Origin of the sequence: Coprococcus sp. TF11-13, assembly GCF_003481085.1 — a bacterium.
Lineage (GTDB): Bacteria > Bacillota > Clostridia > Lachnospirales > Lachnospiraceae > Coprococcus > Coprococcus aceti.
The window spans coordinates 230687-285278 of sequence record NZ_QUKK01000003.1; the positions used below are offsets into that span (position 1 = coordinate 230687).

A 54592-nucleotide genomic window follows, 5' to 3' on the forward strand; every position below is an offset into this window, starting at 1 on the left:
CAGATACTGGATACCGACCCAGGCGTATGAGGAGCAGGGGTACACATCAATGCTCATAGGTACTGCGGCTCAGGATATAAGACTTGCGCCGTATCTCATGGAGGAGGCTGCCAAGACCCAGGATCTGGATCTGTTTGTGGTTGAGGTCAGAAGTATTATCATACGAGGCGATGTCACAAAGATAAAGGATGAGCATTACAATTATCGTATGGAGGTCATGACATCGGGCATGAGACCATCATCGACGAAGTTTGAGATGATACAGAAGTATTACAGAGCGGATGAGAAGTCAAAGTTCGAGCTCATGTTCCCTATTCTGAAGTATCACGATAATCTGCTGACATTTGACAGACAGGTGCTTATAGACAGACTCAATCAGGGAACGGACGAGTTCAAGACAGGCAGGCAGAGGGCGAAGATCACGAAGATCAAGGAGCCTGTGTTTGAGTCTGACGGACAGCTTCATCTGTCGGATGAGACACTCGGATATATAGATGACATAGAGGCAAAGGCAGAGGAGCTCGGAGTTAAGGTTCTGCTGGTTGCGACACCTTACTACCCATCAAAGGGTCAGGCGTCCAAGCAGCTTCAGCTTGACGAGTACATAGCCTCAAAGGGATATGATTATCTGAACATGAACAATGTTCTTGATGAACTGAATCTGGATTATTCAACAGATTTCTACAACAGCAAGCATGTAAATATTGCGGGTGCCAAGAAGGTTACCACATATCTTGCACAATATATAGAGGACAATTACGGCCTGCAGAGTAGGCTTACAGATGAGCAGAAGCAGAGCTGGACTGATGCCTGTGATGCCTGGGCAGATGAGGAAAGCAGTCTCATGGCAGAATGGGAGAAGTACAAGAAGGAGAACGAATAATGTATAAGCAGACGGTATTACATTATATTCAGGAGTATGCCCAGACGCAGCCGGACACTCTGGCGGTGTGTGAGCTAAGAAAGACAGTCACATACGCAGAGTATTGGAGCAATATAAGAAAGACTGCACACGCTTTGCAGGATATGGGCATATGCAAGGGCGATCATGTAATGATCAGATGCACACAGAACATAGATTATCTGACAGTGTTCACTGCACTGCAGTACATGCAGGTGCTTGTCGTGCCGATAGAGAAATCCACATCCGCAGAGAGGGCAGTTGAGATAGGCCAGAGAGTTGATGCGGCATGTCTCATATCAGACAAGCCTGTGGATGGAATAAAGTGTATAAGCCAGAAGGAAATAATAACCAGGATGAAGGATGAGAGCGAGGCAGAGCTTGAGCTTCCGGGTGAGGAGGACAGATCGATGCTGCTCTTCACAACGGGAACTACTGGATCTTCAAAGGGCGTTGTCATGCACCACAGAGGTGATGTGGGAATAGCCGGCAATGTCATCGAGGGAACAGCCATGAAGAAGGGCAATGTGGAGATAATACCAATGCCTCTCAACCATTCATTTGGAATAAGAAGATACCAGTCAGACATGGTAAATGGCGGCACAGTATGTCTGATGGACGGAATGGTATTTATCGGAACGCTGTGGAAGCTCATAGAGAAATACGGAGTGACATCCATGGCGATATCACCGGCATCACTCGGAATGATATTCCATTTGTCGGATGACAGGATCGCGGATTATGCAGATCAGCTTGATTATATACAGATAGGCTCAGCACCTCTTGCCGAGTCAGACAAGGAGAAGCTGCTCAAATTGCTTCCACATACAAGACTGTATAATTTCTATGGTTCATCTGAAGCCGGATGCGCATGCATACTGGAGTTCAGCGGCAATGGCAACAAGACAGGATGTATAGGAAGACCTACCGTGAACTCGGTCGTAAGATTCTCTGACGACGAGGGTAACGTGGTTGCAAATGGCAGCCCGGAGTCACCGGCACTTCTGTCCTGGGGCGGTTCTATAGTCATGGAAGGCTATTACAATGACCCCGAACTCACTGCTGAGACCATTGTGGATGGATATGTTAGGACAAAGGATCTGGCATATCTGGATGAGGATGGTGACTGCATACTTGTAGGCAGGGCCGATGATGTGATAAACTATGGTGGAAGCAAGATATCTCCTGCAGAGATAGAAGACCTTGCACTTGGATATGAGCATATAGATGATGTGGCTTACACTTCAATCAAAGATCCGATCACCGGAGAGCTTCCGGTCATACTGGTCGTGCAGAAGGATGGCTATGAGGAAGCTGATTTTGAAAGCTTTCTTGCTGACAGACTTGAGAGCTACAAGCTTCCAAGAAAGTACATCTATGTTGAAAGCGTACCAAAGACGTTCAAGGGTTCAGTTCTGCGAAAGGAAGTAAGAAAGCTTGCAGAGCAGAACGTATAGATGGTTTGCAGAGAAGATCATACAAAGGAGAATTGAACAATGAAAGAATTTATTGAGATGCTCAAGAAGATCAAGCCAAATGTTGATTTTGAAAATGAGGAGGCACTCGTTGACGACGGAATCCTGGAATCACTCGATATCATCTCCATCATTTCAGAGATAGCAGATAAGTACGGAGTTGTCATCCCAAGTGATGAGATCATACCTGATAACTTCAACTCAGCGATCGCTCTCTATGAGCTTGTGGAGGATCTGAAGTAGGAGCTGAAACATGATCTGAAAGTGGAATCAGATATATCTGGAACAAAAACCTGTGTATATGTTATATACACAGGTTTTTTTAAATGCACAGATGTTCATATAAATAAATTTTAAAAAGAATAGCATTTTGATGTTGACATATAATTAAATATATGTTTAAATGTTCATGGATTCAATGAGAACAACAGAAATAATAAAAAAGGAGATAAGGATTATGAAGAAGTATAAGATTGAAGTTGATTGTGCAAACTGTGCAGCAAAGATGGAGGAGGCTACAAAGAAGGTAGCAGGTGTTAAGGATGCAACAGTGGCATTCATGGCACAGAAGATGAGCGTTGAGTTCGACGACGGAGCTGACGAGGCTGAGGTTATGAAGAACGTACTTAAGGCTTGTAAGAAGGTTGAGCCTGACTGCGAGATCTTTATGTAACCAAAGGCGGTTATGCATGTGCATGCTGACTGCCGGATTATGGTATAGCAGGTTGTTTAGTCACGGCTAACTGTGAAAGATCTGTGCTCTATCAGATAGGAGGATGTTATGACAAAGAAACAGAAAAAAGTGCTCAGAAGAATTATAATATCGGCGGTTCTTCTGGTTGCCATGGCTGTCACATTTACGGTGCTTGACAAGACCGGGATGGTGGATCTTGAGAATCCGTCAGTTATGTGGCGATGTATAGAGATCGTGGCGTACCTGATTCCATATCTCATCATCGGTTACGATATACTTAAGAAGGCGTTTCTCGGAATCATACACGGAGAAGTATTTGACGAGAATTTCCTCATGGCGATTGCCACTGTAGGTGCCATGGTGCTCGGTGAGTACAAGGAGGCATCAGCGGTTATGCTGTTCTACCAGATAGGCGAGCTGTTCCAGAGCTACGCCGTAGGCAAGAGCAGGAAGAATATTACCGCACTTATGGATATCCGTCCTGACTATGCGAACATAGAGAAGGATGGCAAGCTTGAGCAGGTAGATCCTGATGACGTTCAGATCGGAACAGTCATAGTTGTACAGCCTGGAGAGAAAGTACCTATCGATGGAAAGGTTGTTGAGGGAGTTTCATCACTCAACACCAGTGCCCTCACAGGTGAGAGCGTACCTAGAGAGGTTCATGTCGGCGATGAGATTATCAGTGGATGTGTCAACCTCACAGGACTTATCAAGATCGAGACATCCAAGGAATTTGGAGAGTCAACTGTATCAAAGATCCTTGATCTCGTTGAGAACTCAAGCATGAAGAAGTCCAGATCAGAGAACTTCATCACAAGATTTGCAAAGTATTATACACCGGCTGTATGTATAGCAGCACTTGCACTTGCAGTGCTTCCGCCATTGGTAAACATTATCATGGGTAATCCTGCAGCATGGTCCAAGTGGATCATCAGAGCACTGACAACACTTGTTATAAGCTGTCCATGTGCACTGGTAATATCCATTCCACTGAGCTTCTTTGGAGGAATCGGCGGAGCTTCGGCAAAGGGTATTCTGGTCAAGGGTTCCAACTATCTTGAGGCTCTCTCATACACAAAGTATGTCGTGTGCGATAAGACAGGAACACTCACAAAGGGTGTGTTCCAGGTTACAGAGATACATCCTGAGGGAGGAATGAGCGAAGCTGATCTTCTTGAAAAGGCAGCGCTGGTCGAGAGCTATTCCAACCATCCTATCAGCAAGAGCCTGAAGGAGGCATATGGCAAGGAAATCGACAACAACAGGGTCACAGACGCAAAGGAGATCAGCGGACACGGTGTGTCAGCGGTTGTTGATGGTCATGAGGTTGCCGCAGGAAATGTCAAGCTCATGAAGCAGATGAACATACAGGCAGCGGTTCCTACATCGGTTGGAACAGAGATACATGTTGCCGTGGATGGAAAGTATGCAGGATATATTCTCATATCAGATGTTGTCAAGCCAAATGCAAAGGAGGCTATAAGTGGTCTCAAGGCAGCAGGCGTGGAGAAGGTAGTCATGCTCACAGGTGATGCGAAGAAGGTTGCAGATGCAGTCGGAAGCGAGCTTGGCGTGGATGAGGTGAGAAGTGAACTTCTCCCTGGAGACAAGGTGGATGAGGTCGAGAAGCTCATCGCAGCCAAGGGAGAGAAGGAGAAGCTTGCATTTGTCGGAGATGGAATCAATGACGCCCCTGTACTTTCGAGAGCAGATATAGGAATTGCCATGGGAGCCCTTGGTTCCGATGCAGCTATCGAAGCTGCGGATATCGTCCTCATGGATGATGATCCTGCAAAGATAGCGACAGCCATGAAGATATCCAAGAAGACACTCAGGATCGTACACCAGAACATAGTATTTGCACTTGTGATCAAGTTTGCATGCCTTGCACTGGGCGCAGTTGGATTTGTCAACATGTGGTGGGCAATATTCGCAGATGTAGGAGTTATGATCCTTGCGGTATTAAATGCGACAAGAGCACTGAGCTTCAAAGAATAGGAGGAGACCGCATGGGAGAGATACATTTGCCGCATTGTCACTGCGACAATGAGAACAAGATCATAAAATGCATGCCGTCTGTGGAAGATTGCAGCAGCATGGCAGATATATTCAAACAGCTCAGCGATGGCACAAGGCTCAGGATACTCTGGATGCTGTGCCACCTCGAGGAATGTGTCAGCAACATAGCGGCGGCCATGGAGATGAGTGATCCGGCCGTATCGCACCACCTGAAGCAGCTCAAGGGCAGCGGCCTGATCGTGAGCCGCAGAGAGGGCAAGGAGGTATATTACAAGCTGGCAGACACGGAGACAGCCAGACTTGTACACAAGGTGTGTGAGGAGATGTTCCAGATAACATGCCCGCTTGAACAATAGAATAATATGACAGATAAATCCCCGCCGGTACCGAACAGATCAGTGCCGGCGGGGATTTTTTGCGTGGACAAGGAGATGAAGATATTATTATTTTAGGGTTTAGAGTAAAAAGTTGTTGACACATATCTGTACATAGTGTATATATAACATATAAACAGCTGAGAACAGTTTAAGGAGGTGTACATATGAGACTTTCTCAGAACTCAGGAGTGCCTATATATCAGCAGATAGCAGACAGCTTCAAGTCGGACATTCTGGCGGGCAAATATGCCCAGGGCGAATATCTGCCGTCTATCAGGGGGCTGGCACGGGATCTGAAGATAAGTGTTATCACCACCATGAAAGCTTATGAGCTGCTGGAGCAGGAGGGGCTGGTCACCGCTGAACAGGGCAAGGGCTTTTATGTGAATGCACAGGACAGTGAGATGCTGATAGAGCAGCATCTTCGAAAGGTAGAGGCATCTTTGACGGAGGCCATAGCTGCGGCACGTATTGCGGGGTTGTCGGACGATGAGCTCAAGAACATGCTTGATGCTCTGCTGATGGTACAGGACTGACGATTTGACAGGCAGAGAACAAAGTGGACAGAGAATAGGGAAAAAGAAAGACGTGAAGAGAGTTTAAGGTTTAATGGAGGATTGGATGATGAATTATGACTGCGCTGTAAAAGGGGAGAATATTTCCAAAAAGTTTAAGACATTTACACTGGATATACCTGATTTGAGGGTGCCAAAGGGATTTGCGACAGCACTCATCGGAGAAAATGGAGCGGGAAAGACGACACTTCTCAATATGCTTTCAGGAATAAGGCTTGATTACAAAGGTGAGCTGACTTTCTTTGACAAGTATTCATCGGCGGAAAAGGAGAGAAGGGCGGATGTAAAGAACAGGATAGGCTATACGGGAACAGGCAGATATTACCTTCCACAGTGGACTGTATCTGATGTGGAGGAGATAAGCAGTCTGCTCTTTGACAATTTTGACAGGGACGAGTTCGAAAGATATTGCCGAGAACTTGCGATATTTCCTGATTCCCCGGACGGTGTTGCTCTGAAGAAAAAGTGTTCAGCACTCTCTGATGGAACCAGAACTAAGCTGATGCTTGCCGGGGTTATGGCGAGGGATACAGACCTGCTGCTGCTCGATGAGCCGGCATCGCCTCTTGATCCTCTTATGCGAGACAAGCTGTGTCAGATGATCGGCGATTATATAAGCGACGGAGCGGGGGAGAAGAGTGTATTGTTCTCAACACACAATATATCCGATATGGAGAGTATCACTGATTATGCGATCATCATGGAACATGGGAATGTGGTCGAGTGCGGATTTGTGGAGGACCTGAAGGAGAAATACATACTGATAAAGGGAGATGCCCAGGATGCGGAGGCGGCATCAAAGATCCTTTATACCATGACTAAGAATCCTTATGGCTTTGAGGGAATCTGTCTTGCAGAGAATCTGGACAAGCTTGCAGGCATGAATGTGAGCAAGGAGATACCATCGCTGTTTCAGATAAGTGTGGCGGTCATGAAGAATAATACAAAAATGGTATTAAAGTAAAAACTGCTTAGAGTGTTTCACGTATTTATAGGAGCGTAATTATGAGGATGATAAAGGATTACAGAGCCATTACGAATGGAAAATACCGGCTAGTGTGTAATGTGTTGATACCGATCATACTGGGGGTGATACTGGCATTGATCGATACAGGAGTGAGAAAATATTATGTAACAGCGGTCATGCTCGGTGTGGGAGCGGCGCTCATGACTGCAATCGAGGTTATGGCTGATTATTGGGGATTCGGTGCAATATGTGTGAAGGGCTGCCTTGGAATGGATTATCTGAAGACGTCAACAAAGGGGAAAGCCATGTTACGGAATGCGCTTACGGCGGATCTGCTTGTCCGACCGGCGAGGATCGCGATATGCATGGTGATAGTGGCCGTACCATATGAAATTATGGTGGGTAACCCGGTAAGACTGCTTTGCCTGTCGATACTGCTCACAGCAAATCTGTCGGTGTGGGCGCTGAACATTACGAGATATGTCCAGAATGTTCAGGTCATGAGTCTGCTGTCCATGCTGTCATCAGGGGCATCGGGAGCTGCGGTTATATATATAACGATATCTTCGGGATTGCAGAAGTTTACATGGCTCATAGTTGCAGCACTGGCGGTATTGCTGCCGGTTGGAATATATGTGACGCGCAGACATATGTACCGCAAGGTTGAGGCGTCTTATCTGGATATGGATTAACAGATTGTTGTTCAAGGCTGGAAACGGCTTAGACTATCCGCCCCGCCTGCCGGCGGGAGGAATGATATATATTAGACAAGGAGGATTAAGGGATGAAAGATTTGATACTTGGTTTTAAACTTCTCAGATATGGATATAAGTTAAAGACAAATGTGATGATGCTTATTTTGTTCACTGCAATAGGGTTTGTGATCGAACTGTCATCACACGGAACGAATATGCTGGGTGGTTTCTATTTTATGCTGACTGGAATGTTTGCCTACCAGATGATAATATACATGAATGCATCGGACTATGTGCAGTCAAGCGTGATGAAGAGAAAACTGGAGGTGGGAATGCCAGTGATCGTCAGCACAGTTGTGTATCTTGTACTTTTCACAATACTTGTTGCGGAGAAATATATACTTATCAGAATGTATCCGGAGAATACAGAAAACTATCAGGATACATTGTTTATGATCATATTTATATTGTTCGGAGCTATGATATTCTGCGGTGTATGTTACAAATATTTTGTGGCAAGCTTTATTGTGTTTATGTTGGTGATAATAACCTGCATGTCGACAATCAGTTCCTGGCTGTGTCACCATCATATATCAGAGGTTATAAGCCTTGGGCTTGTAAAACTTGCTGTCCTTGGATATGCGGCCATCCTTTTGGGTGGTGTTATAGAGTATTTGATCAGTTCACTTCTCTACAGAAAACAGTTGTCAGAGTATGCAATGAGCGGACTCAGCAAGAGCATGAAGTAAATGAAAATACAAATAAACTTAATAAAATAGACGGAACAGAGCCGGTTGCGGATTGTGCAGGATTGCCGAAGAGAGGGCGGTCACAGCAGAAGATTTGTAACCGGCTCTATTGCTATTATCTGGTGAGTGGAATATAATATTTAAGAATGTGCGCACTGTAAAAATCCGGCAGCTGCGCATAAGAGTAATGTATAAAATACAGAACCATAATGGCAGACATTGATAAGTCAGCATATGAATTTGAAAAGAAAGATATAAGAAAGATATAAGAAAGATATAAGGAAGTTATATGGTACAGAACATATTGTTTGATCTGGATGAGACACTGCTGGACTTCAAGCGCAGTGAGAGCAGAGCGCTCTCCAATATGCTCAGGCATATAGGGGTGGAGCCTACAGAAAAGGTCATATCCAGATACAGCGAGATCAACAAATCAAGATGGAAGCTGCTTGAACAGGGGCTGCTCACAAGGCAGCAGGTTAAGGAGAGCAGATACGAGATACTTTTTGCAGAGCTGGGAGTTGACTACTCTGCTGCAGAGGCGACAGCCTACTATGAGGATCAGCTCAGCCAGAAGGGATTTGTATTCCCTGATACGATAAAGCTGCTTGAAACCTTGCACGGAAGATACAGAATGTACATTGTGTCAAATGGCGGCTCAAATGTACAGAGCGGACGACTTGCGGACAGCGGTATAGGCAAGTATTTTGAGGATATATTCATATCTGAGGATGCCGGAGAGGAGAAACCGTCCAGAGAATTCTTTGACTATTGCTTTGGTAGGAGACCAGAGATAAAGGCAGATGAGACTGTGATCATAGGAGACAGTCTGACATCAGATATTCAGGGCGGAATAAATGCTGGGATAAGGACGATATGGTTCAACCCTGATGGTCAGCAGGCGGCGGATATACATCCGGACTATGAGGTGAAAAAACTTATGGATATTCCGGCGCTGCTTGAAGAGTTGTAAGCAAAAAAACAAAATTATTTATCGGGACCGGATACAAATGAGTCCGGATATAAATGAGTCCAGATTGAAATAAACAGTAATAGTCAAATATACAGAGGTAGTACATGAAGATAAGAGATTTGATAACACAGGACAAGGCGACACTCTCATTTGAGGTGTTCCCGCCAAAGAAGGATACAGACTTTGCGGATGTTGAGGCAGCGGCGCTTGGTATAGCGGCATTTAAGCCGGATTACATGAGCGTTACATATGGTGCCGGGGGAAGCACCAAGGGGCATACGATCCAGCTTGCCCAGGAGATCCAGGAGAAGTACGACGTGCCGACCATAGCACATCTGACATGCGTGTGTGCCAGCAAAGAGGGCATCAAGACTGCGCTTGCTGACATGAAGAATGCCGGTATAGAGAATATACTTGCTCTCCGCGGCGATATACCGAAGAACTATGATGGACAGGTATTTGCAGAGTTCTCACATGCATCAGAGCTGGTGGAGCTCATCAAGGAGACAGGAGATTTCTGCGTGGGCGGAGCATGTTACCCTGAGGTACACCCAGACTCGGCAAATAAGCACGAAGACATAATTGGGCTTAAGAAAAAGGTCGATGCTGGATGTGATTATCTCACGACCCAGATGTTCTTCGACAACAACATATTCTTTAATTTCATGTACAGAATCAGAGAGGCGGGAATATCAGTGCCGATCATACCGGGCATTATGCCTATAACAAGAAGAGTACAGGTCAAGAATGCTGTCAAGCTCTCAGGTTGTAACGTGCCGGAGAGATTCAAGAGCATAGTCGATGCATTTGGCGATACTGAGGCTGCGATGAGGCAGGCGGGAATTGCATATGCCACAGACCAGATCATAGATCTCATGGCAAATGGAGTGAAGCATATACATGTGTATTCCATGAATAAGCCTGAGGTTGCGGCAGGAATACAGAAGAATCTATCGGAAATACTTAAGATATAAAATTTATTGACAGACCTAGAGTCGGGACATCATGAGGGACAGCAATAGGATGGTGTTCAATGAAAGGAGTATCGGGTTATGAAACCGGTTATATCAGTGATTTTTACAGCCGGAAGCGGTGTGGAGACATGCCGGACAAAGCTGGCTGGCCAGACATTTAAGGAGTACGAGATAATAGAAGCGGACAGATTCGCGGGGATTGAGCGCGCGCATGGAGAATATATACTGTTCGTGGATGGCTCGGAGGTTTATCCAGAGAACATGCTGGAGAAGCTGCATGACGCCGCAGAGCAGAGCGGGGCGGACATGGTGATTTCGAACTGCGAGCTTATAGACAGTGACGGTGGGAAGACCTTCGGAAGAGGTGTACATTTTGAGTGGGTTCACGGCGGAAAGCAGGTGTTTAACTGGAAGGACTGCCGTGGCAGGATCATGAATGTGGTACGACCATTAGTTGGCAATAAACTCTACAGAAAGCAGTTCATAATAGATGCAGGACTGGGCATTTCCGGTTGTGACAGCGAAGCGATATATTCGGCAATTGGAGCTGTAGCGGCGGAGAAGATAGCATATATAAGCAATCTGACATTTTCAAGGAATGTTGTTCCTGAGAGTGAGGCTGAGAAGCTGCCGGATGTTCCGAAGACCGTTGACTGTGTGACGGAGCATGTGAAGGGCATGGCAGACAGGACTGATCTGTGGAATGCTGTTATGTACTTTGCCATACGTCAGTATGTGGACAATTATGAGAAGTATTGCAGAGAACTGGATTCTGCAGAGGGAATAGAGTTTTACGAGAAAGCGCACAGCGTATTTAACAGTGAGATATTTGACGGATTGACAGAGAAGGGACTCAATGATGACAAGTTATTCCGCAAATATTCCATCATAAAGAAACATGATTCATCGGAGCTGAAAAAGCTCAAGACGAGAAGGATAATAGTGTCGCTCACATCCTATCCCGCCAGAATTGCGGGCATAGCACAGATGCTTGAGTCGATATATTCACAGACCAGAAAGGCAGATAAGATCGTTTTGTGGCTGGCGGAGGAGCAGTTCCCTAATAGGGATGACGATCTCCCGGATGATCTCAGAAAGCTGCAGTTTGAGGATAAGCTGGAGGTCAGATGGTGTGATGATCTGAAGCCGCACAAGAAGTATTTCTATGCGCTGCAGGAGTTCACGGACGACGTGGTCGTGACGATAGATGACGATCTGCAATATCCTCCATACATGCTTGAGAATCTGTATATGTCATATTTACAGTATCCAGAGGCGGTATCCGCTGTGAGGACACACTGGATGGTCATTTCGGATAAAGGGCAGCTTATTCCGTACAGGTATTGGATGAAGGAGACGGTTGCCTGTCTGTACAGACCAAAGATGCAGTTATTTGCAACCGGGGGCGCAGGAACTTTATATCCACCAGGAATTTATGATGATAAGTGGTTCGACAAAGACAAGATGGTGGAGATGTGCCTGTGGGCGGATGACATCTGGCTTAAGCTAATAGAGATCATGTCAGGAGTTCCGGTTGTGGCGGCTATGCCATGTGAGGATCTTCGGTACTTACCGGGCTCACAGGAAATAGGCCTTTACCATAAGAATGTGGACGCCGACCAGAATGACGTTCAGTTACAGAAGATAGAGGAATGGCTTAAACCTGAATATGGAGATAATGCACTTGCGAATAAGATTCTTGAATATGATGGAGAGCCGGTAGAGGATGCACTGATCAGGGTATGTGAATGTCATGAAAAAGAACGCAGAGAATTGAGGGATGAGATTGGTAGAAATTCCAGACAATTAAAGAAACGCATTGAAGAAAATGAGCGTGCCTACAGGGAAAAGTCAGAGATAAATGCCAAGCTTCAAAGAACATACAAGGAAAAGTCGGAGATAAATGCAAAACTACAGCAGACATATAAGGAAAAGGCTGACAGGGGTATCCGGATAAAAGAACTTGAGAAGGAGAAATCTGATCTTCAGGCAAAACTTGGAGAACTTCAGGCAGAAAAAGCAGATATTCAGAAGAAATTGGAACAGCTTCAGGCAGAGAATGTTGTTTTGCAAAAGCAGCGTTCAATATGGTATAAAATAAAAAAGTGATAAAAATAAAGAAAGAAGGAAATAAAAATGACACTTGAGAAGTTACAGAAGGATATGATAGCAGCAATGAAGGCAAGGGATAAGGAGAGAAAGGACAGCATCTCATCCCTCGTATCAGCAGTTAAGAAGGTCGGAATCGATAACGGCTGCAGAGACAACATTCCTGAGGATATAGTTGACAGTGTTATCCTCAAGGAGATCAAGTCTGTAAAAGAGCAGATCGATACCTGCCCTGCAGACAGAACAGATCTTCTGGAGCAGTACAAGGCAAGATATGATGTGTTCAACGAGTATGCGCCAAAACTTCTGTCAGAGGATGAGGTGAGAGATATCCTCACAACAAAATTTGCAGATGTGATAGCAACAAAGAATAAAGGCCAGATCATGAAGGCTGTTATGGCTGAACTCAAGGGCAAGGCAGACGGCAAGGTCATCAATCAGGTTGTGGCAGAGCTTTGCAAGTAGAGGAGAAAGTGTTTTGAAATTTGTAGGAATTGAAAAGAAAGAACAGGGAAAGTTCATCACACGATACGATGTTCAGTACGAGACTGTAGACGGAATAGTTAAGAACTATGAGATGATAAGCAGGAATGGAGAAATCACCGATTTCGAGGGACTTCATGGCAAGGCAGCAGATGCGGTGGTCATCATCGCCACAGACGAGGCAGATGAGAGGATCCTTATAGATAAGGAGTTCAGACTTGCTCCGGGTGAATGGGTATATAATTTCCCTGCCGGACTCATAGATCCGGGGGAGACTCCTGAGGTCAGTGCCAGACGTGAGCTTATGGAGGAAACGGGACTTGAGCTGTACGAGATCAGTGACACAATAGGGACAAGCTACAGTGCTGTAGGATTTTCAAATGAGACAAATATGTGTGTTGTAGGCAAGGCGAGAGGCGAGTTCAAGCCGAGCACTTCAACTCTGGAGGAGATCACTCCAGGATGGTACACAAAGGCAGAGGTAAGAGAACTGCTCAAGACTGAGAAGTTTGCAGCCAGAACACAGGCCTTCTGTTATGTGTGGAGCAGACAGTGATATGAGAATGAAAAAGGAGAAATAATCTATGGAAAAATTACCTGGAAAGGGAATGGTGACGGCATCGTCGCTCATCATGCTCATATGGGGGCTTGTAAATGCCGGATATTATGACATTGCAAAGCTTGTGCTTGCAGATGAGCCATCGACAAAGGCTGTCGTATGTGGCGTTGTGGCCGGAATAGCATCGCTTGCAGCCATCATAGGCGGTATATTTGGAATAGCCGGAAGCAACAAGGTTGCAAAGGCGTCTGCCATAGTTGTATGGGCAGCATTTCTGGTGATACTTGCGATAATAAGCGGTATAGTGACACTGGTGTCCGGTGACAGCAAGCTTATAGCCGTTGTCATGATGATCGTTGGAATAGTTGTTCCGGTTGTCATGTTTATGGGGGCCGCGAAAAACAGAACAATCAGATAATTAATTGCTTTTTAGATATTGTCAAGCTATAGATAGTTGATAATAAAGATGTGGATTACAGGAGGAGATTGATGAGTAAGCAAAAAACTCTAAGACAAAAAATGATCATCATTGCATTGGCATTTTTGTTACCGGTTATTATAACGTTGATTGTTATGGCTGTGTGCGGAGTGGTACCATTTGGTAATAAGTCTACGATGATCTGGGATTCATTGCTACAGTATAAGGACTATTATGGATATTTATGGGATGTGTTTCATGGAAATGCAGGTATAGAATATTCTACAGGAAAAGCACTTGGCGGCAGAATGATAGGGATAGTAGCTTATTATTTGTCTAGTCCATTAAATTTGTTTATTGTGTTTTTTTCAAAGACGCAGATACCACAGTTTATGGCATTTATGATTTTGCTCAGAATTGGTTTGTGTGGAATAACAGGATACATATATGTTGATAAAAGGTTCAAAATATCGGTGATACCAGGCCTTGTATTATCATCGTTATATGCACTTATGGAATATAATGTGTATAATTGTAGAAACGTTATGTGGCTTGATGGAGTTATTATTTTGCCATTGATAGCACTAGGAGTATGGAAGTGCGTTGATAAGAAGAAAACGGGGCTGCTATTTACTTCTGTATTCGTTGCAATTTTCTGTAATTGGTACACTGGCTATATGGTATGTCTGATGTCAGGAATATTATTTATTGTTGAATATCTTAATGCAAATGACTTTAGTATAAAAAAAGCGTTGAAAACAGAATGGAAAAGTATATTTAGATATATAGTAACAATGTTATGTGGAGTGTTGGCGAGTCTGTGTATACTTCTTCCTGCGTGTATGGCGCTTGTTGGAGGAATTGCAACAAATAATACCGTTGGATTGAGCCGTATAGTTAATATGGATATAACACAGTTCCTTAGTGGATTTGATGTTGGTGCGAAAGTGAATGCGCAGGATGCACCCCCTATTTTTACGGGAACCATCGTTCTTATTGCTGTTGTTGCATTTTTCTTTAATTCTGCTGTGAAGAAAAAAGAAAAAATCTGTATGGCATGTCTGCTTGCTTTGTTGTGCAGCTGTTATTGTCTTAGAGATTTAGAACTTGTGTGGACAGCCTTTGTTAGAAGCACTTCATACTTCTTCAGATTTAGTTTTGTACTCTCTTTTGTAATGATAATGATCGCTGCAAGAGAGGTTCAATTATGGGAAAAAGACCAGGTATCAAAAAAAGAAGTAGCTTCTGCAATGGGGGTTGTTGCAGTAGGTTTGGCATTTTTATATTATATAAAGAAAATAAATTCACCGCGTAATATAGTCATTATTTATATGGCAATTTTGGGTATAGGGATAATAGTGCTGTTATGTGGTAACAATAGAAAAAATGTTTCCAAGGTAGTATGCTTTGGAGTGGCATGCCTGACTGCGATAGAAGCCGGTTATAATGTGTACATTGCTTTTTCTGAATACAATAATGATGCAAGGAGTTTTTCTGATTACACAGTTGTTGCCGAGAATATAGTCGATAGTCTTAATGAGACTGAGAAGGGAAGCTTTTTCAGATATGAAAATGATTATAATTATCTAAAGACTATTGGAAGAGATATAGCGACGGGGGAGTCACTGCTGTATGGTTATAATAGCATAGAGCATTATAGTTCAGCTTATGATTTTAATGTTGACAGATTTCTAGCTTATATGGGATATTCTGATATCCCTGGGGAGAAGCTTTTTTTACGTGAGACATATTGGAATAGTCCTATGTTGCTGACAGATTCTTTGCTGTCAATAAAATATGTCCAATTAAAGAGTCCGGCATTAGGATACGAGAAAACGGATCTGAAGACTCAGTATGCACAGGTATATAAAAATAAATACGCTTTGCCCCTCGGCTATCCGGTGAATGACGATATAAAGAAGGTTTCATTTGGCAATGATCCATTTGAAAATCAGCAGAACCTGTTATCCGCTATGCTTGGTGAAGAAGTAGATGTATATGAGAATGTTGATTCAGAATATATACATACTGACAAGAATGGTAATGAAGAATGGAAATTGGATGTAAAAAAAGATGGACCGGTATACGTGTTTGTTGATGGAAGCAAAACACATAGTAGATTATATGATAACAATTGTGAGGTATATGTAAATGGCGAGTTGATTCAGAATGCATGTCACAGGTTTGAAATCAACAGCATGTACATTGGTGAATATAAGGCTGGAGATCAAATAGATTTAGTTATAAAGAGAAAAACTAATAGGGACAAGAAGCATACATTGTATGTATCGCAGCTGAATACAGATGTGTTTGAAAAAGCGATCAATATTCTTAATACTGGATATAAAACAGATTTAAAAATTTCTAAAAATAGAATTACTGGTGAAGTAGATGTTGACGATGATACAGAAATACTGCTTTCAATACCTTATGAAGATGCATGGTCTGCTGTTGTGGATGGTAAAGAGGTTAAAATTGATGAGCTTGCAGATACTTTTATGGGAATAAAACTTGATAAGGGTAAGCATACAGTACAAATGGTTTATCATACGCCAGGTTTGAGGCTGGGGCTGATCATGTCACTTGCTGGATTCCTGATTTATGCAGGTGTAGAGATAGTTAAGAAAAAAATGAAAAAACAGAAAAATAAAACGGCATAATATATTATGGAAAATAGTTATAAATTTTTTCAGAATACACAATGTGAGTTTTTCCCGTGTCATAAAGTGGAGAAAGTAGAGAACTTTAATTGCATGTTCTGCTACTGCCCACTTTATCGCGAGGAATGGTGCCTAGGTAATCCTGAGTATGTGATCAGCCGGAAAGGGCAGCGGATAAAAGATTGCAGTAATTGTCTTTTAGTACATCAGCCAGAGATGTATGATATGGTTATTGGACGCCTTCAGAGGGAAGATGAGCTTTTGCATATAGATCTTCGAAAGCTCAAGACTCAGGTGAAAGAACGATTGATGCAGATTACCCATATAAATGAAATAGATGCAGATATGAAGTATGAGCATCAGATCAATATTGACAGAATATTGGATGGGGTTATGAAAGATATGTCTGGATCTTGTGCGGTGGATGTTCTTTTACAGGAATTTGCTCCTGAGTGCATTTGCCCCGGCTATTTTACTTTTTGTGGGAAAAAGATAGAGTGCGGAATATTGACACAGCTTGACATCAGTCTTATTGATAAAGGTTACATTTATGCATTTCATGCACCGGTTGTAGATCTGGAAAACACTGGTTCTGTGCTTGACCAGTATTACATGGAGGCATTTCAGGTGGCATGCATAGATGTCATAAGAGGGTGGCTGCAAGGATATCTTGAGAGAAAGAACAGTGTATATGAGAAGAAGTATTGCAGTCCGTCGTTCGGTCCAGGATACTATGGAATGGGCATGGAGGCAGTACCTGAGCTGCTGGGGCTTATGGATGCATCACAGGTAGGCGTGTCATGGAACGGAGAATGCATGTCGCCGAAGATGAGTCTTGTTGGAACATATCTGATCGCGGGTGAAGATGTGTTTGAGATAGATTCTGATTGCAGAGACTGTATTGGACATAGCGGTGGCTGCGAATTCTGTATAAAGCACTGATTTTATACCAAGTAGGAGCAGGAGTGTTCTGCTCCTACTTAGAATTATAGTTATTAGTCCAAATCGAAACTAAAGACCGCTTTGTCGAAATTGCGGTTCTTTAAATCTTCATCTGAAATGATCCAAAAGATATTCCATAGACAACCAACGTTGTAACCATATTGAAACAGCAGATGAGTTTTTGTGTTTACATCCGGTATATTACCACCCGTAGGATAACCGAATAATTTGTTTCCGTCATACGAAAGATATTCGATATCATAATCTGGAGCAACTTCTTCAAGACGGTCAAATAGGTCACAGTCAAGCACATCTCCCAGTGGCTGATAATCTGTGGTGAGTTCAAACTCGACGGCCTTTTCCTCAAAAGTTTCTGTAAAATACTTTGAATAATATGGAACAGGCGGCTCAGTTCTCTTTAAATTTGACAGGTCGCCATTGTACCAGATCACCTTGTGATAAGCCGAATTTTCGGGGGCGTCAGCAACGCTTTCAACCCATTTGTTGGTCTGGTGAATTGAGTCGATTTCTCCGCTCCAGAAAAAATATAAAATACCCGTGTGCGGAAGCTTGTTTTCAATATCTAAGTCGGCAATGTCCGCAAGATTGATTTGAGCAACAAGCTGCATTGCTGATTTTTCGTACCGCTCAGTGTCATCTCCGCGCTTGCAGGAATAGCCCGACATTGTGGGATATGGAATTTCGGGCGGAAGATCGGGAAAGCCGCCGATTTTACTTGTGCCTTTTGCAATTACATTTTCCTCATCCTTCATACACATTTTAATAGTATTTTTTCGGTAGTCTTTAATACTTTCTGCAATATCAGTGTGTCCTTCTTTAATAAGGAATTCAATCAAATCCATTTCGTGCATTTTCGCCTTATACCCCCTAATCTCTATTTGTTAAAGTCAACACATCCAGTATATCTCATATCGCCTAATTTGCATACACATGTAATGGACATCCTACCTTTTAGATTCCCGTGCCAGAAATACAAGACTGACGGTAAGTGTCACAGCCTCGGTCGCAGGTGCAGCAAACCACAAACTGTTGCCACCGGTCAAAACTGGGAACGTCAGTATACACACGCTGCTGAGTATGATGTTTCGGAGCAGTGATATACACAGCGACTGCCCGGATTTCAGTATGGCCTGGAGATAGTAGGAGGTCATCAGGTTGATCCCAAATGGCACAAATGCAAAGAAGTACGCTCTGACACCAAGATCGGCAATGACACCAAGGCCTTCATTCATATCTATAAATACATTGCACAATGTTCGTGGAAAAAGTATTCCAATAAGTGAGAACAGTGCACCCATGATCAGGATGGTTGTGTAAGCCATTCTTTTTATGGCGTTTATTCTGCCTATGTTATTTGCTCCGTAGTTGGTCGAGATCACAGGCTGCACAGACTGACCAACTCCTGTGAACAGAGAATTGAACAGGATGACGCAGTTGGAGATGACGCTGTATATGGACAGGGCATCCTCGCCGCAGTACTTCAATATCTGTATGTTAAACAGCAGTACTATAAATCCATTTGCAAATTCATTGAAAAAGCTCGGGATACCGGCTGTCACGATATTCTTCATGCTGTTCAGGAGCCTGTGTGGCATTATGAAACGCAGCTCATTCTTCTTGCTGAGAAAATGCGATGAGGCGACAAGTACCTGGATCATCATACCGATAACAGAGGCAAGTGCGGCTCCGCCGATTCCCTGCTTCAGCGGGAATACCAGTATGATGTCCATCACGATATTGAACACTCCACCCAGCAGGACTCCTGCCATGGCGCGGTTCGGATCATTGTCAGCTCTCACAAATATAGCTACGAAGTTGGAAAATACTGCAACCGGCAGGAACATATTTATATAGTGCATGTATGACATGGCATATGGGTATAGAGTGGCATTTGCACCCATGAGCCTCAGCAGTGATGGCATACATGTTACGTACAGTATCCACAGCAGTGCGGTGATTGCCGCGATCATCATGAATGACACGGTGAAGTAACGGTTAGATTTCACTGTGTTGCCACTTCCTCTGTGCACGCTCATCTGTACTGATCCACCTACGCCAAAGAGAATTCCGGTTGACATAAGTATGCACAGCAGAGGCGTTGTGATGCTCAGAGCGGCCAGGGCATCAGCTCCAACACCTTTGCCGATGACGATGGCATCAGTCAGGGTGTATATGGACATGACCATGGCACTTCCAAGGGAAGGAATGAGGAATTTGAAGTAAAGCTTTTTCAGATCGTCTTTTAATAGATTCATTTGTAAATCTCCTTAATAAAAAAAGTTTATAATTGAAAAAATGAAAAGCATATGATCGCGGGTACACATTATCCTGCCAGCTGCATAAAAAAAGAGCCAGATAAGATAATCATCTTATCTGGCTCATGAAAATTCTGATATATTGTATCGCGATTCATGTTCCATCCGGGAATCCTGCATCTGCAGAACACCTTGCAAGGTATATTAATATTCAACATACCGTCCGACTTGTGTTATTATAACAGGAGGTTAGCAAATGTCAAGGACTGATTAGGGGGATATTATGGAATATAGGATGGCGGACGCGAGCGATATAGATATGTTGATGAATGTCAGATTGTCCATGCTTAGGATAGTCAATGATCTTCCAGTTGATTATATATTTGACGATAAATTGGTGACAAACAGCAGGAGATATTTTCTTGAAGGTGATCAGACAACTGTTGTAGCTGTCGATGACGGAAGATGTGTGGCGTGTGCCAGTATGTCTTATATTGAAATTATGCCAACATTTTCTCATACTTCTGGAAAGAGAGCACATCTCATGAATGTATATACAGAAAAGGACTATCGGAGGAGAGGAATCGCCAGGCAGCTTGTGAATATGCTTATAGAGGATGCGCGTGTACATGGTGCCACGGAGATAAGTCTTGATGCCACGGAAAGCGGCAGACCGCTGTACGAATCAATGGGATTTAAGGCATCTGAGGAGTGCATGGTTATAGATATACAGCAATTATGATGCTTTGGATAATATACGGTTTACATACATATATTTACGGAGACAGACGGAGGCAGACATAGCTATGGAGGTAAGAGATAGCATAGAAAAAAGACACAGTATTAGAAGGTTTAAAGATACCCCAGTGGAGCCGGCGATTATAAGACAGCTTATCGAGGTGCGGCGATCCAGAACCTGTTGCAGAGAATCCGGAGATGCGGCCTGGAAAGAAAATGGATGAAGTGCTAGAATACAGATAATTACAACAAGGAGGACGTACAGCCATGTCACTGGAAAAGGCAGAAAAGTTTCTTGAAGATAAAGGATATGGAGACAGGATCATACTTATGGACGCTCCGACGTCAACTGTTGCCATGGCGGCGGAGGCGCTTGGAGTTGAGCCGGGCATGATCGCTAAGACCATGGCGTTCATACAGGATGACAAGATAGTACTCATACTCACCGAGGGCATAGCCAGAGTTGACAATAGGAAATATAGAGACAGATTCCACGTCAAGGCGAAGATGGTGCCATTTGATAGCGTGGAGGAGCTTGTCGGACATGCACCGGGCGGAGTGTGTCCATTTGGAATAAATCTGGGGATAGATGTATACCTTGATGAGAGCCTCAAGAGATACGAGAGGGTTTTTCCTGCGGCGGGCAATGACCACAGTGCAGTGAATCTCACCATCTCTGAGCTTGAGGATGCATCTGGGGCTGCCGGCTGGGTTGATGTGTGCAAGGAGCCGGAGAAGTAAGCTGTTAATCAGGTTAATATGAGTCTGCGGATGGTGCTTATTATACGAATTAAGTATTTGGGAAAGGAAGAATGGGTGTATGGACATAACGATGCTTGGAACAGGAAGTGCACTTGTGACAGAGTGTTATAATACATGCTTTGTGCTGTCAGATGGAGACGAACATTTTCTAGTGGATGGCGGCGGTGGTAACGGCATACTGTCACAGCTTAAGAAAGCGGGTTTTAACTGGCAGGACATGAGGACAATATTTGTGACGCATAAACATATGGATCATATACTCGGCGCGGTGTGGATGATCCGCATGATATGCCAGCATATGAAAAAAGGTTCGTATGAAGGCGAAGCCGTTATATACGGACATGACGAGGTCATCGCTTTACTTAGGGAGATGGCAATGCAACTTCTTAATAAGAAGGAGACAGTATATATTGGTGACAGACTTCATCTGGTTGAGGTGAATGACGGCGATACGAAAGAGATAATGGGCAAAAAGGTCACATTTTTTGATACTGGTTCAACTAAGACAAAGCAATTTGGATTCTGTATGGATATGGGTGATGGCGCGAAAATTACGTGCTGCGGAGACGAGCCTTACAATGATTGTGAGGAGAAGTATGCGAGAGGCAGCAAATGGCTGCTCCATGAGGCATTCTGCCTGTATTCTGAGGCGGATATATTTGATCCATACGAGAAACATCACTCAACAGTCAAGGATGCCTGTGAACTTGCAGAAAAGATTGAAGTTCAGAATCTGTTGCTATATCATACAGAGGATAAAAATATAACACATAGAAAAGGATTGTACGTGGCAGAGGGCAAAAGGTATTACAGTGGCAACCTGCATGTGCCAGATGATTTGGAGAAAATAAGACTTTAGAGATGGGCAGGAAAGAATATAGTCAAAATCTGAGAGAAATTAGAAGATGAATGACTTTCTTGAACAATAGAATTGTTTGAAAATTCAGGCAACTAGAAAAGAGTTTGCTAAAGATAGGCGATAAAAAGGAGAGATCGAAATGTACAATCCAATAAAAGAACTGACTAAGCGGGAATGGCTTATCTGGCTGAGTTCCCTGGCTATAGTGCTGGTGTCGAATCTTCTCACTGCAGATCTGGACATACTCACACTTGCGGCGGCACTCATAGGTGTGACATCGCTTATATTTGCGGCAAAGGGAAATGTGTGGGCGCAGATATTGATGGTCGTATTCAGCATATTATACGGTATCATATCCTTCAGGTTCCGTTATTGGGGGGAGATGATAACCTACCTCGGGATGACGATGCCGATGGCGGTGTGGTCAGCCATAACATGGTTTAAGAATCCATCGGAGGGCAACAGCAGTGAGGTAGCCATACAGAAACTGACACGCAGGCATGTGATATGGCTCACTGTCAGCACAGTGCTTGTAACGGTTGTATTCTACTATATACTCATGATACTTGACACGCCGAATATAGTATTCAGCACAATATCCATAGTCACAAGTTTCCTGGCGGCTGCGCTCACCATGCTGAGATCGTCATACTATGCGGTGGGATATGCAGCAAATGATGTAGTACTCATAGTATTATGGGTTCTCGCATCTTTTGAGAATCCGTCATATATTCCTGTAGTTGTAAACTTCGTCATATTCTTTGTGAACGACATGTATGGATTTGTGAGCTGGAAAAAGAGAGAAGTGAGGCAGGCTGTGGATATGTAGCAGATAAAGGAGGTGCAATTTGCAACATAAATAGACAGTAGTACAATGTTTAAAGTGCTGACAGCTATATGCCCATAACTGTCAGCACCATAATCTGATTATTATTGCTGAATATCGGCAATATACACTGTTTTGATGTATACATAGTGCGCTGCCAGACAGAACGATATAATAATAAATAGAACATAAGTGAAATCTTATCATAATAGGAGGACGCATAGATGAATATAAACATAAGAGAGTACATGGCAGCAGATGCAAAGTCAGCATCAGAGATCTGGAACCAGGTTGTGGATGATGGCGTGGCATTTCCACAGGAGGAAGTCCTGACACCGGAATCAGGAGATGCATTTTTCAAAGAGCAGACATATACCGGTATCGCCGAGAACGCAGAGAGTGGTGAGGTGGTAGGACTCTACATACTTCATCCGAACAACGTGGGAAGATGCGGACATATATCTAACGCCAGCTATGCCGTGAGACGCGACGTCCGCGGTGAACACATAGGAGAAAAGCTTGTGCTTGACTGTATCTCCATGGCAAAGAAGAAAGGCTTTGGAGTGCTCCAGTTCAATGCCGTAGTAGCATCAAATGTACATGCACTCCATCTGTATAAAAGGATTGGTTTTACTCCGCTGGGCGTTATCCCGGGAGGCTTCAGAATGCCGGATGGACATTACGAGGATATCATTCCGCACTATTATGACCTTAGAAAAGATGCAGATCAGTAATGAGTTGCAGCATATGGTGTAACATCACAGAAAAATATGTTGATGTTACGATCTGACAGCGGTATACTTGTTGTCAGAGAATTGGATAGTATATGGGGAGCTGGCGAGTTAGCCGGCTGAGAGGAGGCTGAACGCTTCGACCCACAACCTGATGCGGATAATGCCGCCGTAGGGATACGTTTGATACATACATAATGATGTAAGAAAGAAGAGACGCATTCCCTCGTCTCTTCTTTCTTTTTTCATAAGGAATAATCCACGTGAGTGGGATGTTCCTAAAGTGGCTGATTGGGGGCACCACCTTCCGCCACTATAAAAGTGTAAGAGAAACAAATATTAGATCTGGAACAGATTTATAAAGCCGGATCAGATTGGAGGAACAGATGAGGAATTACACAACACAGATGGACGCAGCAAGAAAAGGCATAGTAACTCCTGAGATCGAGAAAGTTGCCGAGAAAGAGCATATGTCCACTGAGGCGCTGATGAAACTGGTAGGAGAGGGCAAGGTAGCGATACCAGCTAACAAGAAGCACACATGTTTAAACCCAGAGGGAGTTGGAAGCATGCTGAGGACCAAGATCAATGTCAACCTCGGTGTGTCAAGAGACTGCAAGGATTATGGTATCGAGATGCAGAAGGTTATGAGTGCTGTCGAGATGGGAGCAGAGGCGATCATGGATCTGTCAAGCCACGGCAACACACAGCCGTTCAGACAGAAGCTCACTTCAGAGTGTCCGGCTATGATAGGAACTGTGCCGGTATATGACAGCGTTATTCATTATCAGAGAGATCTCGCAACTCTTACTGCACAGGATTTCATCGATGTGGTACGTCTTCACGCGGAGGATGGAGTTGACTTCGTGACTCTCCACTGCGGAATAACAAGAAAGACGATCGAACAGATCAAGAAACACAAGAGAAAGATGAATATAGTCAGCCGTGGCGGCAGTCTTGTATTTGCATGGATGACCATGACTGGTAACGAGAATCCGTTCTACGAGTATTTTGATCAGATCCTTGATATATGCGAGGAATACGATGTGACAGTATCACTTGGAGATGCATGTCGTCCGGGATGTCTTGCGGACGCAACGGATGTATGTCAGATAGAGGAGCTTGTCAGACTTGGAGAGCTGACAAAGCGCGCGTGGGATCATAATGTACAGGTTATGGTTGAGGGCCCTGGTCATGTGCCACTCAATCAGATTGCAGCCAACATGGAAGTTCAGAAGACACTCTGTATGGGCGCACCATTCTACGTACTTGGACCTCTTGTCACAGATATAGCACCGGGATACGATCACATCACAAGTGCCATAGGCGGAGCGGTCGCAGCCATGAACGGCGCAGCATTCCTCTGTTACGTCACACCTGCAGAGCACCTTGCCCTGCCAAATGTAGACGATGTCAAGCAGGGAATCGTCGCATCCAAGATAGCAGCCCATGCGGCAGATATAGCAAAGGGGATACCTGGAGCGAGGGATATAGATGACAAGATGGCGGATGCGAGACGTGTCCTCGACTGGGATGCACAGTTTGCATGTGCCATAGATCCTGAGACTGCAAAGGAGATCAGGGACAGCAGAAAGCCTGATGACGAGTACAGCGACACGTGCAGTATGTGCGGTAAATTCTGTGCTGTCAGATCGATGAACAAGGCGCTGTCAGGGGAATACATAGATATACTGTAATTACCAAGAAACTTAAAATATAAAAAGATCCGGCAGTATATGTCCATCTCGGCATGTACTGTCGTTTTTATATGCATAAAAATATATGGAAATAAGTACAAAAAAACGGGTGTTCAGCCGAAGATGTTTAATATTTTGCCTATTGTAATGCCGGGTGAACGAGTTTAGAATAAAACCGAAAACAGGAGTAAATTATAGAAAAGAAGGGAAAAAAGTGAACAAAGATCTTACTGTGGGAAGACCTGAATCCGTGCTTTGGAGATTCTGCCTTCCACTTTTTGGAAGTGTAATATTTCAGCAGCTTTACAACATAGCGGACAGCTTTGTGGCGGGGCAGTTCATAGGAGAAAATGCTCTGGCGGCGGTCGGCAACAGCTATGAGATAACACTTATTTTCATAGCATTTGCATTTGGATGCAATATAGGCTGTTCGGTCATAGTATCCCAGCTGTTCGGGGCAAAGAAATACAGCGAGATGAAGACTGCGGTCTGGACTACTCTCATAGCAAGCGCGGTACTTGTGGCGGTTCTCATGCTGGTTGGATTCCTGCTTGGAGAGAGACTGCTGGCACTTATTGATACCCCGGATGAGCTGATGAGAGATTCGCTTACTTATCTGAACATATACATATTGGGCGTGCCATTTTTGTTCTTCTACAACATAGCGACAGGAATATTCTCTGCGCTGGGCGACTCGAGAACACCGTTCATATTCCTTGCCATCTCATCGGTGTCCAATATAGCCGTTGATATACTGTTTGTAAAGACATTTGAGATGGGGGTAAATGGAGTTGCGTGGGCTACATTCATCTGTCAGGGCGTGAGCGCTGTACTTGCGATAATAGTTGTGTTCAGACGCCTGACAGCAGTTCGCACTGAGGGGAAGGTCCGTGTATTTTCGGGAAGCATGCTGGGCAAGATAGCAGTCATAGCCATACCGAGCATACTTCAGCAGAGCTTTATCTCAGTTGGAAATATAATTATTCAGAGCGTCATCAATGGATTTGGAGCCTCTGTCATAGCGGGCTATGCGGCGGCTGTAAAGCTCAACAATCTCGTCATAACGTCATTTACAACACTTGGAAATGGAATATCCAACTATACCGCACAGAATCTTGGCGCGGGTAAGATCGACAGGATAGGACAGGGACTTAAAGCTGGAATAAAACTCATATGGGGACTATGCATACCATTTGCGGTTTTGTACTTTTTCTTTGGTCGTTATGGCATGTATCCATTTATGGAGAACAGGACAGGACTTGCCCTTGACACGGGAGTCACGTATCTCAGGATACTGGCGCCGTTCTACTTTGTAGTATCGGCAAAACTTATAGCGGATGGAATACTAAGGGGAACAGGCATGATGGGCAGATTCATGACATCGACATTTACGGATCTGATACTCAGGGTGGTGCTGGCGATAGTGCTGTCAAGAGTTATAGGTTCCGCCACAGGAATATGGCTGGCCTGGCCGATAGGCTGGACTATAGCAACAGTCATGTCACTGTTATTCTGTGTGAATGGTATTAAGAAGCTGAAAAGAGAAAAAACAGGGAGGATATAATAGATGACAGATAAAATGACTCAGAAGAGCCATGAAGATATGAGTAAAGAAATAAACAAAGATGGTGTGGCGGTGCGTACACGGGGATATCATATATGGAGAGTTATATTCTGTATAATAGGCGTGCTGGGAATGCTGATGTTCATATATCCGGTGCTTAGAGGCTGTCATGTGAATATAGGAACCCTGCTGGGAACAGGCGTGTTTGCACTTCTCACATTGTATGGAGTATTCAGGGCAAAGATAGACAAATCTGTCAGAAAGCTTTGGGATAAAAAAGCAGGAAAGATATGCCTCAGTATCGTGCTTGCGCTTGTAACCATTGCTCTTGCCCTTGTTGTGGTCATCACGTATCACATGGTCTATGCGGCTCATGTAAAGCCTAAACAGGATGCCACAGTCGTGGTGCTCGGATGCGCGGTCAGAGGCGGCGGTCCAAGCCTTATGCTGAGAGAGAGACTTATAGCAGCACAGGATTATCTTGATGAGAACCCGGAGGCTGTATGTGTTGTGTCCGGTGGACAGGGCGCAGATGAGAGCATGTCGGAAGCTCAGTGCATGTATGAATACCTTACAGAGCACGGAATTGCTCCGGAGAGAATATATATGGAAGACAAGTCCACGTCCACAAGGGAGAACATAAAGTTTTCGGCTGAGATCATCAGACAGAACGGACTGCCGGACAAGATGAATATAGTGACAAATGAATTCCACGAGTACAGGGCAAAGCGTATAGCGGACAAACAGGGCATAGAGACGGGATCCATAGCCGGAAGCACTGCATGGTGGCTGCTTCCGACGTACTATGTCAGGGAGATGGCAGGCATACTGTATGAGTGGATCAGCGGCTGATACGTGGACAGGTGCGCTGCGAGGCGGACAAAGTGAATACAATGATCCGCCGGACACCCATGCAGGTATATTTGGTCGAAATGCACAGATAACCTTGAAAAAACCTTGTAATATTTCTTGAAAAATGCATGTAAAAACGTACTTCTAAATAGAAGAAATTATGTTATAATGGCTCTGTATGATACAAATACAGTATCCAGTTAAAAGGAGAATGAGATGAACAAATTAGAACTTCAGAAAAAAGCTGTAGAAGTTCGCAAGGGCATTGTCACAGGTGTATACAATGCAAAGAGCGGACATCCAGGCGGCTCATTATCAGCAGCAGACCTGTTTACTTATCTTTATTTCGAGGAGATGAATGTGGATCCTAAGAATCCTGAGGACGAGAATCGTGACAGATTCGTGCTCTCAAAGGGACACACAGCTCCGGGCTACTACGCAGCACTTGCGTTAAAAGGCTTTTTCCCAATAGAAGACTTAAAGACACTCAGACATGTTGGATCTTACCTTCAGGGACATCCTGACAAGAAGCACACTCCAGGAGTGGACATGTCATCAGGATCACTGGGACAGGGACTCTCAGTTGCAGTAGGTATGGCACTTGCAGCCAAGATGCAGGGCAAGGATTACAGAACATACTGTCTCTGCGGTGATGGAGAGATCCAGGAGGGACAGATATGGGAGGCAGCTATGTTCGCAGGACATAGAAAGCTTGACAATCTGTGCGTTATAGTAGATAACAACAATCTTCAGATTGACGGAACGGTTGAGGATGTATGTTCACCATATCCTATAGATGAGAAGTTCAAGGCATTCAACTTCCATGTTATCAATATCAATGGCAATGACTTTGACGAGATCGACAGGGCATTTGCTGAGGCAAAGTCCCACAAGGGTGAACCTACAGCGATCATCGCCCACACGATCAAGGGCAAGGGTGTATCATTCATGGAGGACAAGGCCGGCTGGCATGGAAAGGCTCCGAATGAAGAGGAGTATAAGATCGCCATGGAAGAACTTGAGAAGGAGGCTGCAGCATTATGATAGAGAATAAAGCAATCGCAACCAGAGAGAGCTATGGCAATGCCTTAGTAGAGATCGCAAAGGAGCACGATGATCTTGTTGTTTTAGATGCAGACCTTGCAGAGGCAACCAAGACAGTTATTTTTAAGAAAGCTTATCCTGAGCGACACGTTGACTGTGGCATCGCGGAGGCGAACATGGCAGGAATAGCTGCCGGAATGTCAACATGCGGATATGTTCCATTTATGAGTTCATTTGCAATGTTCGCTGCAGGACGTGCATTTGAGCAGGTGAGAAATACTATCGGATATCCACATCTGAATGTGAAGATCGGTGCAACCCACGCAGGAATCTCAGTAGGTGAGGATGGAGCAACACATCAGTGCTGTGAGGATATCGCACTCATGAGAGAGATCCCGGGCATGGTTGTCATTAACCCATGTGATGATGTAGAGGCAAGAGCAGCAGTGAAAGCTGCATACGAGTATGTTGGACCTGTATATCTCAGATTCGGAAGACTGGCAGTTCCAGTACTCAATGATGAGAGCACATACAAGTTTGAGATCGGCAAAGGGGTTAAGCTCAAGGACGGCAAGGACATATCTATCATAGCTACAGGACTTTGTGTATCTGAGGCTGTGAAGGCTGTGGATATGCTCGCTGCTGACGGTATAGATGCTGAACTCATCAACATCCACACTATCAAGCCTATCGATGAGGATATCATCGCTGAGACAGCTCAGAAGACAGGAAGAGTGTTCACAGTTGAGGAGCACTCCATCATAGGTGGTCTCGGAAGTGCTGTTGCAGAGGTGCTTGCTGAGAAGTGTCCTACAAAGCTGACAAGGATCGGTGTGAGAGATACATTTGGTGAGTCAGGCCCTGCAAATGAACTGCTTCACAAGTACGAGCTTGATGCAGAGGGTATCTACAAGCAGATCAAGGCTGCGCTGTAATCCTAATGTGATCATTTGGAGACATAACAGAGAACACAAGATAAATAGCTGATACTAAATATCTGTGAAAGATATAGAGAGTTATATACAGATGGGGGAGCCTGCCGGTGGCAGGCTCTTTCCATATATACATATGAACTGTCAGATGGGCGGTAGACACTGCAGGCATCCGGCAGATTCTGTGATTAACATACACAAGGGCTGAAGACCAGATGAAACTGGGAACTTTACAGAAAAGAGGTAGGAATCATATGGGCAGAGAGTATGTAGAGGAGCTTAAGAACCGCGTGCTGAATGGTGGAGCGGAGATCACATATGATGAGGCTCTAAAGCTTGCACATGAGGATCTGGATATACTGGCGGCTTCAGCAAATGAGATAAGAGAGCATTTCTGCGGAGACCGGTGCGATGTGTGCTCGGTCATAAGCGTGAAGGAGGGCAGATGCACAGAGAACTGCAGATACTGTGCACAGTCCAGGATAGCGAAGAAGGATGTACCTGAGATAAATCTTCTGGGTGAAGAAGCGGTTACTGAGGGTGCATCGATTGACTGTGGCAAGGGAAGCTTCAGGTACTGCCTTGTGGCTGAGGGCAGGAGACTTTCAAAGCGTGAGGTCGAGCTTGCTGAGAAAACGGTCAAGGATATACACGACAATGTGGATATCAACATATGCGCGTCATTTGGCCTGCTGGATCAGGAGGACTTCACGAAGCTTAAGGGTGCGGGACTATCGATGATACATAACAACCTTGAGACCTCTCCGGCATATTTCCCGGAGGTGTGTACCAGTCACACACAGGAACAGAAGAAGGCGACAATACGCGCTGCAAAGGATGCGGGACTCATGGTGTGCAGTGGCAGTCTGTTCGGCATGGGCGAGACACTTGAGGACAGGGTGGCACTTGCATTTGAACTCAGAGAGCTTGGCGTGGATTCGGTTCCGATGAACCTCCTCAATCCGAGGGAGGGAACGCCGTTCTATGACAAGACACCTCTCACTGAGGAGGAGTACGTCAGAACGATAGCGGTATACAGATTTGTCATGCCAAAAGTCATGATAAGGCTTGCGGCCGGAAGAGGAAGATATGAGGACAACGGCGAGGCTGCACTTGCAGCCGGGGCAAATGCGGTCATAAGCGGTGACTTCCTGACCACCGATGGCACATCATTTGACCTTGACTTTGACATGATAAGAAGAAACGGATTTGTCACGGACAGAAAACATTCATAGACATTAGTGGGTGCTCCGTGCGCAAGGCAATTGGATGAGAAGGATTAACTGCACGCAAATAAGAGAATATAACAGGCAGAATAAGTTTTAGAAGGAGAATTATATGAAGATTTATGACAGGATCATGGGACTTGGAACAAAGATGACAGACATGGATGCATCCACATATCAGGGCGCATTCATAGGCAAGATATCCTACACGGTGGACAGAGAGAAGGCAGAGGCTGCCGACAGTATCACATATGAGTATGGCGATGTGAAGGAGAATGCTTTCATGTACATACTCTCAATACTTGGTAAAGTAGATGGAGAGGAGACTCCTGTTGAGAAGATGACCATAACACTTGTAAAGGCGTCTGACAAGGAGAAGGATATCAAGAGAGTGGAGAAGGCTGAGTACGAGGATGAGAAGCCTTTCCATACATTTACAAAGGAAGAGGTATATGCATTCAGCAAGGAGACAGGAGACGAGAATAAGATCCACCTCACAGACCATCCTGTAGTCCAGGGAATGCTGCTCTTACGCACAGCAGCATGCGCACATGAGGATCTGAAGAGACTCGACGTCAAGTTCGTGGAGCCTTCATACGCAGAGGAAGAGCTCATGTGGGGCAGCAACGGAAGAGAGCTCGTGCTCTATGCAGATGGCTATGTAAAGGCTTCATTTAAGGTTGTGAAATAGTTTCCGCTAACGGACGATCATGATGATAAATACAAAATAGGCATCATACCTGATCAGGTATGATGCCTATTTTGTTGTTTGAATTCTGACTAGTTTATTCTTATGAAATCGGATCTTATATATCCGGTGTATTTCTTTGAGCCCTTGGTGTAAGTGACCTTATACCACGCATTCTTGCCGGAATATTTGCAGCCGCTGATCTTGACCTTTGATCCTCTGGCAAGTTCCCGGATGATACGTTTGTTGGTTCCTGCCCCTGCCCTGAGACGGACCTGGCTGTCAATGACTGTTCCGCTCAATGAGCTGGCTTTTGCGGGAGCTTTTGAAATGTCGCCATATACTATCGAACCATTGACATTCTTATATGCAAGAATCCTGTAGCCGAAGCCGCTCTTCAAAGCAGGAAGTATACAACTGGTTGTTTTGTAAGAGAATATTTTCTTTACTCTTGTGTATTTGTTATGGGCAATATCATATTTGTATATGATGTAGCCGGATACATTTGAAAGCTTCTGCCAGTGCAGACAGCGATACGAACCGAGAGGAGTATACTTAAATGAAGATGTAAAGGTTCGTGGCTTTGTACATTTGCTGAACTCCAGGCGGTTGCTGTACATGATCACACCGTTGTATTCATAATACGCCCTCACGCCGAATTTGTATGTTGTGGCGGGAGAAAGTCCGGTAAAGTTATAACTTCTGGATTCGTCGCCTATGCATCTTGCAATTCTGTCATATTTACCAGTGGACGTGTTGTATTTGTACACGAAATAGCCTGTGACTCCGGAAATCTTGCTCCAGCGGACATTAATGGAACTGGAAGTCCTGTCTGCTATTGCGGCCTGGGTAGGCATGTCCGGGGCGGTATCGAAGATTGGAGGTTCAGGATCTGTCGATGCAGTTACAGCCTCTGCATAGGTGGCGGTGCAGCTATATTCTTGCGAGTAAGCTCCGAATACAGTGCCGGTATTTAATTTATGGTATCCGCGCACCATGTAGGTATATTTTTTACCGCTGGTGAGACCGTTATCAGTGTAGGTCAGAGTGCCGGCCCCCTTTGTTGTTCCGATCGACACATATTTTCCTTCGGCCTCATCGTAACGCACTATCTGATAACCATATACCTCAGGAACCTTATTCCAGGTGAGGGTTATGGATGAGCTGGTCGATGACTTAAATGTGAGTTTTGTAGGTGCTGCCGGTGTATTTACATATTTGAAATCAAGATCCGTCGGATAGCTTATTCCGGCGACGGTTCCGTTGTCATCGTACTGCCAATATGAATGAGTGGCGGTCAGCGTGTCTGAATCGTTGTACTGCGCATTCCATATTGGGTATTTGTTGTTTATACTGGTGATGTTCATGTCATCGGTTATAACACTTTTGCTCGCATACAGCATGCCCACGTAGCCACTTGCTTCCACTGTACTGCAAAAAGTGTTGATGACCGTGGTGGCAGCGCTTTTGGACAGGTGCGCATTGTAGAGCCTGCCGGTCAGTCCACCCTCCCATGCGTATTCGTAGTCCATGACGATGGGAAGTGTAAGGTTGTAAGAGGATACGATGTTCAAGGTGTATGCCGCCTCCTGCCTGGCCTCGGTGGCGTTTATGGCCTGAGAGTAGAAGTACGCTCCGACATCAATCCCTGCCGCAGTTGCATTCTTGACATTCTCAGCAAATTTGGAGTCGACGAAATATGCACCTGAACCATAGTACCTTCCTCCAGCCCTGATAAAGGCAAATGTAACGCCGCTGGATTTTACCTTGCTCCAGTTGATGGAACCGTTCCACTCCGATACATCTATCCCCTTCATGACAGCGGAGTTCTTGAACTGGGATGCGTGTGTATATGTTGTCGATGAGAGCGTGGCAACACCATAAGGATTAGCGCTGTCTGACTGCTTTTGCAACTGCCTTATCGTCTCAGGATCGTTGCCGTAAATACTATATATGTGGTCGATCTCGGCATCGGTCAACTGAGTGTAGTCAAAGTTACCTTCATCCACAACCTCTTGAATCTCAGATCTGGTCGATGATGTTGAGATGGTGGAGGTGTCAGCCGCGTATACTGTGGCAGAGTGGAAGATATTATCTGCCGCAGTCAGTATAAATATTCCAAGGGAAATAATAAAAAGTTGTTTAGATAATCGTTTTATTCTCATGTAAGCCTCCTAATATAAATGTTACAATTATATTACAAAAAGATTATTAAAATATTATTAATAAAAGGCCTGCGTGAGAAAAATATAAAAAAATAGGGGAAAGCAGGAGATACAAAGTATGCATGCTTTTCCCTATTTTAATTGTATAAGTATAAGAATTACTTGACACGTATGAGATCAGATCTTATATAGCCGGTATATTTTCTGGAGCCTCTGGTGTATGTGACCTTATACCAGATATATCTTCCAGACTTTGCATAGCCGGAGATCTTGACTTTTGAACCCCTTGCAAGCGTTCTGACTACTCTGCTGTTTGTTCCGGCTTTTGCACGGAGGTTTACGCTGCTGTCAGTGATCGTTCCGGTAAGAGATGTATTCTTGATCGGTGCTTTTGAAAGTGCACCGTAGTATATCTTGCCGTTGTACTTCATGTAAGCGAGAACACGGTAACCGTAGCCTCTTCTGAGGTTAGGAACAAAACAGAAATTTGTCTTGTTGGATGTTATCTTCTTAACTCTTGTGTATTTGTTTGCCTTCTGATCATACTTGTATACGATGTAGCCGTCAGCGTATGACAGCTTTGACCACTGGAGGAATCTCTGCGATCCAAGTGGTGTGTATTTGAAGGATGATGTAAAGGTTGCCGGGAGAGTGCAGGAGCTGAAATCCTTGCGGTCACTGAAGCCTGTGAATCCATTCCGCTCTGTGTATGCTCTCACTCCAAATTTGTATTCTGTTCCGGCTTTAAGTCCTGTAAATGTATATGTTCTGTTGCTGCTTCCGCTGATACGTGCCACCTGCTCAAATGACTTGCTGGACGTATTATATTTGTATACCGTGTAGCCTGTGGCATCAGATATCTGTGTCCATCTTATGGTCACGGAATTGGCTGTCCTTGATGCGGTTGCAATCTGGGAAGGAACAGCAGGTCCGGTAAATCCGCTCGCTGCGCTGGCTGTCTCTGTGTAGTGGTATGTTCCATTTTTCTTGTAATATGCACATACCGTGTAGCTGTACTCAGTTGAATGAGGAAGTCCCTTGTGTGTGTATGTGTCAGTAGACTTGGAAGAGATCTTTGCAAGCCTTGTCCAAGTAGCATTGGATGGCTCCCATACATATACGATATATCCGTCAACATTTTCCTGCTTATTCCACTTCAGTGTAAGTGAGCTTGTGTAGGCTGAAGTGATCTTGAGCCCTGTAACCTCGCCTGGGTCGGTGGTTATGGTCTTGGCATCTGACAGAACGTGCCAGATGGTGTTGGTATCGGTTGTTGTGTATGCGCGTACCTTGTAGTTATATTTTGTGCCAGGATTGAGCTGGCTGTCGGTAACGTCGCAGTCGTCAGGAGAATTGGTCGTGGCAATCGTCTCGTAGCTGCCTGATGAACCGTTGCTTCTGTATACTCTGTATCCTGTTGCTGCAGGGATAGGTGACCATGAAAGTTTTACAGATGTAGGCGCTGTAACTGTAGCCGCAAAGTTCTCTATGGTATCAGCTATTGTAATACCGGTACACTCTGCTGAGTAGGTTCCGTAGATGGCTCCTGAGCTCAATTTGTAATATCCGCGTACCTTGTATGTATACTTTTTACCGTCCTGAAGATTCTTATCTGTAAATGTAGTCGTTCCGGCACCCTTGGCAGTTCCTACGGAGACGTATTTATCTTCGGAGCTGTCGTAACGCACGATCTGGTAAGCATAGACCTCAGGGATCTTCGTCCATGTCAGTGTGATAGTGGAGTCTGTGCACGCTGACTGTGTCAGAGATGAAGGCGCGGCAGGAGATTTGACATATCTGAAATTCATATCAGTTGCATTGCTGATTCCTGACACCTTGCCGACGTCGCTGTACTGCCAGTATGAATGTTTCACTGTGAGAGTGTCCGTGTCGTTGTACTGGGCATTCCATATAGGATATGACTGTGCGATCGAAGATGCGTTCATGTCGTCTGTGATGACAGTCTTGCTGGCGTAGATCATGCCTACGTAGCCCTTTGATTCAACTGCCGCACAGAATGCTTTTATGACATTTGTAGCTGCGCTCTTGGAAAGGTGGGCGTTGTACAGACGACCGCTCAGACCTCCATCTTCCCATGCGTATTCATAATCCATGACAACGGGATAAGTTATGTTGTAGCCTGAGATCAGGTCGGTAGTGTATTTGGCTTCTGTCTTGGCCTCCGATGTGCTGATGGCCTGTGAGTAGAAGTACACACCCACGTCAACACCTGCATTCAGTGCATTTTTGATATTATCCTTGTATGTAGAATCGATGAAATATTTTCCTGAACCGTAGTAGCGTCCGCCCACACGTATGAATGCGTAGGATATTCCTGCGGCTTTAACCTTTTTCCAGTTGATGTTGTCGCCGTTCCACTCGGATACGTCTATGCCCTTGATGACTTTGTAGCCATCAAACATGGAAGAGTGGGTATATCTGGCACTCAGCGTAGCTATATCGCCGGTGGCGTTGTAATCGGATTGACGCTGGAGCTGTTTGATGGTTTCGGGATCATTATTATACAACTCGTATATGTGATCGATCTCTGTACCGTCCAGCTCTGTGTAGTGGAAGTTTCCATCGTCCACCACCTGCTGTACATCCTCCCTCGTCGATGTAACGCTTATGTCGGACATGTCTGCGGCATAGGCTGTTTCGGGCACGTTGCCGGCAAATGCGAATACACTTATACCCAGAGCAGCGCCCAGAATTATCCTGGTAAATTTTCTGATAATCATGAATTCCTCCCGTTTTGTAAAAAGTTTTTAGCACAGTTTACATAATATAATGTACGCTATGAAAAGTCAATAAAACTACGCTGATTTGTTACGAATATATTACAAAATGCTTATTAAAATCCAGCTAAAACATAAAGCCTGAATGAAAAACAAGAAAAAAGTCGGTAAAGGTTGATGTTTTTCATATTAAATACATAAAGTCTATGTTATAATTAGCAGGCATATGAAATTTGGAGGACAATAACTGTTGGATGATAAAAAAAGAGTTGGATTTTTAGGCGCGCTGAAGAACATGTTCGTAGGTGTCGCAAAACCGGAAGCTTATTACAGAAATGGACGATTTGGACGGATGTCATCGGCGATGCTGATAACATTTATCATGAGCACACTGACTTATCTGGTGATATTCTTTATTCCATATAACCAGTTGTTTGGCGGCGGAAGGCTTGCGGACAGGATAGACCGGAATATGGAGGATTTTTCACTGACCGGAGATGGTTTTTACTACGATGGGACATTCGACTGGTCGGATGATGAGAACATGTCCTACATAAAGATCGACACATCGAAGACGAAAGTGGATGAAGCTGTTGCAAGAGACCTTGCTGCAGACGGCGGGTATCGTACCATATTCATCATATCAGCGGATGAGATACTCACATATAACTCAGGAAGAACACAGATCATAAGATGTAAGGATATATATGAATCCCTGAATGAGACATATGGATTCAAGGCTGTTACAAAGCAGGATGTGATCAATCTCATAAATAAGCTCGACACACCAGTGCTTGTGCTTGCATGGGTATTTCAGATAATTGTTGGATTTGTGCTCACGTTGTTCTGGTCACTGCTCATAACGGTGGCGGGACTGATAGCGGCATCCATGAAGAAGATCGAGGTATCATTTGGCACTATTTACAAATCTGCCATATATATAAGGTTATTATGGTATTTCCTCATGATGGTCATTGCAACATACATATGGCCGGCGAAGAGAACGATGGGGATGCTGGCGCTTTTCATATCTGTGATATACATATTTGCCGCTGTATCGCAGTATCATAAGAATAACCCGGATGACGATCCACAGGAAGGTCCGGCACAGGTGGAACAGAATGATCTGGCACAGGAATTTGCCCAGTATGAGCAAAGGTAAATAATTAAAGAAGACACATTCAAATACAATATATACAAACAGTAGGAGGAGTATTCATATGAATTTGAGAAAGACAAAGATAATTTGTACATTGGGACCGGCGACGGACGATGATGAGGTGCTCAGAAAGCTCATGATCGAGGGTATGGATGTTGCCAGATTCAATTTTTCTCATGGTGATCATGCCCAGCACAGGAAGAACAAGGACAGAGTGGAGAAGCTTCGTGAGGAGCTTGGACTTCCGGTTGCAACACTGCTTGATACTAAGGGCCCGGAGATAAGGGTTGGGGACTTCAAGGAGGGCAAGGTTGAACTCGTAGAAGGACAGACATTTACACTGACGACAGAGGATGTGGTGGGCGACCAGGCAAAGGTATCCATTACATACAAGAATCTTGTGAACGATGTCAAGCCGGGAGATACCATACTCATCGATGACGGCCTTATAAATATGAAGATAGAGAAGGTTACTGATAAAGATATCGTGTGCCGCGTGGAGAATGGCGGACCTGTATCAAACCACAAGGGTGTAAATGTTCCAAGAGTTAACCTCACCATGCCATACATAAGCGATGTAGACAGGGCGGATATAATCTTTGGTATTGAGAATGATTTCGATTTCATCGCTGCATCATTTGTAAGATCAGCCGACGATATACTTGAGATCAGGAAGATCCTTGACGAGTATGAGTGTGACAATATCAATATCATCGCCAAGATTGAGAATATGCAGGGCGTTGACAATATAGACGACATAATCAGAGTGTCCGATGGAATCATGGTCGCAAGAGGAGATATGGGTGTTGAGATACCTCTTGAGGATGTGCCTATCATCCAGAAGATGATCATCAAGAAGGTATACAATGCGGACAAGCAGGTCATAACAGCTACACAGATGCTTGACTCTATGATGGTACATCCAAGACCTACCAGAGCAGAGGCGACAGATGTTGCAAATGCCATATATGACGGAACAAGTGCAATCATGCTCTCAGGAGAGACCGCAGCGGGCAAGTATCCGGTTGAGGCTCTTCACACCATGAAGACCATCGCAGAGAGAGCAGAGCGAGACATAGATTACAACAAGAGATTCTTCAACAGGGATGCGGTGCAGAATCCTGATATAACGAGTGCTATATCACATGCGACATGTACAACGGCCATAGACCTTGCAGCGGCAGCCATCATCACTGTTACCAAGTCAGGAAAGACAGCGAGAATGCTCTCAAAGTACAGACCAAAATGTCCGATCATCGGATGTACCCCTGTTAAGAAGGTTGCCAGACAGATCAATCTTTCATGGGGAGTTCAGCCTCTTCTTATAGGTGAGGAGAACAACACTGACGATCTCTTCGAGCATGCTGTTGATGCGGCAAAGAAGCACGGCTATGTTAAGGACGGTGAGGTGACTGTAATCACCGCCGGAGTCCCACTTGGTGTGACCGGCACGACAAACCTGATAAAGGTACACGTTGTAGGACATATCCTTGTAAAGGGCTTCTCTATAAATGAGAGATCTGCAACCGCACCGCTCTGTGTATGCGAGTCAGAGGATGAGCTCATCAAGAACTATAAGGATGGAGACATAATCGTCATAAATGAGACCAGCAACAGGATCATGGATCAGCTCAAGACTGCATCTGCGATCGTGTGTGAGAAGAACGGGGGCAATTCACATGCTGCCATAGTCGGACTCAGCCGTGACATACCTGTTATCCTGGGCGCACAGAACGCAACTAAGATCCTTAAGTCGGGCTCTATAGTTACTGTAAATGGCGAGGATGGAGTTGTAATTTCAAACTAGTACATGTAACAAATATGTAACAAAAAATAAATACAAACGTATAAAACAACGCCTCCTGTGTTGACAAATGTAATCATTATTGCTATACTACAATAGATTTGTAACAAAGATGTAATAATTGTTGCGTTAAGATCAGCACAGGAGGTTTTTTATAATGTCTAAAGCAAAGTCATTTAAGAAGACTATAGTTGTTGCTGCAGCGGCAGGAATGATGATCACCACTTCCATAGGAACGGTGAGCGCGGGACAGATATACAGCGATTCAACTGTAGGTATTTCATCTGCATTTGACAGATATGCTAACACCCTTGCGGGCAATGATAAAAACGCAGGCGATGCTGCAAAGGCGGCAACGTCCACAGATGCACAGAAGACTACAGCATCCGCAGGAAAGAATGCTGCGGAGACCAAGAAGGACAAGACAAGCGAAGAGAACAAGGTGAAATATCCTGATTTCAAGGATAAGTGTCTTGTTGCCACCGAGGATTATGTGAATATAAGATCGGGAGCCGGAACTGATTCAGATGTAGTTGGTATCATAGGGAACAATGGAATAGCAACCATAGAGAAGAAGGGCAAGGAGTGGACCAAGGTCACATCAGGTGACTGTACAGGATACATAAGGAATGACCTGCTTCTTTTTGGAGATGATGCGGGAGCCTATGCCGAGGCGAACTGTCCGAAGCAGGTAACTGTCAATACAGAGACACTCAACGTAAGAACAGAGGCTGATGTGAACTCCGACTGTATAACACAGGTTGGATCAGGCCAGAGCTTTGATGTCATATCACAGGATGACAAATGGGTGCAGATAGCACTTGACGACGAGACGAATGGTTATGTCAGCACTGAATTTGTAGATGATACATATGCATTTGCAACTGCCAAGTCCATGGAGCAGATCCAGGCAGAGCTTGATGCGAAGGCTGCGGAAGAAAAGGCGGCAGAGGAGCAGGCAAGACAGGAACAGGAGAGCGCAGACGAGGCAGAAGCTGAGGACGCATCAGATGACAGCCAGAGCACAGAGGATGATTCCTACACGCCAGATCAGCCGGATACAGATTCTGCAGATCAGTCATCGGATACATCAGACGACACATCATCTGACAGCAGCGATTCAGACGATTCACAGAACAATGTAGTGGCACCGAGCGGCCAGACAGGAATAGACCTTGCGAACTTTGCAACACAGTTTGTGGGTAATCCATATGTATATGGCGGATCGAGCCTTACGGATGGAGCTGACTGTTCAGGCTTTGTCATGGCTGTATACGCTCAGTTTGGATATTCACTTCCACACTCAGCGGGAGCACAGTCACAGTATGGAACAAGAGTAGACACTTCAAGTCTTGAGCCTGGAGACATACTTTTCTATGGAGACAGCTCTATAGAGCACTGCGCTATATATATCGGAGACGGAATGATAGTACATGCCAGCACAGAGGAGACCGGTATCAAGATATCCTCTGCATTCTACAGAGATCCGCTCTGTGCAGTCAGAATCATAGGACAGTAGACAAGCTGTATATAATAGGGTATAATGAATACATTGAAGCGCACATGGTATACATGTGCGCTTTTTTGTGTAAAATGGCGAAAACATGACAGCGAAAATAAATAAAGTTGTCAATATGCACATAAAAATACGTCAAATATATTGAAAAAAAGACTCGTTGTGGTATAATGGTCATATCAATTTGGATCATATCCAAAAAAGAAGGAGTTGGGCATCATGAATTACATAATCAGCGGTAAGAACATTGAAGTTACAGAAGGACTTAGAAATGCAGTACAGGACAAGCTCTCAAAGCTTGAGAAGTACTTTGCGGCTGATACTGGCGCACAGGTCACATTCAGCGTTGAGAAAGATAGACAGAAGATAGAGGTAACGATTCCTATGAAGGGACATATCATCAGAGCCGAGCAGGTGAGCGATGACATGTATGTTTCGATCGATCTCGTTGTAGAGGTTATTGAGAGACAGGTTACCAAGCATCGTAAGAAGCTCATTGACAAGGAGCAGAATGTAGCATACCTGAACGATGCATTTGTCGACGAGGACGTTGAGGATGATGACGATATCAAGATCGTGAGAACTAAGAAGTTCGAAGTAAAACCTATGTATCCAGAGGATGCATGTATCCAGATGGATCTGCTTGGACATAATTTCTATGTATTCAGGAATGCAGAGTCAGATGAGGTCAATGTCGTATACAAGAGAAAGGGCGGCACATACGGAATCATCGAGCCTGAATATTAAGATCAGATATTGGCAAAGGCACAGTTAATATAAGTGCCGATGATAATTGAATATAGTATTTTAAAGGAGACTTTCGGTTATAGAAGGTCTCCTTTTTGCTTGATATAAATGTCATATGATGTTAGAATGTACCCTGAATAACGATAGCTAGGAGGTCAAAAACAACATGGGTTTGTTTGAGAAAATATTTGGAACGCACAGCGAGAAGGAATTGAAAAAGATCAATCCTATAGTTGATGCGATAGAGGCACTCGACGAGAAGATGCAGGCACTTTCAGATGAAGAGCTGAGGGGCAAGACACAAGAGTTTAAGGACAGACTTGCTGCCGGCGAGACGTTAGACGATATATTGGTAGAAGCATTTGCGGTTGTGAGAGAGGCTGCATACCGTGTACTTGGAATGAAGCATTACAGGGTACAGCTCATAGGAGGAATAGTTCTCCATCAGGGAAGAATCGCAGAGATGAGAACGGGAGAAGGAAAGACACTTGTATCAACACTTCCTGCTTATCTGAATGCCCTTGAAGGAAAGGGTGTCCATGTTGTAACTGTCAACGACTACCTGGCAAAGCGAGATGCTGAATGGATGGGGCAGGTGCATGAATTCCTCGGACTTAAGGTCGGAATCATACTCAACAGTTCCACAACAGACGAGAGACGTGAGGCGTATAACTGCGATATTACATATGTTACCAACAACGAGCTCGGTTTCGATTACCTGAGAGATAACATGGTAATCTACAAGGAGAAGCTTGTTCTGAGAGATCTTCACTACTGTGTAATCGATGAGGTGGATTCAGTCCTTATCGATGAGGCACGTACTCCTCTTATCATATCCGGTCAGAGCGGCAAGTCCACAGAGCTCTACAAGATGTGTGATTACCTTGCGAGACAGATGAAGCGAGGTGAGGGTGATGGAGAGATATCCAAGATGGATATGCTCATGAAGACAGAGATAGAGGAGGATGGAGATTTCCTTGTAAATGAGAAGGACAAGTACGTCATGCTCACTGCAAATGGTGTGAAGATGGTAGAGCAGTTCTTCCATATTGACAACCTCTCAGACCCTGAGAACATGGAGATCCAGCACAATATCATCCTGGCACTCCGTGCACATAACCTCATGTTCAGAGACAGAGATTATGTGGTGAAGGATGATGAGGTACTCATCGTTGATGAGTTTACCGGACGTATCATGCCCGGACGTAGATTCTCAGATGGTCTGCATCAGGCTATAGAGGCAAAGGAGAATGTAAAGGTCAAGAGAGAGAGCAAGACTCTTGCAACGATCACATTCCAGAACTTCTTCAACATGTTTGACAAGAAGGCAGGTATGACAGGTACAGCCCAGACAGAGGAAGAGGAGTTCAGAGAGATCTATGGAATGGACGTTGTTGTCATTCCTACGAACAGACCTATACAGAGAATAGATCAGCCGGATTCTATATTTAAGACTAAGAAAGAAAAGCTCAATGCGATTGTTGAGCAGATTAATATAAGTTACAGAAAGGGCCAGCCGGTGCTTGTCGGTACGATCAATATCGACGCATCAGAGGAACTCAGTCATATGCTGTCCAAGAGAAAGATACCTCACAAGGTGCTCAATGCCAAGTTCCACGAGCTTGAGGCTGAGATAGTTGCAGACGCTGGACAGAAGAATGCGGTAACCATCGCGACTAACATGGCAGGACGTGGTACTGATATCAAGCTCGGCGAGGGTGTTGCAGAGCTCGGAGGACTCAGAATCATCGGTACAGAGAGACACGAGAGCAGACGTATCGATAATCAGCTCCGTGGACGTTCAGGACGACAGGGAGATCCGGGAGAGTCAAAGTTCTATCTGTCACTGGAAGATGATCTGATGAGACTTTTCGGATCAGAGAGAGTTATGTCAGTGTACGATACCCTTAAGATACCTGAGGGCGAGGAGATAGAGCATAAGACTATTTCCAACTTCGTAGAGAAGGCACAGAAGAAGATCGAGGGTAACAACTTTGCCATAAGAAAGAATCTTCTTGAGTATGACCGTGTTAACAACGAGCAGAGAGAGATTATTTACAAGGAGCGTAGACGAGTTCTTGACGGCGAGAACATGCACGAGGTTATCCTTAAGATGATAAAGGATGATATAAATGCAGCAGTAGATCAGGTATGCTCATCAGAGACAGCACCTGAGGATTGGAATCAGGTAGAGCTGGATGACATGATAAGGGGCATAGTTCCATTTGCTGAGCCGGTTACACTTACCGAAGAGGAAATCAGAAAGGCAGATATCAGCGAGCTTAAAGACAGACTGTACAATGAAGCTCTGGAACTCTATGCTGCCAAGGAGAAAGAAATCGGCGATCCTGATCAGATGAGAGAGATCGAGCGAGTTATCCTTCTCAAGACTATAGATAGAAAGTGGACAGACCATATCGACGACATGGATAACCTGAGACAGGGAATCGGACTCAGATCCCTTGGACAGAGAGATCCTGTTGTAGAATACAAATTTGCAGGATATGATATGTTCAACGACATGACAGCAGCGATCCGTGAGGATACCGTTAAGCTTCTTCTCAGAATAAAGGTTGAGCAGAAGATCGAGCGTGAAGAGGTGAACAAGGTTACAGGAACCAACAAGGACGATACCGTTTCAAAGGGACCTGTAAAGAAAGCCAAGAAGATTGGAAGAAATGATCTCTGTCCATGCGGAAGCGGTCTGAAGTATAAGAACTGCTGTGGCAAGAATGCATAAATAAGTTATACAGGAGAAGCTTAGTGATAGAGTTGGATGAGTTCAGGGCGGCGATGGCCTCCTACAGGGAGCCTTTGGAGGAGGTCAAGTCATCTCTGGATATTGAGAATAAAACAGACAGAATAGCAAAACTTAATTATGAGATGGAACAGCCAGATTTCTGGGATGATATCGACAGATCCCGTGAGGTATCAAAGGAACTGAAGGGACTTCAGGATCTGGTTGACAACTATAAGAAGCTTGAGAATGACTATGTGGACATAGATACACTGATCCTGATGGCGGAGGAGGAGAATGATCCGAGTCTTGTGCCTGAGATAGGGGAGCAGATAGATATATTTACGAAGGAATTTGAGGAGTACAGGATAAATCTTCTCTTCACTGACGAGTTCGATGACTGTAATGCGGTACTCACTCTTCATTCGGGAGAGGGCGGAACAGAGTCCTGTGACTGGGCGAGTATGCTGTACAGAATGTATACCAGATGGGCAGAAAAGCACGGCATGAGTGTTGAGGTGCTCGATTTCCTTGAGGGAGATGAGGCTGGTATAAAGTCTGTCACCATTCAGATAAATGGACAGCATGCATATGGATACCTCAAGTCAGAGAAGGGAGTTCACAGACTTGTCAGGATATCGCCGTTTAATTCAGCGGGCAAGAGAATGACTTCGTTTGCATCCTGTGATGTCATACCGGATATAGAGCAGGATCTTGAGGTCGATATCAGGGATGAGGATATAAGAATAGATACCTACAGATCGAGTGGTGCAGGTGGTCAGCATATCAATAAGACATCATCGGCCATAAGAATCACACATTATCCTACCGGTATAGTTGTTCAGTGCCAGAATGAGAGATCACAGCTCATGAACAAGAATAAGGCTATGCAGATGCTGAAGTCCAAACTTTATCTTTTGAAGAAACAGGAGAATCTGGAGAAGATTTCGGACATCCGCGGAGAGGTAACTGACAATGGTTTTGGAAGTCAGATAAGATCGTATGTGCTCCAACCGTATACCATGGTCAAGGATAAACGTACATCCTATGAGAATTCAAATGTATCGGCGGTTCTCGATGGAGATCTTGATGGATTTATGACAGCCTATCTCAAATGGGTGAATAAGGTTGAGGTGTAGCAGCACATGAGAGTCATTTGATGATAAGAAATTAGTCTTTGACAATGACGCTTTATACTGATAAAGTAATGACGTACTAAACTTGCATTATTATGCAGAAAAAGGAGATAAGAAGGAGATAAAAACATGGTGAATATAGCAGTATTAGGTTATGGTACAGTGGGTTCAGGAGTTGTGGAAGTGATTAACACCAACCATGATATTGTTAACAAGAGAGCTGGACAGGAGATAAACGTTAAGAGAGTGCTTGATCTCAGGGAGTTTCCTGGGGATCCTGTCGAGAACATTCTCACCCATGATTTTGAAGATATACTTAACGACGATGATATAAGCGTCGTTGTGGAGGTTATGGGAGGTGTTGAGCCTGCATATACATTTGTCAAGAAGTGTCTGCTTGCCGGCAAGAGTGTGGCAACCTCCAACAAGGAACTTGTGGCCGTTCATGGACCTGAGCTTATAAAGATTGCCAGAGAGGGCGATATCAATTTCTTCTTTGAAGCATCAGCAGGCGGTGGAATTCCTGTTATAAGACCACTTAACACATCCATAACTGCGGATGATGTTACGGAGATCACAGGAATACTCAATGGTACAACGAATTACATCCTAACCAAGATGGATAAAGAGGGGGCTGACTATGCGACAGTGCTGAAGCAGGCACAGGAGCTCGGATATGCGGAGCGCAATCCTGAGGCTGATGTAGAGGGTGGCGATGCGTGTAGAAAGATAGCTATACTTACATCTCTCGTATATGGCAAGAACCTGGATTACAACAGGATACATATGGAGGGAATAACCAGGATAACAACAGATGATTTCAAGTATGCGGATAAGATGGGTTACTCTGTAAAACTTGTCGGAACAACCAGAAAAACAGACGGCAAGCTATATTCATATGTTGCCCCGGTCATGCTTCCACATGACAATCCGCTGGCAAAGATAGATGATGTATACAATGGCATACTTGTACATGGTAATGCACTTGACGACGTAATGTTCTACGGCAAGGGCGCCGGAAAGCTTCCAACAGCGTCTGCGGTTGTATCAGACGTTATTGATGCAGTGAAGAATGCGGGAAGACATGTTCCTATCATATGGGAGGACGAAGAACTTGAGATGGGTACATTTGCGGACTCAGAGAGCAGATTCTTTGTCAGAACAGATGAGAAGGATGAGGCTGCCATCAAGGCGGTATTTGGTGATGTTGAGTATGTCGATTCTGATCTCGATGAAAAGGCATTTGTTACAGCAGTGATCACAGAGGGTGAATTTGAGGCATGTTGCAATAAGATTGGTGTCAAGAGTGCTCTTAGAGTGCTGGATTAGTACAATATTATTCAATGACCTTGCAATCCTAGTCGAATTGCGGTATTTTACAAAAGGCTTATTTCTTTTTACCGGACCGCTCCGGTGAAGAGTTAAATATACAAATTTTCAAATGAGCGATCAGGAGGACAATATGTTAATAGTAAAGAAGTTTGGTGGTACTTCTGTTGGAAATACCGAAAGAATCTTTAACGTGGCCAAAAGATGTATTGAGGACTGGCAGAGGGGGAACGACGTAGTCGTAGTTCTGTCTGCGATGGGTAAATACACAGATGAGCTGATAGATATGGCTAAGCAGGTAAATGAGAATCCACCTAAGAGAGAGATGGATATGCTTTTTACAATAGGTGAACAGATGTCCGTATCGCTTATGGCTATGGCTATGAATTCTCTTAAAGTTCCTGCAATCTCTCTGAATGCATTCCAGGTGGCAATGCATACAACTTCAGTGTATGGCAATGCGCGTCTGAAGAGAATCGATGTTGAGAGAATAAGACATGAGCTGGAGCAGAGAAAGATAGTTATTGTCACAGGATTCCAGGGAATTAACAAGTATGACGATTACACAACTCTTGGTCGTGGTGGTTCAGATACAACGGCTGTTGCACTTGCAGCGGCACTTAACGCTGATGCGTGTGAGATATACACAGATGTGGATGGAGTATATACAGCAGATCCACGTAAGGTAAAGACCGCACGTAAGCTGGATACGATAACATACGATGAGATGCTTGAGCTTGCTACACTTGGAGCAGGCGTTCTGCACAACCGTTCAGTTGAGCTTGCAAAGAAGTTCGGCGTTCAGCTGGTTGTTCGTTCAAGTCTCAATTTTTCAGAGGGTACAATAGTTAAGGAGGATACTGGAATGGAGAAGATGTTAGTTAGTGGAGTTGCAGCGGATGCAGATTCAGCGAGAGTGGCAGTTGTAGGATTAGAGGACACACCGGGTGTTGCATTCAAGCTTTTCAACCTGCTTGCAAAGAATGACATCAATATAGATATGATACTGCAGTCAGTAGGAAGACATGGAACAAAGGATATTACATTCACATGTAGTGATGAGAATGCAGACAAAGCAGAGGAGATCATCAAGAACAACATAGGCAAGTTTGAGAGCATAGATGTCAACAAGAATGTTGCAAAGGTTTCTATCGTTGGTGCAGGAATGCAGTCAAATGCAGGTGTTGCAGCCAAGATGTTCGAGGCTCTCTATGATGAGAATATCAACATCAGAATGATCTCAACATCAGAGATCAGAGTTACAGTTCTCATCGACGAGCAGTATACAGAGCGTGCAATGAACGCGATCCATGACAAGTTCGCACTCGGCGATCGTTAATTCTAACAGAATCATATGAAGTTCTGTTCTGCAGGACCTTACAATATACGCCGGGGGAAACTCCGGCTTATATTATCATAAGGGGGAACCGCCGTTAAGGCGGGGGATTCCTTATGATGAAGCAGACGCCGCGCGGAGCGCCTTTCATGCGTCTGCACCCGTAGATAAGGGGGATATAAAAGAAGTTGAAAGGAGTCAGGGTATGAAGAGAACAGATTACATATCGTGGGATCAGTATTTTATGGGCATTGCGATGATGTCGGCAGAGAGAAGCAAAGACCCGTCAACGCAGGTTGGCGCGTGTATAGTGGACAAGAACAACAGAATTCTGTCCATGGGATATAATGGTATGCCGGCAGGATGCGACGATGACACAATGCCGTGGGGAAAGTCTGGAGCCCCGCTTGACAACAAATATTTCTATGTATGCCACGCGGAGCTGAACTCTATTCTTAATTACAGAGGCGGCAATCTCAAGGATGCGATCATATATTCTACTCTGTTCCCGTGCAATGAATGTGCCAAAGCTATTATTCAGTGCGGTATAAAGGAAGTAGTGTATATGTCAGACAAGTATGCGATGACAGAGAGCACCATAGCCTCCAAGAAAATGTTTGACATGGCTGGTGTTGCATACAGACCATTTGAAGCAAAAGGCAGGAAGATCACGCTCAATCTTTAGAGTTAACAGAATAGTTCCGGAATACCGGAAAGAACACATATGTATGACAGACAGGAGAGAATATGGTCATAGAGAGTAATAGCAAGGAAGAAACCTACAATGCAGGAGTGCAGCTTGGACAGAATGCAGCTCCTGGCCAGGTGTACTGTATATATGGAGATCTGGGAGTTGGCAAGACGATAATATCCCAGGGGGTGGCAGCTGGACTTGGAATCACTGAAGTGGTGAACAGCCCTACTTTCACTATTGTGAAGGAGTATGACGAGGGCAGATTGCCTCTGTATCATTTTGACGTGTACAGGATCGGCGATGTGGACGAGATGGATGAGATAGGCTACAATGAGATGGTGTATGGAGATGGAGTATGTCTTATAGAGTGGGCTAACCTCATTGAGGAGATATTACCTGGCACATACACCAGAATCGATATAGAGAAGGACCTTTCAAAGGGCCTTGATTACAGGCGTATTACGATAGAAGAGAGGCATGATCAGATATGAAGATCTTAGCATTTGACAGCTCAGGACTTGTGGCGAGCGTTGCCATAGTCGAGAACAATAATTTGATAGCTGAATATACAACCAACTACAAGAAGACACATTCCCAGACACTGCTTCCTATGCTGGAAGAGATCGTGAAGATGACAGAGACGGACAAAGAGAGCTTTGATGCGTTGGCTGTTGCTGCAGGACCGGGATCATTTACAGGACTCAGGATAGGCTCAGCGACGGTCAAGGGACTTGCACTTGCATGGAATATACCGGTTATTGCGGTGCCGACACTTGAGGGGCTTGCATACAATGTGTGGGGAACTGACAGACTTATCTGCCCTATCATGGACGCGAGAAGAAAACAGGTGTATACGGGACTTTACAGTTTTAACAGTGATGACAGGCTTGAGACGATAATGGATCAGACTCCTATGGATATTGCCGACCTTATAGACCAGCTCAATGAGAGAGGGGAAAAGGTTATATTTGTGGGAGATGGAATAGATGTGTATGCTGATGTTTTGAAAGAGAAGATGACGGCAGACTATGCGTTTGCTCCGGCACACATGAATAAGCAGAGAGCTGGCTCGGTGGCAGCCGCAGCCCAGGTGAGATATGCAGCCGGACAGTATGAGGAGGGGGATACATTTGCTCCTGAATATCTCAGACAGTCACAGGCAGAGCGGGAGAGAGCTGAAAAGGCAAAACTGGAGAATGATGGACATGAATAGTTGCTTTTTTCATGTACGCCCGAGACTGGCAGATATGAAAGACCTGGCCGGGATAGCTGCACTTGAGATGGCGGTGTTTTCGCATCCGTGGAATGAGGAGATGGTGTCCTCATCTATACAGGGGACATACGATCATGTCAAGATCCTTGAGACTTCTGAAGGAGAAATCGCCGGCTATATCATATATTCGGCGGTGTGTGACAGTGCAGATCTGCTCAGGGTAGCAGTGAATGCCGGATCAAGACGTCGTGGCATCGGCTGTAAGCTGATGGAAGCCATGATCGATGACTGCAAGGACAGGAATGTGCAGAGCATATTTCTGGAAGTCAGGGAATCCAACGCTGCTGCGATAGCTATGTATGAGCAGTTTGGATTTATAAAAATTTCTACAAGAAAAAAATACTACGACTCACCGGTGGAGGATGGTCTGGTTATGCAAAAACAGTTGTAGTAATAGATATATGCAGAATATACAGTGCGTGGAGACCACATTTGCACGGCTGGAAAACATTGTCGGTATATTCTGTGAAGGATCTAGCTTATAATCAGACTCATAACAGGGCTGCATACAGTCGGACAGGAGATAAATATGAGTGAGATCAGATGTAATAGGTGTGGAAGGATAATTGTATTTGGAGATATGCATAACAAGGAGGATTACGTCCTTATTCAGAAGGAGTGGGGATATTTCTCGCGCAAGGATGGCAGAAAATACACACTCAGGATGTGTGAGGACTGTTACGACAGACTTGTAAATGAATGTGTCATACCTCCAAGGATAGATGATGTGACAGAGTATGCATAGAGTATGCATATAGACTCTGCCTTAGAAATGGAGATAGAAGATGATAGACGTATGTCTTTTGGGGACCGGAGGGATGATGCCGCTGCCATACAGGGCACTTACATCTCTCGTGGTCAGATATAACGGACACGAGATGCTGATAGACTGCGGAGAGGGAACCCAGACCTCAATGCGTCAGCAGGGCATGATAGGCTTTAAGCAGATAGATGTGATCTGCTTCACACATTTTCATGCAGATCATATAAGCGGATTGCCGGGGCTGCTGCTCACGATAGGCAATGCCGAGAGAACGGAGCCACTTCTTATGGTTGGCCCAAAGAGACTTGAGAAGGTAGTCAATTCCCTAAGGGTTATAGCGCCTGAGCTTCCGTTTGAGATCAGGTTCCAGGAGCTCTCGGAGGCTGAGGAGAGCTTTATGTGGGAGGATCTCAGGGTGGATGCATTCAGGGTGAATCACAATGTGACATGTTATGGATATTCCCTTTCGCTTCCAAGAACAGGAAAATTCAGCGTGGACAGAGCTAGAGAGAATGAGATTCCAATGAAATACTGGAATGGCTTGCAGAAGGGCAACACATACGAGGAGGATGGACACATATATACTCCTGATATGGTGCTTGGTCCTGACCGCAAGGGTCTGAAGCTCACATACTGCACAGATACCAGACCGACCCCCCTTATAGAGAAGTATGCAGCCGGATCAGATTTGTTCATATGCGAGGGTATGTACGGCGAAAAGGAGAAAGAGATAAAAGCCATAGAGCATAAGCATATGATGATGCAGGAGGCTGCGGCCATAGCGGCAAAGGCAGATGTGGGGGAGATGTGGCTTACACATTACAGTCCGTCGATGGCAAAACCGGCGGTGTTTATGGATGAGATAAGAGAGATATTCCCGAGAACTATTGCAGCAAAGGACAGGACGACAACAACGCTCAAGTTTTCGGAGGAGTAGAATAGATCGACAAAGGTGAGATGAATTATGGAGAAAGATGTAAAGATACTGGCTATAGAATCCTCATGTGATGAGACATCCGCAGCGGTTGTTGTGAATGGAAGAAACGTACTGTCAAATATAATATATTCACAGATAGATATCCATACACTTTATGGAGGCGTTGTGCCGGAGATAGCTTCGCGAAAGCACATAGAGAAGATTACACAGGTCATAAGACAGGCGCTCAAAGAGGCAGAGTGCACACTGGATGACATAGATGCGGTTGCAGTCACATATGGACCGGGGCTTGTTGGTGCTCTTCTCGTTGGCGTGGGAGCAGCCAAGGCCATAGCATTTGCAAAAGATATACCACTTGTTGGTGTGCATCATATAGAAGGTCATATAGCAGCGAACTATATAGAGAACAAGGAGCTTGAGCCTCCGTTCATGTGCCTTGTCGTGTCAGGAGGTCACACACATCTTGTAAAGGTAGTCGATTACGGCAAGTTTGAGATACTGGGAATAACCAGGGATGATGCGGCAGGAGAGGCATTTGACAAGGTAGCAAGGGCTATAGGACTGGGTTACCCGGGAGGACCGAAGATAGATCGTAAGGCGAAGGAGGGCAACCCTGACGCTATAGAATTTCCAAGGGCAAAGGTGGCAGAATCAGCCTATGACTTCAGCTTCAGTGGCCTGAAGTCCGCAGTGCTCAACTATATCAATCAGGCTCATATGAGAGACGAGCAGATCAATGATGCCGATGTGGCAGCATCATTCCAGAAAGCAGTAACGGAAGTGCTCACAGAGCATGCGGTTGCTGCGGCAAAGGAATACCATATGGATAAGATAGCCATAGCTGGCGGAGTTGCGTCCAATTCTGCTCTCAGAGCCAGCATGAAGGCGGCCTGTGAGAAGGCTGGGCTTACATTGTATCATCCATCGCCGATACTGTGCACGGACAATGCGGCCATGATAGGTGCGGCGGGATACTACGAATACATAAATGGAACAAGACATGGATGGGATCTGAATGCCATACCAAACCTCAAGCTGGGTGAGAGATAACCAGCCTGGTCAAGTGTGTGATGGTGTCAGACTACTACTAGGGAGAAGATGAACATGGGCGATGCGGATAATGCTGATTACAAGGAATCAAATATAGAAATCTTTGATACAGTGGATGAAGTAAAGGTCACGGCAATAGTCCTTGCAGCCGGAAAGGGCAGCAGGATGCACAGCGATATACCTAAGCAGTTTATGACGCTGGGGGATTATCCAGTACTGTATTATTCGCTCAAGGCCTTTCAGGACAGTTCGGTTGATGACATAATTCTTGTCACAGGTGAGGATTGTGTAGAATATTGCAGAAATGACATAGTAGACAGGTACAACATCACCAAAGTCAGGAAGATCGTGACCGGTGGGGCAGAGCGCTATGACTCCGTACATAATGGACTTATTGCGGCGGATGGTGCGAAGTATGTACTCATCCATGATGGTGCGAGACCATGCATAACCCAGAAAATCATCACAGATTCCATAGATGCAGTAAAGATATATTCTGCGTGTACAGTAGGTGTACCCGTGAAGGATACCATCAAGATAGTAGATGAGGATCAGATGGGAGTGGATACTCCTGATAGATCCAGGCTGTGGCAGGTTCAGACTCCACAGAGTTTTAACAGGGAACTTCTGCTTACCTGTTATGATGGACTGGCGCATGACAAATGTCAGGTTATAACGGATGACACAATGATAGTGGAGCGTTATAGCAGCGTCAGAACGAAGGTGATAATGGGGGCGTATGAGAACCTGAAAATCACCACTCCTGAGGATTTAAAAATTGCTTCGAATTTTTTGAAAAAAGATGTTGACACAAAGATGGTAAAGTGATAATATGTACAAGTCGCCGGTTGATGGCGACAAACAAAAACAACTTGGAGAGATATCGAAGCGGTCATAACGAGGCGGTCTTGAAAACCGTTTGTCCGAAAGGGCGCGAGGGTTCGAATCCCTCTCTCTCCGCTGGCTTTCATACATAATGAAAGTTCAAGCGCTTGATACTGGAGAAGTACCCAAGCGGTTGAAGGGGCTCCCCTGGAAAGGGAGTAGGCCGTTAATAGCGGCGCGAGGGTTCAAATCCCTCCTTCTCCGTTAGACATACTTAGTATCAGAGCTATATAAGAACCTTGAAAAATTAACAACATGACAACCCTGAAATTCCAAACAAGAATTTCAAGAACGTCGGATCAGAGATGATATCAAAGATCTAACAAACCAATAACAGTAAAGATGGTTAGGAAAAATACAAGCTAGTATGATTTCTGACATAGGATTTACAAACTTTTTAATGAGAGTTTGATCCTGGCTCAGGATGAACGCTGGCGGCGTGCTTAACACATGCAAGTCGAACGATTGAAGCTGGAGCTTGCTCCGGCCGATTTAGTGGCGGACGGGTGAGTAACGCGTGGGTAACCTGCCTCATACAGGGGGATAGCAGTTGGA

At 44.7% G+C, this 54592-nt stretch carries 51 protein-coding genes, 2 tRNA genes, 1 rRNA gene and 1 riboswitch (2 of these 55 cut by a window edge); of the genes, 50 read left to right on the forward strand and 4 right to left on the reverse strand.

Annotated elements, in window-relative coordinates:
- The 18 genes from DXD11_RS07605 to DXD11_RS07690 form a co-directional block, all read left to right on the forward strand.
- A protein-coding gene (locus DXD11_RS07605) for a hypothetical protein (RefSeq protein ID WP_118758092.1) crosses the window boundary here: on the forward strand, positions 1–883 show its 3' portion. 182 nt of this gene lie to the left of the window's left edge; the window shows 883 of its 1065 coding nt (coding positions 183–1065); its start codon lies beyond the left edge, outside the window; the stop codon is at positions 881–883.
- Complete coding sequence (locus DXD11_RS07610; protein ID WP_118758093.1) at positions 883–2358, forward strand: class I adenylate-forming enzyme family protein; 1476 nt, start codon at positions 883–885, stop codon at positions 2356–2358. The genes DXD11_RS07605 and DXD11_RS07610 overlap by 1 nt, the downstream gene beginning before the upstream one ends.
- Before the next feature lie 39 nt (positions 2359–2397).
- Entirely contained in the window at positions 2398–2619 is a 222-nt protein-coding gene (locus DXD11_RS07615; protein ID WP_015533823.1) for a phosphopantetheine attachment site, read from the forward strand.
- A 211-nt stretch (positions 2620–2830) separates the two neighbouring features.
- A complete protein-coding gene (locus DXD11_RS07620; RefSeq protein WP_055146474.1) occupies positions 2831–3049 on the forward strand; it encodes a cation transporter in 219 nt (72 codons plus the stop codon).
- Positions 3050–3157: 108 nt separating this feature from the next.
- Positions 3158–5071 carry a heavy metal translocating P-type ATPase gene (locus tag DXD11_RS07625; RefSeq protein ID WP_118758094.1) on the forward strand — a complete coding sequence of 638 codons (1914 nt, stop codon included), beginning with the start codon at positions 3158–3160 and terminating at the stop codon, positions 5069–5071.
- Positions 5072–5082: 11 nt separating this feature from the next.
- Positions 5083–5448 carry an ArsR/SmtB family transcription factor gene (locus tag DXD11_RS07630; RefSeq protein ID WP_022216672.1) on the forward strand — a complete coding sequence of 122 codons (366 nt, stop codon included), beginning with the start codon at positions 5083–5085 and terminating at the stop codon, positions 5446–5448.
- 185 nt (positions 5449–5633) lie between these two features.
- Positions 5634–6005, forward strand: a complete 372-nt coding sequence (locus DXD11_RS07635; RefSeq protein WP_022058324.1) for a GntR family transcriptional regulator — start codon at positions 5634–5636, stop codon at positions 6003–6005.
- A gap of 85 nt (positions 6006–6090) precedes the next feature.
- A complete protein-coding gene (locus DXD11_RS07640; RefSeq protein ID WP_243105835.1) occupies positions 6091–7008 on the forward strand; it encodes an ATP-binding cassette domain-containing protein in 918 nt (305 codons plus the stop codon).
- Positions 7009–7049: 41 nt separating this feature from the next.
- Positions 7050–7703, forward strand: a complete 654-nt coding sequence (locus tag DXD11_RS07645; protein WP_118758096.1) for a hypothetical protein — start codon at positions 7050–7052, stop codon at positions 7701–7703.
- 92 nt (positions 7704–7795) lie between these two features.
- A complete protein-coding gene (locus tag DXD11_RS07650; protein ID WP_118758097.1) occupies positions 7796–8455 on the forward strand; it encodes a hypothetical protein in 660 nt (219 codons plus the stop codon).
- A gap of 289 nt (positions 8456–8744) precedes the next feature.
- The gene (locus tag DXD11_RS07655) at positions 8745–9428 is read left to right on the forward strand and encodes a YjjG family noncanonical pyrimidine nucleotidase (protein WP_118758098.1); all 684 of its coding nucleotides are present in this window, start codon (positions 8745–8747) and stop codon (positions 9426–9428) included.
- Positions 9429–9532: 104 nt separating this feature from the next.
- Positions 9533–10402, forward strand: a complete 870-nt coding sequence (metF, locus tag DXD11_RS07660; RefSeq protein WP_015533832.1) for a methylenetetrahydrofolate reductase [NAD(P)H] — start codon at positions 9533–9535, stop codon at positions 10400–10402.
- A 78-nt stretch (positions 10403–10480) separates the two neighbouring features.
- The gene (locus DXD11_RS07665; RefSeq protein WP_118758099.1) at positions 10481–12511 is read left to right on the forward strand and encodes a glycosyltransferase; all 2031 of its coding nucleotides are present in this window, start codon (positions 10481–10483) and stop codon (positions 12509–12511) included.
- Between the two features lie 27 nt (positions 12512–12538).
- Positions 12539–12976, forward strand: coding sequence for a GatB/YqeY domain-containing protein (locus tag DXD11_RS07670; RefSeq protein ID WP_015533834.1), 438 nt, complete (start codon positions 12539–12541; stop codon positions 12974–12976).
- A gap of 13 nt (positions 12977–12989) precedes the next feature.
- Positions 12990–13550 (forward strand): NUDIX hydrolase, encoded by a 561-nt coding sequence (locus DXD11_RS07675; RefSeq protein WP_055146459.1) that lies wholly within the window; start codon positions 12990–12992, stop codon positions 13548–13550.
- Positions 13551–13578: 28 nt separating this feature from the next.
- Positions 13579–13971 carry a hypothetical protein gene (locus tag DXD11_RS07680; protein WP_117550643.1) on the forward strand — a complete coding sequence of 131 codons (393 nt, stop codon included), beginning with the start codon at positions 13579–13581 and terminating at the stop codon, positions 13969–13971.
- A 71-nt stretch (positions 13972–14042) separates the two neighbouring features.
- Positions 14043–16631: a YfhO family protein gene (locus tag DXD11_RS07685; RefSeq protein ID WP_118758100.1), complete on the forward strand. Its 2589-nt coding sequence runs from the start codon at positions 14043–14045 to the stop codon at positions 16629–16631.
- Between the two features lie 6 nt (positions 16632–16637).
- Entirely contained in the window at positions 16638–17573 is a 936-nt protein-coding gene (locus DXD11_RS07690; protein ID WP_118758101.1) for a cysteine-rich small domain-containing protein, read from the forward strand.
- A gap of 53 nt (positions 17574–17626) precedes the next feature.
- On the opposite strand, the gene DXD11_RS07695 is transcribed toward DXD11_RS07690, so the two are convergent.
- Positions 17627–18436 (reverse strand): DUF1963 domain-containing protein, encoded by an 810-nt coding sequence (locus DXD11_RS07695; RefSeq protein ID WP_242992679.1) that lies wholly within the window; start codon positions 18434–18436, stop codon positions 17627–17629.
- A gap of 102 nt (positions 18437–18538) precedes the next feature.
- Complete coding sequence (locus DXD11_RS07700; RefSeq protein WP_118017352.1) at positions 18539–19849, reverse strand: MATE family efflux transporter; 1311 nt, start codon at positions 19847–19849, stop codon at positions 18539–18541.
- Between the two features lie 283 nt (positions 19850–20132).
- Here DXD11_RS07700 and DXD11_RS07705 point away from each other — a divergent pair, with 283 nt between their 5' ends.
- The 13 genes from DXD11_RS07705 to DXD11_RS07760 all read left to right on the forward strand — a co-directional run bounded on the left by DXD11_RS07705 (position 20133) and on the right by DXD11_RS07760 (position 31771).
- Complete coding sequence (locus tag DXD11_RS07705; protein WP_117874595.1) at positions 20133–20591, forward strand: GNAT family N-acetyltransferase; 459 nt, start codon at positions 20133–20135, stop codon at positions 20589–20591.
- 64 nt (positions 20592–20655) lie between these two features.
- On the forward strand, positions 20656–20811 hold the full coding sequence (locus DXD11_RS14210) for a hypothetical protein (RefSeq protein ID WP_158564628.1): 156 nt from the start codon (positions 20656–20658) through the stop codon (positions 20809–20811).
- 43 nt (positions 20812–20854) lie between these two features.
- Positions 20855–21328, forward strand: coding sequence for a YbaK/EbsC family protein (locus DXD11_RS07710; RefSeq protein ID WP_055223190.1), 474 nt, complete (start codon positions 20855–20857; stop codon positions 21326–21328).
- A 79-nt stretch (positions 21329–21407) separates the two neighbouring features.
- Positions 21408–22208, forward strand: coding sequence for an MBL fold metallo-hydrolase (locus tag DXD11_RS07715; protein WP_055223193.1), 801 nt, complete (start codon positions 21408–21410; stop codon positions 22206–22208).
- Between the two features lie 139 nt (positions 22209–22347).
- Positions 22348–23037 (forward strand): nicotinamide riboside transporter PnuC, encoded by a 690-nt coding sequence (pnuC, locus tag DXD11_RS07720; RefSeq protein WP_022216111.1) that lies wholly within the window; start codon positions 22348–22350, stop codon positions 23035–23037.
- A 221-nt stretch (positions 23038–23258) separates the two neighbouring features.
- On the forward strand, positions 23259–23768 hold the full coding sequence (locus DXD11_RS07725; RefSeq protein WP_118017356.1) for a GNAT family N-acetyltransferase: 510 nt from the start codon (positions 23259–23261) through the stop codon (positions 23766–23768).
- An 83-nt stretch (positions 23769–23851) separates the two neighbouring features.
- A riboswitch (TPP riboswitch) is annotated at positions 23852–23960 on the forward strand.
- 191 nt (positions 23961–24151) lie between these two features.
- On the forward strand, positions 24152–25462 hold the full coding sequence (thiC, locus tag DXD11_RS07730; protein WP_004850265.1) for a phosphomethylpyrimidine synthase ThiC: 1311 nt from the start codon (positions 24152–24154) through the stop codon (positions 25460–25462).
- 214 nt (positions 25463–25676) lie between these two features.
- Positions 25677–27026 carry an MATE family efflux transporter gene (locus DXD11_RS07735; protein WP_118758102.1) on the forward strand — a complete coding sequence of 450 codons (1350 nt, stop codon included), beginning with the start codon at positions 25677–25679 and terminating at the stop codon, positions 27024–27026.
- Between the two features lie 3 nt (positions 27027–27029).
- Entirely contained in the window at positions 27030–27878 is an 849-nt protein-coding gene (locus DXD11_RS07740; protein WP_118758103.1) for a YdcF family protein, read from the forward strand.
- Positions 27879–28094: 216 nt separating this feature from the next.
- Complete coding sequence (locus tag DXD11_RS07745) at positions 28095–28922, forward strand: transketolase (RefSeq protein ID WP_004850272.1); 828 nt, start codon at positions 28095–28097, stop codon at positions 28920–28922.
- Positions 28919–29857 (forward strand): transketolase family protein, encoded by a 939-nt coding sequence (locus tag DXD11_RS07750; protein WP_118758104.1) that lies wholly within the window; start codon positions 28919–28921, stop codon positions 29855–29857. Before DXD11_RS07745 ends, DXD11_RS07750 begins: the two co-directional genes overlap by 4 nt.
- A gap of 251 nt (positions 29858–30108) precedes the next feature.
- Positions 30109–31089: a biotin synthase BioB gene (gene bioB, locus DXD11_RS07755; RefSeq protein WP_118758105.1), complete on the forward strand. Its 981-nt coding sequence runs from the start codon at positions 30109–30111 to the stop codon at positions 31087–31089.
- Between the two features lie 103 nt (positions 31090–31192).
- Positions 31193–31771 carry a hypothetical protein gene (locus DXD11_RS07760; RefSeq protein WP_118758106.1) on the forward strand — a complete coding sequence of 193 codons (579 nt, stop codon included), beginning with the start codon at positions 31193–31195 and terminating at the stop codon, positions 31769–31771.
- Between the two features lie 89 nt (positions 31772–31860).
- Here the strand turns inward: DXD11_RS07760 and DXD11_RS07765 are convergent, their stop codons facing one another.
- Positions 31861–33933, reverse strand: a complete 2073-nt coding sequence (locus DXD11_RS07765; protein WP_118758107.1) for a GH25 family lysozyme — start codon at positions 33931–33933, stop codon at positions 31861–31863.
- A 158-nt stretch (positions 33934–34091) separates the two neighbouring features.
- Entirely contained in the window at positions 34092–36674 is a 2583-nt protein-coding gene (locus DXD11_RS07770; RefSeq protein ID WP_118758108.1) for a fibronectin type III domain-containing protein, read from the reverse strand.
- Between the two features lie 247 nt (positions 36675–36921).
- Between DXD11_RS07770 and DXD11_RS07775 the strand changes: the two genes are divergently transcribed.
- From DXD11_RS07775 to DXD11_RS07865, 19 genes are all read left to right on the forward strand, one after another.
- Positions 36922–37833 carry a DUF1189 family protein gene (locus DXD11_RS07775; RefSeq protein WP_118758109.1) on the forward strand — a complete coding sequence of 304 codons (912 nt, stop codon included), beginning with the start codon at positions 36922–36924 and terminating at the stop codon, positions 37831–37833.
- Between the two features lie 58 nt (positions 37834–37891).
- On the forward strand, positions 37892–39637 hold the full coding sequence (pyk, locus tag DXD11_RS07780; protein WP_118758110.1) for a pyruvate kinase: 1746 nt from the start codon (positions 37892–37894) through the stop codon (positions 39635–39637).
- A 154-nt stretch (positions 39638–39791) separates the two neighbouring features.
- Positions 39792–41153, forward strand: coding sequence for a C40 family peptidase (locus tag DXD11_RS07785; RefSeq protein WP_117874608.1), 1362 nt, complete (start codon positions 39792–39794; stop codon positions 41151–41153).
- 216 nt (positions 41154–41369) lie between these two features.
- The gene (gene hpf / locus DXD11_RS07790) at positions 41370–41897 is read left to right on the forward strand and encodes a ribosome hibernation-promoting factor, HPF/YfiA family (protein ID WP_022215810.1); all 528 of its coding nucleotides are present in this window, start codon (positions 41370–41372) and stop codon (positions 41895–41897) included.
- A 166-nt stretch (positions 41898–42063) separates the two neighbouring features.
- The gene (secA, locus tag DXD11_RS07795; RefSeq protein WP_118758111.1) at positions 42064–44637 is read left to right on the forward strand and encodes a preprotein translocase subunit SecA; all 2574 of its coding nucleotides are present in this window, start codon (positions 42064–42066) and stop codon (positions 44635–44637) included.
- Positions 44638–44660: 23 nt separating this feature from the next.
- Positions 44661–45773, forward strand: a complete 1113-nt coding sequence (gene prfB / locus DXD11_RS07800; protein ID WP_118758112.1) for a peptide chain release factor 2 — start codon at positions 44661–44663, stop codon at positions 45771–45773.
- Positions 45774–45899: 126 nt separating this feature from the next.
- On the forward strand, positions 45900–47099 hold the full coding sequence (locus DXD11_RS07805; protein WP_118758113.1) for a homoserine dehydrogenase: 1200 nt from the start codon (positions 45900–45902) through the stop codon (positions 47097–47099).
- A 133-nt stretch (positions 47100–47232) separates the two neighbouring features.
- Positions 47233–48438, forward strand: a complete 1206-nt coding sequence (locus DXD11_RS07810; RefSeq protein ID WP_022215807.1) for an aspartate kinase — start codon at positions 47233–47235, stop codon at positions 48436–48438.
- Positions 48439–48640: 202 nt separating this feature from the next.
- A complete protein-coding gene (locus DXD11_RS07815; RefSeq protein WP_015533858.1) occupies positions 48641–49120 on the forward strand; it encodes a deoxycytidylate deaminase in 480 nt (159 codons plus the stop codon).
- A 62-nt stretch (positions 49121–49182) separates the two neighbouring features.
- Positions 49183–49620 carry a tRNA (adenosine(37)-N6)-threonylcarbamoyltransferase complex ATPase subunit type 1 TsaE gene (gene tsaE / locus DXD11_RS07820; RefSeq protein WP_055223209.1) on the forward strand — a complete coding sequence of 146 codons (438 nt, stop codon included), beginning with the start codon at positions 49183–49185 and terminating at the stop codon, positions 49618–49620.
- Positions 49617–50342 (forward strand): tRNA (adenosine(37)-N6)-threonylcarbamoyltransferase complex dimerization subunit type 1 TsaB, encoded by a 726-nt coding sequence (gene tsaB, locus DXD11_RS07825; RefSeq protein ID WP_022215805.1) that lies wholly within the window; start codon positions 49617–49619, stop codon positions 50340–50342. Before tsaE ends, tsaB begins: the two co-directional genes overlap by 4 nt.
- On the forward strand, positions 50335–50793 hold the full coding sequence (rimI, locus tag DXD11_RS07830; RefSeq protein WP_118758114.1) for a ribosomal protein S18-alanine N-acetyltransferase: 459 nt from the start codon (positions 50335–50337) through the stop codon (positions 50791–50793). The genes tsaB and rimI overlap by 8 nt, the downstream gene beginning before the upstream one ends.
- Positions 50794–50931: 138 nt before the next feature.
- The gene (locus DXD11_RS07835) at positions 50932–51147 is read left to right on the forward strand and encodes a hypothetical protein (RefSeq protein WP_015533862.1); all 216 of its coding nucleotides are present in this window, start codon (positions 50932–50934) and stop codon (positions 51145–51147) included.
- Positions 51148–51187: 40 nt separating this feature from the next.
- Positions 51188–52102, forward strand: a complete 915-nt coding sequence (locus DXD11_RS07840; RefSeq protein ID WP_015533863.1) for a ribonuclease Z — start codon at positions 51188–51190, stop codon at positions 52100–52102.
- A 27-nt stretch (positions 52103–52129) separates the two neighbouring features.
- Entirely contained in the window at positions 52130–53152 is a 1023-nt protein-coding gene (gene tsaD, locus DXD11_RS07845) for a tRNA (adenosine(37)-N6)-threonylcarbamoyltransferase complex transferase subunit TsaD (protein ID WP_015533864.1), read from the forward strand.
- Between the two features lie 54 nt (positions 53153–53206).
- Positions 53207–53980, forward strand: a complete 774-nt coding sequence (ispD, locus tag DXD11_RS07850) for a 2-C-methyl-D-erythritol 4-phosphate cytidylyltransferase (protein WP_118758115.1) — start codon at positions 53207–53209, stop codon at positions 53978–53980.
- Positions 53981–54026: 46 nt separating this feature from the next.
- A tRNA-Ser gene (locus DXD11_RS07855) sits at positions 54027–54112 on the forward strand.
- A gap of 40 nt (positions 54113–54152) precedes the next feature.
- Positions 54153–54241: transfer RNA gene (locus tag DXD11_RS07860), tRNA-Ser, on the forward strand.
- 192 nt (positions 54242–54433) lie between these two features.
- Positions 54434–54592, forward strand: a 16S ribosomal RNA gene (locus DXD11_RS07865) (its annotated part continues 866 nt past the right edge of the window); the annotation flags it as partial.

Coding starts and splice junctions, on each gene's coding strand:
- DXD11_RS07610 (WP_118758093.1), top strand. CDS start 883: ATGTATAAGCAGACGGTATTACATTATATTCAGGAGTATGCCCAGACG.
- DXD11_RS07615 (WP_015533823.1), top strand. CDS start 2,398: ATGAAAGAATTTATTGAGATGCTCAAGAAGATCAAGCCAAATGTTGAT.
- DXD11_RS07625 (WP_118758094.1), top strand. CDS start 3,158: ATGACAAAGAAACAGAAAAAAGTGCTCAGAAGAATTATAATATCGGCG.
- DXD11_RS07630 (WP_022216672.1), top strand. CDS start 5,083: ATGGGAGAGATACATTTGCCGCATTGTCACTGCGACAATGAGAACAAG.
- DXD11_RS07635 (WP_022058324.1), top strand. CDS start 5,634: ATGAGACTTTCTCAGAACTCAGGAGTGCCTATATATCAGCAGATAGCA.
- DXD11_RS07640 (WP_243105835.1), top strand. CDS start 6,091: ATGATGAATTATGACTGCGCTGTAAAAGGGGAGAATATTTCCAAAAAG.
- DXD11_RS07645 (WP_118758096.1), top strand. CDS start 7,050: ATGAGGATGATAAAGGATTACAGAGCCATTACGAATGGAAAATACCGG.
- DXD11_RS07650 (WP_118758097.1), top strand. CDS start 7,796: ATGAAAGATTTGATACTTGGTTTTAAACTTCTCAGATATGGATATAAG.
- DXD11_RS07655 (WP_118758098.1), top strand. CDS start 8,745: ATGGTACAGAACATATTGTTTGATCTGGATGAGACACTGCTGGACTTC.
- metF (WP_015533832.1), top strand. CDS start 9,533: ATGAAGATAAGAGATTTGATAACACAGGACAAGGCGACACTCTCATTT.
- DXD11_RS07665 (WP_118758099.1), top strand. CDS start 10,481: ATGAAACCGGTTATATCAGTGATTTTTACAGCCGGAAGCGGTGTGGAG.
- DXD11_RS07670 (WP_015533834.1), top strand. CDS start 12,539: ATGACACTTGAGAAGTTACAGAAGGATATGATAGCAGCAATGAAGGCA.
- DXD11_RS07680 (WP_117550643.1), top strand. CDS start 13,579: ATGGAAAAATTACCTGGAAAGGGAATGGTGACGGCATCGTCGCTCATC.
- DXD11_RS07685 (WP_118758100.1), top strand. CDS start 14,043: ATGAGTAAGCAAAAAACTCTAAGACAAAAAATGATCATCATTGCATTG.
- DXD11_RS07690 (WP_118758101.1), top strand. CDS start 16,638: ATGGAAAATAGTTATAAATTTTTTCAGAATACACAATGTGAGTTTTTC.
- DXD11_RS07695 (WP_242992679.1), bottom strand. CDS start 18,436: ATGGATTTGATTGAATTCCTTATTAAAGAAGGACACACTGATATTGCA.
- DXD11_RS07700 (WP_118017352.1), bottom strand. CDS start 19,849: ATGAATCTATTAAAAGACGATCTGAAAAAGCTTTACTTCAAATTCCTC.
- DXD11_RS07705 (WP_117874595.1), top strand. CDS start 20,133: ATGGAATATAGGATGGCGGACGCGAGCGATATAGATATGTTGATGAAT.
- DXD11_RS14210 (WP_158564628.1), top strand. CDS start 20,656: ATGGAGGTAAGAGATAGCATAGAAAAAAGACACAGTATTAGAAGGTTT.
- DXD11_RS07710 (WP_055223190.1), top strand. CDS start 20,855: ATGTCACTGGAAAAGGCAGAAAAGTTTCTTGAAGATAAAGGATATGGA.
- DXD11_RS07715 (WP_055223193.1), top strand. CDS start 21,408: ATGGACATAACGATGCTTGGAACAGGAAGTGCACTTGTGACAGAGTGT.
- pnuC (WP_022216111.1), top strand. CDS start 22,348: ATGTACAATCCAATAAAAGAACTGACTAAGCGGGAATGGCTTATCTGG.
- DXD11_RS07725 (WP_118017356.1), top strand. CDS start 23,259: ATGAATATAAACATAAGAGAGTACATGGCAGCAGATGCAAAGTCAGCA.
- thiC (WP_004850265.1), top strand. CDS start 24,152: ATGAGGAATTACACAACACAGATGGACGCAGCAAGAAAAGGCATAGTA.
- DXD11_RS07740 (WP_118758103.1), top strand. CDS start 27,030: ATGACAGATAAAATGACTCAGAAGAGCCATGAAGATATGAGTAAAGAA.
- DXD11_RS07745 (WP_004850272.1), top strand. CDS start 28,095: ATGAACAAATTAGAACTTCAGAAAAAAGCTGTAGAAGTTCGCAAGGGC.
- DXD11_RS07750 (WP_118758104.1), top strand. CDS start 28,919: ATGATAGAGAATAAAGCAATCGCAACCAGAGAGAGCTATGGCAATGCC.
- bioB (WP_118758105.1), top strand. CDS start 30,109: ATGGGCAGAGAGTATGTAGAGGAGCTTAAGAACCGCGTGCTGAATGGT.
- DXD11_RS07760 (WP_118758106.1), top strand. CDS start 31,193: ATGAAGATTTATGACAGGATCATGGGACTTGGAACAAAGATGACAGAC.
- DXD11_RS07765 (WP_118758107.1), bottom strand. CDS start 33,933: ATGAGAATAAAACGATTATCTAAACAACTTTTTATTATTTCCCTTGGA.
- DXD11_RS07770 (WP_118758108.1), bottom strand. CDS start 36,674: ATGATTATCAGAAAATTTACCAGGATAATTCTGGGCGCTGCTCTGGGT.
- pyk (WP_118758110.1), top strand. CDS start 37,892: ATGAATTTGAGAAAGACAAAGATAATTTGTACATTGGGACCGGCGACG.
- DXD11_RS07785 (WP_117874608.1), top strand. CDS start 39,792: ATGTCTAAAGCAAAGTCATTTAAGAAGACTATAGTTGTTGCTGCAGCG.
- hpf (WP_022215810.1), top strand. CDS start 41,370: ATGAATTACATAATCAGCGGTAAGAACATTGAAGTTACAGAAGGACTT.
- secA (WP_118758111.1), top strand. CDS start 42,064: ATGGGTTTGTTTGAGAAAATATTTGGAACGCACAGCGAGAAGGAATTG.
- DXD11_RS07805 (WP_118758113.1), top strand. CDS start 45,900: ATGGTGAATATAGCAGTATTAGGTTATGGTACAGTGGGTTCAGGAGTT.
- DXD11_RS07810 (WP_022215807.1), top strand. CDS start 47,233: ATGTTAATAGTAAAGAAGTTTGGTGGTACTTCTGTTGGAAATACCGAA.
- DXD11_RS07815 (WP_015533858.1), top strand. CDS start 48,641: ATGAAGAGAACAGATTACATATCGTGGGATCAGTATTTTATGGGCATT.
- tsaE (WP_055223209.1), top strand. CDS start 49,183: ATGGTCATAGAGAGTAATAGCAAGGAAGAAACCTACAATGCAGGAGTG.
- tsaB (WP_022215805.1), top strand. CDS start 49,617: ATGAAGATCTTAGCATTTGACAGCTCAGGACTTGTGGCGAGCGTTGCC.
- rimI (WP_118758114.1), top strand. CDS start 50,335: ATGAATAGTTGCTTTTTTCATGTACGCCCGAGACTGGCAGATATGAAA.
- DXD11_RS07835 (WP_015533862.1), top strand. CDS start 50,932: ATGAGTGAGATCAGATGTAATAGGTGTGGAAGGATAATTGTATTTGGA.
- DXD11_RS07840 (WP_015533863.1), top strand. CDS start 51,188: ATGATAGACGTATGTCTTTTGGGGACCGGAGGGATGATGCCGCTGCCA.
- tsaD (WP_015533864.1), top strand. CDS start 52,130: ATGGAGAAAGATGTAAAGATACTGGCTATAGAATCCTCATGTGATGAG.
- ispD (WP_118758115.1), top strand. CDS start 53,207: ATGGGCGATGCGGATAATGCTGATTACAAGGAATCAAATATAGAAATC.